This window comes from Neolewinella persica DSM 23188, from assembly GCF_000373105.1.
In the GTDB taxonomy this organism is placed as follows: domain Bacteria; phylum Bacteroidota; class Bacteroidia; order Chitinophagales; family Saprospiraceae; genus Neolewinella; species Neolewinella persica.
The window spans coordinates 1-57,671 of the sequence record NZ_KB890446.1 but is presented as its reverse complement, the minus strand read 5'-3'; the positions used below and the strand labels follow the sequence as shown (position 1 = coordinate 57,671).

General features: G+C 52.3%; 37 protein-coding genes (1 of these 37 running past the window's edge). 10 read left to right on the top strand and 27 right to left on the bottom strand.

Annotated elements, in window-relative coordinates:
- From B036_RS0119035 to B036_RS30090, 13 genes are all read right to left on the bottom strand, one after another.
- On the bottom strand, positions 1–608 hold the 5' portion of the coding sequence (locus B036_RS0119035) for a glycoside hydrolase family 88/105 protein (RefSeq protein WP_020570323.1). Its footprint begins 499 nt before the window's first position; 608 of the gene's 1,107 nt are visible here — the first part of the coding sequence; it begins with the start codon at positions 606–608; the stop codon falls past the left edge of the window.
- A 277-nt stretch (positions 609–885) separates the two neighbouring features.
- Complete coding sequence (locus tag B036_RS34175) at positions 886–1,713, bottom strand: sulfatase-like hydrolase/transferase (RefSeq protein WP_211217419.1); 828 nt, start codon at positions 1,711–1,713, stop codon at positions 886–888.
- Positions 1,704–2,594: a sulfatase-like hydrolase/transferase gene (locus tag B036_RS34170; RefSeq protein ID WP_211217418.1), complete on the bottom strand. Its 891-nt coding sequence runs from the start codon at positions 2,592–2,594 to the stop codon at positions 1,704–1,706. Before B036_RS34170 ends, B036_RS34175 begins: the two co-directional genes overlap by 10 nt.
- Positions 2,582–3,889, bottom strand: coding sequence for a sulfatase-like hydrolase/transferase (locus B036_RS0119025; protein WP_020570322.1), 1,308 nt, complete (start codon positions 3,887–3,889; stop codon positions 2,582–2,584). The genes B036_RS34170 and B036_RS0119025 overlap by 13 nt, the downstream gene beginning before the upstream one ends.
- A gap of 196 nt (positions 3,890–4,085) precedes the next feature.
- Positions 4,086–6,737 (bottom strand): hypothetical protein, encoded by a 2,652-nt coding sequence (locus B036_RS0119020; protein WP_020570321.1) that lies wholly within the window; start codon positions 6,735–6,737, stop codon positions 4,086–4,088.
- Positions 6,737–8,995: a glycoside hydrolase family 3 N-terminal domain-containing protein gene (locus B036_RS0119015; protein ID WP_020570320.1), complete on the bottom strand. Its 2,259-nt coding sequence runs from the start codon at positions 8,993–8,995 to the stop codon at positions 6,737–6,739. Before B036_RS0119015 ends, B036_RS0119020 begins: the two co-directional genes overlap by 1 nt.
- Before the next feature lie 34 nt (positions 8,996–9,029).
- The gene (locus B036_RS0119010) at positions 9,030–10,469 is read right to left on the bottom strand and encodes a family 43 glycosylhydrolase (RefSeq protein WP_083926257.1); all 1,440 of its coding nucleotides are present in this window, start codon (positions 10,467–10,469) and stop codon (positions 9,030–9,032) included.
- A 2-nt stretch (positions 10,470–10,471) separates the two neighbouring features.
- Positions 10,472–13,900 carry a glycosyl hydrolase gene (locus B036_RS30100; RefSeq protein WP_083926256.1) on the bottom strand — a complete coding sequence of 1,143 codons (3,429 nt, stop codon included), beginning with the start codon at positions 13,898–13,900 and terminating at the stop codon, positions 10,472–10,474.
- A 5-nt stretch (positions 13,901–13,905) separates the two neighbouring features.
- Positions 13,906–17,349, bottom strand: a complete 3,444-nt coding sequence (locus B036_RS30095; protein WP_020570317.1) for a glycosyl hydrolase — start codon at positions 17,347–17,349, stop codon at positions 13,906–13,908.
- Positions 17,343–17,861: a hypothetical protein gene (locus B036_RS0118995; protein ID WP_026232129.1), complete on the bottom strand. Its 519-nt coding sequence runs from the start codon at positions 17,859–17,861 to the stop codon at positions 17,343–17,345. The genes B036_RS30095 and B036_RS0118995 overlap by 7 nt, the downstream gene beginning before the upstream one ends.
- A gap of 112 nt (positions 17,862–17,973) precedes the next feature.
- Complete coding sequence (locus tag B036_RS0118990; RefSeq protein ID WP_245557488.1) at positions 17,974–21,540, bottom strand: sulfatase-like hydrolase/transferase; 3,567 nt, start codon at positions 21,538–21,540, stop codon at positions 17,974–17,976.
- A gap of 326 nt (positions 21,541–21,866) precedes the next feature.
- Positions 21,867–22,445: a GNAT family N-acetyltransferase gene (locus tag B036_RS0118985; protein ID WP_020570314.1), complete on the bottom strand. Its 579-nt coding sequence runs from the start codon at positions 22,443–22,445 to the stop codon at positions 21,867–21,869.
- A gap of 35 nt (positions 22,446–22,480) precedes the next feature.
- The gene (locus B036_RS30090) at positions 22,481–23,041 is read right to left on the bottom strand and encodes a nitroreductase family protein (RefSeq protein WP_020570313.1); all 561 of its coding nucleotides are present in this window, start codon (positions 23,039–23,041) and stop codon (positions 22,481–22,483) included.
- Positions 23,042–23,072: 31 nt separating this feature from the next.
- On the opposite strand from B036_RS30090, the gene B036_RS33980 reads away from it, so the two are divergent.
- The gene (locus tag B036_RS33980) at positions 23,073–23,270 is read left to right on the top strand and encodes a hypothetical protein (protein ID WP_169435080.1); all 198 of its coding nucleotides are present in this window, start codon (positions 23,073–23,075) and stop codon (positions 23,268–23,270) included.
- Positions 23,271–23,354: 84 nt separating this feature from the next.
- Here the strand turns inward: B036_RS33980 and dnaG are convergent, their stop codons facing one another.
- A complete protein-coding gene (dnaG, locus tag B036_RS0118975; protein ID WP_020570311.1) occupies positions 23,355–25,571 on the bottom strand; it encodes a DNA primase in 2,217 nt (738 codons plus the stop codon).
- Positions 25,572–26,315: 744 nt separating this feature from the next.
- Positions 26,316–27,845 (bottom strand): L-piperidine-6-carboxylate dehydrogenase, encoded by a 1,530-nt coding sequence (gene amaB / locus B036_RS0118970; protein WP_020570309.1) that lies wholly within the window; start codon positions 27,843–27,845, stop codon positions 26,316–26,318.
- A 279-nt stretch (positions 27,846–28,124) separates the two neighbouring features.
- Between amaB and aroB the strand changes: the two genes are divergently transcribed.
- The gene (aroB, locus tag B036_RS0118965) at positions 28,125–29,192 is read left to right on the top strand and encodes a 3-dehydroquinate synthase (protein WP_020570308.1); all 1,068 of its coding nucleotides are present in this window, start codon (positions 28,125–28,127) and stop codon (positions 29,190–29,192) included.
- A 93-nt stretch (positions 29,193–29,285) separates the two neighbouring features.
- On the opposite strand, the gene B036_RS30080 is transcribed toward aroB, so the two are convergent.
- On the bottom strand, positions 29,286–29,762 hold the full coding sequence (locus B036_RS30080) for an Hsp20/alpha crystallin family protein (RefSeq protein ID WP_020570307.1): 477 nt from the start codon (positions 29,760–29,762) through the stop codon (positions 29,286–29,288).
- Positions 29,763–30,253: 491 nt separating this feature from the next.
- Between B036_RS30080 and B036_RS30075 the strand changes: the two genes are divergently transcribed.
- The 3 genes from B036_RS30075 to B036_RS0118945 all read left to right on the top strand — a co-directional run bounded on the left by B036_RS30075 (position 30,254) and on the right by B036_RS0118945 (position 32,850).
- A complete protein-coding gene (locus B036_RS30075) occupies positions 30,254–31,699 on the top strand; it encodes a redoxin domain-containing protein (RefSeq protein ID WP_020570306.1) in 1,446 nt (481 codons plus the stop codon).
- A 9-nt stretch (positions 31,700–31,708) separates the two neighbouring features.
- Positions 31,709–32,152, top strand: a complete 444-nt coding sequence (locus B036_RS0118950; protein WP_026232128.1) for a hypothetical protein — start codon at positions 31,709–31,711, stop codon at positions 32,150–32,152.
- 161 nt (positions 32,153–32,313) lie between these two features.
- Positions 32,314–32,850 (top strand): NUDIX hydrolase, encoded by a 537-nt coding sequence (locus tag B036_RS0118945; RefSeq protein WP_044103188.1) that lies wholly within the window; start codon positions 32,314–32,316, stop codon positions 32,848–32,850.
- A 9-nt stretch (positions 32,851–32,859) separates the two neighbouring features.
- On the opposite strand, the gene B036_RS0118940 is transcribed toward B036_RS0118945, so the two are convergent.
- From B036_RS0118940 to B036_RS30070, 4 genes are all read right to left on the bottom strand, one after another.
- Entirely contained in the window at positions 32,860–33,483 is a 624-nt protein-coding gene (locus tag B036_RS0118940; RefSeq protein WP_020570303.1) for a porin family protein, read from the bottom strand.
- A 164-nt stretch (positions 33,484–33,647) separates the two neighbouring features.
- Positions 33,648–34,391, bottom strand: coding sequence for a 3-deoxy-manno-octulosonate cytidylyltransferase (gene kdsB, locus B036_RS0118935; RefSeq protein WP_020570302.1), 744 nt, complete (start codon positions 34,389–34,391; stop codon positions 33,648–33,650).
- Between the two features lie 98 nt (positions 34,392–34,489).
- Positions 34,490–35,890: a type III PLP-dependent enzyme domain-containing protein gene (locus tag B036_RS0118930; protein ID WP_020570301.1), complete on the bottom strand. Its 1,401-nt coding sequence runs from the start codon at positions 35,888–35,890 to the stop codon at positions 34,490–34,492.
- A 197-nt stretch (positions 35,891–36,087) separates the two neighbouring features.
- Positions 36,088–37,191 (bottom strand): metallophosphoesterase, encoded by a 1,104-nt coding sequence (locus tag B036_RS30070; RefSeq protein WP_052333979.1) that lies wholly within the window; start codon positions 37,189–37,191, stop codon positions 36,088–36,090.
- Positions 37,192–37,671: 480 nt separating this feature from the next.
- Here B036_RS30070 and gltB point away from each other — a divergent pair, with 480 nt between their 5' ends.
- The 5 genes from gltB (at position 37,672) to B036_RS0118900 (ending at position 47,505) form a co-directional block, all read left to right on the top strand.
- Positions 37,672–42,225, top strand: a complete 4,554-nt coding sequence (gene gltB / locus B036_RS0118920; protein WP_020570299.1) for a glutamate synthase large subunit — start codon at positions 37,672–37,674, stop codon at positions 42,223–42,225.
- 88 nt (positions 42,226–42,313) lie between these two features.
- Positions 42,314–43,795 carry a glutamate synthase subunit beta gene (locus B036_RS0118915; protein WP_026232126.1) on the top strand — a complete coding sequence of 494 codons (1,482 nt, stop codon included), beginning with the start codon at positions 42,314–42,316 and terminating at the stop codon, positions 43,793–43,795.
- Positions 43,796–44,036: 241 nt separating this feature from the next.
- Positions 44,037–44,570 carry a GrpB family protein gene (locus B036_RS0118910; protein ID WP_020570297.1) on the top strand — a complete coding sequence of 178 codons (534 nt, stop codon included), beginning with the start codon at positions 44,037–44,039 and terminating at the stop codon, positions 44,568–44,570.
- 158 nt (positions 44,571–44,728) lie between these two features.
- Positions 44,729–45,583, top strand: coding sequence for an OmpA family protein (locus B036_RS30065; protein WP_020570296.1), 855 nt, complete (start codon positions 44,729–44,731; stop codon positions 45,581–45,583).
- A 257-nt stretch (positions 45,584–45,840) separates the two neighbouring features.
- Complete coding sequence (locus tag B036_RS0118900) at positions 45,841–47,505, top strand: T9SS type A sorting domain-containing protein (RefSeq protein WP_157472223.1); 1,665 nt, start codon at positions 45,841–45,843, stop codon at positions 47,503–47,505.
- 155 nt (positions 47,506–47,660) lie between these two features.
- Here the strand turns inward: B036_RS0118900 and B036_RS0118895 are convergent, their stop codons facing one another.
- The 7 genes from B036_RS0118895 to rpmI all read right to left on the bottom strand — a co-directional run bounded on the left by B036_RS0118895 (position 47,661) and on the right by rpmI (position 56,968).
- Positions 47,661–49,661, bottom strand: coding sequence for a caspase family protein (locus B036_RS0118895; protein ID WP_020570294.1), 2,001 nt, complete (start codon positions 49,659–49,661; stop codon positions 47,661–47,663).
- A complete protein-coding gene (locus tag B036_RS0118890) occupies positions 49,645–52,023 on the bottom strand; it encodes a hypothetical protein (RefSeq protein WP_020570293.1) in 2,379 nt (792 codons plus the stop codon). Before B036_RS0118890 ends, B036_RS0118895 begins: the two co-directional genes overlap by 17 nt.
- Positions 52,024–52,026: 3 nt before the next feature.
- Complete coding sequence (locus tag B036_RS0118885) at positions 52,027–53,421, bottom strand: ATP-binding protein (RefSeq protein WP_020570292.1); 1,395 nt, start codon at positions 53,419–53,421, stop codon at positions 52,027–52,029.
- Positions 53,418–55,256, bottom strand: a complete 1,839-nt coding sequence (locus B036_RS0118880) for a CHAT domain-containing protein (protein WP_020570291.1) — start codon at positions 55,254–55,256, stop codon at positions 53,418–53,420. Before B036_RS0118880 ends, B036_RS0118885 begins: the two co-directional genes overlap by 4 nt.
- A gap of 12 nt (positions 55,257–55,268) precedes the next feature.
- Positions 55,269–56,030: a hypothetical protein gene (locus B036_RS0118875; protein ID WP_020570290.1), complete on the bottom strand. Its 762-nt coding sequence runs from the start codon at positions 56,028–56,030 to the stop codon at positions 55,269–55,271.
- 277 nt (positions 56,031–56,307) lie between these two features.
- On the bottom strand, positions 56,308–56,655 hold the full coding sequence (gene rplT / locus B036_RS0118870) for a 50S ribosomal protein L20 (RefSeq protein ID WP_020570289.1): 348 nt from the start codon (positions 56,653–56,655) through the stop codon (positions 56,308–56,310).
- Positions 56,656–56,773: 118 nt separating this feature from the next.
- Positions 56,774–56,968 carry a 50S ribosomal protein L35 gene (gene rpmI / locus B036_RS0118865; protein WP_020570288.1) on the bottom strand — a complete coding sequence of 65 codons (195 nt, stop codon included), beginning with the start codon at positions 56,966–56,968 and terminating at the stop codon, positions 56,774–56,776.
- Between the last annotated feature and the right edge of the window lie 703 nt (positions 56,969–57,671).

Below are 57,671 nucleotides of genomic sequence, written 5' to 3'. Positions count from 1 at the left end.
AAGCGGGTGTCGCGGGCAAAGAGGTGCTCTTCCTGGTCGTAGAGCAGGTCGTAGGTTTCCAGGTAGAACTTGTGCATTTGTTGCAGGTAGCGGCGGTCATTTTTAAGGTTCGACCACTTCACCAGCACTGGTGGAGCCATGAAAAGGGCGTCGCACCACCACCAGAGAATTTCTTCCTTAACGCTCTTGTCTCCCTCTTTCCACTTATGGTTTTTGTAAAGGTGATCTTCGATCCACCTGGCGGTCGGTTCACGATTTACCACACCGGGTTTGTACTCATCCAGCGTTAGATAGGAGTAGGAAATTGCTACGTCGTCGGCGTGGAAAAACCGTTCCCAGGTTTTCCAATCGGTCCGGTTGCCCATATCTTCGATGGCTTGCAGGAAAACGGGGTTTTTCGTGGATTCATAAGCGCGTGCCACCCCGGTGTAGTAGGCGCCATTCGTCCAGTCGGTAGGGTCTTTGGCAAAGATGGGGTTGGCTTCCTGCCACTGCAAAGCCTTTACCATGGCGGTTTCTATATCACCGCTTCCGTTTTTAGGGGCGCTGGCGCAGGATGCAATAAAAAGAACAAGAAGCAAGGGGAGTGTAAACTGATGGATTTTCATTAGTGCATGATTTTTTGAGGTAATGAGAAGCTTTCCTCCGGCGGGCTTCCGGAAGGATAGTGGCTGCGTAATTGCCACCGTGGCGTTTTAGTATTTGAGGTAAAAAGACCTAAGCTGTGCCGCCATTTACGGAATAGATCGCTCGCCGGTCAAATATAAATCTTTTACCGTGTCCAATATACACAGAATATTTGCTTTCATAACTTTTCAAGGTTATTTGCCAGGAAAATTTCATCCTGCCTGTAGTGGCGGGGCCTGATTTACGAAACAGCTGAATTCACCGGTTAGCCCTGGCCTTCTGCTCGACAAAGTAAGGCTGAAAAGTGTAGGAAGATTTCGGATCCCAGGCAGCATTTGCTTCAGGTAACTCAGCTTTTAATTTGGCTTTTTCCTTTTCGTAATCCGGATTGTTGGCCTGGTTGGTAAACTCATCCGGGTCATCTTGATGATCGTAGAATTCTTCACCACCGTCTTCATACCTGATGTACCGGAACCGGTCTGACTTCACCGCATGGTTATTCATCCCGAAGGTGGTAATGGCGAGGTGGGGATCTGCTTCGCGCTTGCCCTGCATTAACGGAACCAGGCTCCTGCCTTCATTTCGTTCATACGCCGGTAGCCCGCATAAGTCCAGTAGCGTTGGGTAAATGGAGAGCATCTCTGCCGCCTGACCAATTACCTTTCCTCCGGGGAGGTTAGGCGCAGCGAAGAGTAGCGGTGCTTTAGTAGCCGCATCCCAAAGCGCATGTTTGGCAAACGTACTTTTTTCCCCCAGCCGGTAGCCGTGGTCAGACCACAGTACGATCACCGTGTTGTTCGCATGTGGACTTTCTTCCAGCGCTTCCAGTAAACGGCCAATTTCGTAATCCACAAAACTGATACAAGCCAGGTACGCCTGCATGATTTTCGGCCACTCTCCGCTTTCAATGGCCCAATCCGTCGCAGGCATCATTGGGAGGTCGTTAATCTGCAGGGCTACCGGTGGGACATCGTTTAAGTCATCTGCCCGGTAAGGCATGGTCTTTATACTGTCCAATGGGTGCAGATCAAACCACTTTTGCGGGACGTAAAGCGGAACATGAACCCGAAGAAAGCCTACACCCAAAAAAATGGTTTATCGTATTCCCGGTACAGACGTTTCATTGCCCAGTCTACCGACTGGTGGTCAGGCATCAGGGAGTCGACCTCGGGGTAAGCGCCCCAGTCTGTGCTGGTTCTGCCGTAGCGCGTCCGGTCCGATGAACCATAGCCGTCCCATACAAACCGTTTCGGAGGTACCGGGCCAAAGCCGTTTACCCTGCCTCCGGACTCATCGAATACGCCATCGGGTGCATGCTTATGGAACAGTTTACCGATGCCCATGGTATGGTATCCGTTGTTTCGGAAATATTCGGGTAGCAGAACGATGTCTTTCGTCGCTGGGTTATCCGAGCGGATTTCATTGTCTGGGATCATGCCGTAAATCCCGGTAGTGGACGGGCGCAGCCCCGTCATGATCGATGCCCGTGATGGGCCGCAAAGCGGCGCCTGGCAATGGGCATTAGAAAAAAGTACCCCCCTTGCCGCCAGACGATCAAGGTTAGGCGTCTTGGCACCGTAAGCGCCGTTGAGGCTGCCGAGCAGGTTGTTCAGGTCGTCAACGGCCAGGAACAGGACGTTGGGAGGTGCCGTTGTGCCAGATGTAGGGCCATCTGCTGTCTCCCCACACGAACTAAGGACCGTCAGGCAGAGTAGCAGTAGGCATTGGGCAAGACCAGCTTTTACTAGTACGCTAATGCGCGAAGTAGAAACAGACACGTCGGCCAAGCGAAAGCTGGCACTTTGTCCACAAGACTTCCCCCCCGCGGACAAATCTCTTCGTACCGGCTTACGTTGGACCGCTTCACCCAACAACGCGTGACGACAAGTTGAGGTCTTGCTCGCCGCTACTTTACAGCCAGAATCTTTCAGGACCTCTTGGTTTAAGTTAGCGTTTAATGTTCCCATGAAGCTTCGATTTTTTTATTCAATGCTTCAACGATCTCCGGGTACTGATCTGCCAGATTTTTTTGCTCAAACGGATCTTTAGTCAGGTCGAACAACTGTACAGATTCGCCTGGTTTGTTTTCTTTGTCAGGCACGATCAGCTTATAAGGATCAGTAATGGCCATTCGGTAAAACAAGCTATTGTCAATGGTGCTGAAGTCATGGGCATAGATCTCACCAAATACGGCTTCTCGCTGCTTCAGGGCAGTTTCGTCCATCACGTTGATGCCGTCCAGGCCATCCGGCTGTTCCATTCCCAGTAAACCCAGTATCGTTGGTACTATATCCAAACTGCTGGCGAGGGAATGAGGATTGAATTCAGGCTTTATTTTGCCCTCCCACTTGAACATGATGGGCGTTCGCATGCCGTAATCGTAAGGCGACCGTTTTGAATTTTCGTTGTAGCTGGGATCATCTTCCCGCTGTACCCACCCATTATCACAAACGTAAACGAACAAGGTGTTTTCAGACGCCCCTTTCTTGTCAATATAATCCATCAGTTCGCCGCAGGTCTGGTCGAACCATTCACACATCGCCCAGTACTTGGCTACGTATTCGCTGGGAGCCTTAGGTAAATATTTTTGGAACAGGCTATCTGGCGGATTATGTGGCCGGTGGGGTAGGAAAGGAGCATACCACAAAAAGAACGGTTGCTCTTCTTCCATCGCAAGATCGATGTAGTTAAACAGGGTATCCATCCCGTTTCGTCCAATTTCTAATCCGTAATCACCGTGTCTTCCACCTCTGTCCGGATCACCGTGGGTCATCCCCAGATCAAAGCCACCGTTGGCGTAATTGCCCAACCACCATTTGCCGGTTTGAAAAGAAAGGTAGCCTTTCTCCTTCAACATTTTGGGTAGCGTATTTAACTGTTTAAAATTATCGATAACCGGAGCGTAGTTGTCGGCTCTGAGACGCTTACTGTCCTCTGGGGCATCGGTTGGAAGTACCCGGTCATTCCCCAACACCTGGTGCTGCCGGGGATACGATCCCGTGATAATGGAAGCGAGGGAAGGCGCACAAAGCGAGGTTGGAACATAGCTACGAACAAACGTGAGCCCCCCGTAGGCAAGCTTGTCCAGACGTGGGGTTTCAATATGATCGTGCCCCATAAAGCCATAGTCCGTCCAGGCTTGATCGTCGGAAATTATGAGCACAATGTTGGGCATTTCCTCCGTCACTTCCTTCTCCCCGACACTTTTGTTCTTTTCTCCGCAAGCGGTGAAAGACAACAGGGCCAAGGCTGACAGTAGCATTGAAAAACTTAATCCCAAAACACTTTTAGTAGAGATTGAAGGGAGCTGATAGCGTTTCATTAAGCTGGATTTATTGGTTGATGAATAAGGCTGATTTCGGAGGCACTTCCTTATTTAGAGGCGAGGCCGCAGGATGCAAAGCGCTGGACGTAAAGCAGAGAAAAGAACAGCAGAGATGCTTCGCATAGCAGCTGAATTATTTTGGAATATAAAGTGTTTCCGGCTCGCCGGATTTGCCGAAGTAGAGCGGTTTTGACGTGGAGACTATTGGTTCCTGGTTACTAAGGTCAAGGAATGCGGAGATTGTCTTGCCGCCCGCCGGGCGGACGCTGTCTTCTCCAATGGTTAACCTATGTCCTTCGCCTATGTATACAGATTGGAATCCTCCGGACGGGGTTAGCGTTACCACAGCATAGCGTCCCTGGAAACTCAGGTTGTAGTTAGGAAGATTAACTTCCTTGTCCGGGTCAGTAGGCATTAATACAAGTTGGGTGATTTGGCCAGCCCTTTCATTGCTCCTCACAATCATTCCCTGGCACCCGCGGTCGCGCAAAATAGCCTCTACGGAAATTATGCTGTTCCTGCCATCCGTGACCGGCTCATATACCGCCGCAAAGGGCGAATCCCAGGCAGATCCTTCCTGCCTGATCACCAGCGTCGGTGCACGTTTTTTGCGGTAGCCCTCTGGCCCTTCGGTCAGTGGGGGAGAAGTTGCGGTGGTGAAGGTCCGGGAATCAACGACGGGAAGGTGGGCCCACATCTCCACGGGCTCCGGCCCAAGACTATCCGCCACGAAGATGGCCAGGGCATCATAGGCGTATTTGTAAGAGGTTTCCACGTCTTCAAAGTAGTGCCAGCCCGGCTGTCGGTAAGCCCGGTTTTGTCGCCACGCTGCTTCAGCATTCGCCCGATACCGTTCTGGCGTTGGCGATCGGTTGATGTCTCCGTCCCCGTCCATCAGGTAATACCGATCTCCGACATTGCGGTAAATGTAGTCGTGGTATTGCTCCGGTAAATCAGAATGCGACCGGAACAGGTCGACGTAGTAGCCGGTAGAGTCTGACGTTCGGACGATGCCCAGCGTTCGTTCCTGTTTGGCTTCCGCACCATCGCCCACCGTATCCCGGAACGCTGAAGTGGTAAAGCTGAAGTTTGGGGAAACCGGCTTTGCGCCAGGCGTTGGCTCCGCTGCCAGCCGCCGGACCCGGTCGGTCCCAAGGTTCACCCAGCCATCGTCCGAGGTTGTTTTGCCGTTGACGATGACCGTGTTATTACTGGCGAAGATCCGGTAGTAATTCTCGTGAATATCCGTCCGGTACCTGGTCCGTCCACCCTTGCTCCCAAGTACAAAGCCTTTACCGAACAACTCCATACTCATGCCCGTGGCGTGGCCGTGTACGTAGGCGCCACCACCAACGAAGCCCATTAGCCCGTCCTCCGCTTTACCGGAAGGGGAGAGGTTCCGTTGCAGCGTAATACCGGCGAAGGGTAATGCTGCCGTTACGGGCAAAGGGTACTCACCGGCCTGGCTGGTAACCTCGGCTGCGTACCACAGTAGTTTGGTTGGCTCAACGTACATCGTGGCACCATAATTCCGTTCCTCGCTCAGGGTGAAACGGCGGTAATCTCCGCTGTTGACGGAATGATTGAGGAGCGGGCCGAACACTTTCAGCAGCTCCGGGTCTTCCTCCCGTAGCCCCAGGTGGTAGGCCATTTCGTAGCCGTTCAGGTTGGGGTGGTACTCCCGGTGCCCGTCGCCGTGCAGGATCGTTTCCTTGCCGCCGGGGTAAGTGAAATAATAGGCTTCGGGAAGTGCGGCCACCACCTGCGGGTATTGGTGTACGAGTTTTGACGCCGGATCATGGTGAGACATCAGGGAGAACAGATAGGTCAAAATTCCAGCCACATGTTGTGAGTAGCCAAAGCTCTCGGGCCAGCTACCGCCGTTTGCATCGTAGAAGGCGCCGATCTTGGGCAGCGCGTCCTGGCGGGAGGTGTTTTCCAAGAGGAAGTACCTCAGGTACTTTGTCCGCTCGGCCGGGTTACTCAGGGCCAGGGCATTGCCCACCAGGCTGGAGGCCTCGAGGATCGGCCAGTTACAATCGGTAATGCCCCGGTTAATGGCCAGTTCGGCGTAAGTGCGGAAAACTTCCTCGGCTACGGTGAAGTTGAACGCGACCCGCGACTGCTTTGCTACGTCAAAAACTTTTCCTCCCCGGGCCAGCCAGGGTTGTACGAAGTCGTAGATGATGGGGATTTGAGCACTGATTTCCCGCGCTTCGCGCAGGTGATCGAGGGTGTAAACCCAGCCGGCATTTTGGGAGGTATCATCCAGCGGTAGTTGCCGGATAGCCTGCACGAAGGTGTGTAGCACGTCGGAGGCATAGCGGGCATAACGGTCGTCTTCCGTGAGGAAGAAAAGTACGCCGCAGTCGATAGCGGTTTGGAGTTGATGATACATCCGGTTCTGCTCCCCGCGGTCTGTACCGTCAAAACCCGTATAGGTTTTGAAGGGCGGGATCATCCCCGCTTGTGCGTTCTCCCACCGCAGGGGTAATTGCCGGAAATAGGCTGACGGATCCCGCTCCCAGGCAGCCATATCTTCCGCTACTCTGGTGGTAAAGGCAGCGTAGTAGTTGGCGACCACTTTGTTCCCGGCGATTTTGGCGAGGATGGCCGTCCGCTCCTCCGGGCGGACCCAGATGTGGGGACGTTGCTCGCCCATCACTTTTTTCTGCACCTGCGTTCGCGCCTTATTCGCTCCACTCGTATAGACAAACGTATTACAGCTTGGGAAGAGAATCACTAAGCAATTTAAAACAACCACGATGATCATTTTCTTTCCCATTACTCAACGATTAATCGAAACTCAACGGCCTCACCCTCCACTGAGGAGGTACCCAACAACACCGTGTAGTCACCCGTCTCCAGGCCTTTTTTCATATCAAGGCGGGTAAATTCGAGCATCTCCGGTTTGATCGTAAAGGAAACGGTCCTGGTCTCTTCAGGGGCAAGCAGTATTTTTTGGAAGCCCTTTAACTCTTTCTCCGGTCGGGTTACGCTACCGATCTCGTCGGTGAGGTACAACTGAACGACCTCTTTGCCCGCAATTTTACCGGAGTTGGTTACATCGACGCTGACCGTCAACTCGGCTGAACCGGACATGGTTGGCGCCGATATCTTCGCGTTGGCGTAGTTGAATTGGGTGTAACTCAGCCCGTGACCAAAGGGATACAAAGGTCCGTTTTCCATAAACAGGTAGCCCTTTTTATTATTGATCCGCTTCCCGCTGTAGTGGAAGGGTAATTGGCCGATGCTGCGCGGCACCGTGTTGGGGCATTTACCACTCGGGTTAGTGTCACCAAAAATTATTTTGGCCATCGCCTCGTCGCCGAACTCACTCAGGTCCCAACCGTCCAGAATGGCATCGGCGTGCTCGTCGAAGCCATTGATGGAAAGCGTCCGGCGGTGGGTGAATACCACGATTGTCGGCTTACCAAGGGCTTTGATGCGGCGGAGGAGCTCGTCCTGCGGCCCCACTGGTTCGATGGTCGCCCGGTCGCCCAGCGCGTTGTTGAAAAAACCTTCTTTTGAAGTATGCTCATCTCCGCCAAGGAAAAGGATATTTACGTCGGCCGTTTCGGCGATCTCTATCAGCTGCTGTATGCTTTCGTCGGTTTCCATGTTTACTTTCGGTACCGCCGGCTGCTCGTCGGTCAGCTTGAAGCCTTGTGCTGCCACGAAATCAAGACCAGGAGCAATTTTTTGAAACTGAGTAAGGGTTGACTCGCGAAGTACCGGCCCCAGCAGGGCCACCCGTTTACCGGCCATTTTGGTGATCGGCAGGGTATTGTTCTCGTTCTTCAACAAAACGATTGATTCTTCGTCCGCCTCCCGGGCCAGGGCCAGAGAGGAGGATTTCCTGACCCGTCGCTCCGTCTCCCGAACATCCACGTAGGGATTTTCGAACAGGCCGAGGATCATTTTCGTCCGAAGTACCCGCCCGGCGGAACGGTCGATCAGGGAAACGATTGCTGGTTTTTCTTTGGCGAGACGTGGCAAGAGTGCATAGGCATCGTCGGCATAAAGGTCAACGTCCATCCCCGCCGTGAGGCCGAGTAAGGCGGCTGCGTCGGCAGATTCCGCCACACCCATGAAGTAGAAGAGTCGGCCAATATCATTGGCGTCAGAGACGGTGTAGCCCTGGAAGCCCCACTGATCGCGCAGCACTTCGGTCAGCAGCCAGGGATTGGCGTGACTGGCGACACCGTTGAGGTCACCGTGGCTGGCCATGATGCCGAGGGTGCGTGCTTCTTTCACCGCCGCCTCGAAGGGCGGGAATATTTCGTCGATCAAAGTCCGCTCACTGATCTCAATGGCGGCGAAGTTGGTGCCACCCAGGACCTGTCCGTAACCAGCAAAGTGCTTGGCCACGGCGCCAATATGGGTGCCGTTCCCCAGCCCGTCGTAGTTGCCCTGCACGCCGGTGATGGCGGCCACCACGTTCTCTTTCACCAGGTAAGTGTCTTCACCAAAAGCCTCGCTCATCCGCCCGAAGCGTGGGTCGCGAACTACATCCGCCTCCGGACTGTGGCACATGTGCATGCCGCGCAAACGAGCCTCGTTGCCGACCACCAGCCACTGCCGGTGCGTCAACTCTGTGTTGAAACTGGCTGCCGAAGTGATTGGCCGGCCAAATTTGGTACAGCCCGTTGCATCGACACCATTGTAAGACTCGGTGACAAATAGCGCAGGGATACCGAGACGATTGTTCTCGATGATGTATTTCTGCAGGGCGTTATTACCCTTTGCTGCTGCAATGGGCGAGTTGTGTTCTCCAGGGTTCTTGATGCCGGCAATACCGATTTTCAGGCGGTCTTTGACATCGTCGCTCAGGGATAGTACACCTTTCTCATCGATCTCAATTCCTTTGTTTGCGTGGAATATCCGCATCTGCATCACCTTTTCTTCAACGGTCATTTTGCCGAGGAGGTCCACTACGCGCTCGTCAATGGAATACCTGGTGTCTTGGTAGATCTGGGTAGCTTGTTGGGCGCAAGCAGTGAAACTCAGTAGGAGTAGAAAAAGGGTAGCAAATCTTGTCATATCGTGGTGTCTTTAGGGGCAAAGCCCCTCGTCCTTATTTGAAGCTAAATCCATCAAACCGCAGGTCCCCCTGTCCCAGCCGGTGAAATTCAAAATATAGATCTTCGGTATCGGACAGATTTTTCAGGGGAAGGGCCACGAATTGGTAGCCTTTGTCGAGTGGCTTAAGCTCGAAACCAGTGGTTGCCAGCAGCATACCACCTTTGTCTTTACGACGCACGTCGACCCGGAAGCTTCCTCCGGAAGTTGAACCAAATTTTAAGGTCAGCTGATTCATCTTGCTGATTACCATAATTTTAGGAAAGATGAGTGACCCGGATTGTTGCATCAGGACCATCCGGAAACCAGTCTCGGTATCCTGTTCTTTGCGCATACCTTCCACTGCGAAGTATTCCTCTGCAGGGATGACACCCGTATTTGCCGGGTGCCAGCCCACGCCTACGCCGTCCACCCGGATGTTGGCCATCGTCCCGTCGTTATTGTAGTGCACGTAGCTGATGAAGGCGTCGCGGAACCACCGGTTCCCGGTCTGGCTGATGTCGCAGTAGGTGTAGTACCACTGACCGTGCCACTCAAAGAAGTTGCCATGTCGGCCTTGCTTGTAACCGTTGGGCCAGGTTGGGGAGTCGTAGCCGGGGGCGAAGCTGTCGTCGTCCAATAGGCAACCCTGGTATTCGTAGGGGCCGTAAAGGTCATCGGCCATGGCGTAGAAGCAGCCCCAACTGAGGTAGTATTTGCGGCCGCGTTTGTGCAGGTAGGCTTTGTCGTCAGTTTTGCCGGCGCCGTAGGGGCCGACGTTGCGGTCCAATGCTAGTTTTCTGGGCTCCTCTGCCAGGCTCATCATGTCCTCGCCGAGTCGGGCGATGTAGTAATCCCAGACGCCGAAAATGATCCAGTGTTCGCCGTTTTCTTCGAAGATGGCCATGTCGTATTCGTCGGTCGGGGTCAGCGCCTCGGTCAGCAACGGTTTGCCGAGTTTGTCGGTCCAGGGGCCGGTGGGAGTTGGTCCTTCAACGACACCGGTTTGCTGGTTGCCTTCGGAGAAATACCAGTAGTACTTTCCGTTTTTGTACCCCACATCCGTAGCCCAACAGCGGTCAAAGTTGCCACCGATGTAAGTGTCTTCGGGTTTTAAAACGCTGCGCTTAGTCCAGTTTACCAGGTCGGGTGAAGACCAGATCCACCAGTCTTCCATTGTGAATTTGGTGTTGTCCGCGCTCTTGTCGTGGCTGGCGTAGACGTAGGCGGTATCGTTGAAAATATGGATGTGCGGGTCGTTCAGGCCCTGACTGGGAACTATGGGGTTTTGGGCGGAGAGTGTTGTAGTACTTACCACCAACAGAATAAATATCCTGACTCGCTGGCCTGGGCGGAAGGAACATCCTGACTCGTCCGCCGAGTGGTTAAGCTGTCCACTCGTCCGCCGAGCCAGGCGCTGCAAGGCTCGTCGGACGAGTTCAATTTGGTCTCTCATAATCATTCTTTTTCAGGCGCGGCTGCAGGTGCAAGGCGAAGCAATTGAGCAGGCACCAACCGCACCGGCCCCAATAGGCCGGAAGGCACCAGCGGATCATCCTTACGGAAAAAATCTGCCGTAGAGAACGTCGCCCTTGGTCCGGCTGGCATCGGCTGATTGGCCGTATACCATTCCACCATCGGCTTGGTAACGTTGTTGCCGTTGCGGTAGCGTTCAATTTGGTAACCGTTTGATTGGTCCGGGTAGCGCTCGTCACCAATCAGGCGGTTGTTCCACTGGTTGGTGACGGCGATCTCCAGCTTATTGGTTCCGGGCTGAAGGTAGTCCGTTACGTCAACGGTGAAGGGGGGGCACCACAAAGTGCGTACGCTTTTACCATTAATCCGGACTTCAGCAGCAATGCTGACCGCTCCTAAGTCCAGGGTAAGCCGACGATCCTTACCAAAATATACTTCGGAGACCTCCACCGTCGTCGTGTAAGTCGCCGTGCCGGAGAAGTAACGAACGGAGTCCAGCGGGTGATCTTTCCAGTCGGTAAGCCTGGTCATGGTTTGGTTGCCACCGTAGCCGCCGGCGACGTCGAAGTCTACCGACCATGATGCTAGAACCGGTAACGGAGCGGGCAAGTCCGCCTGTGGGTACTTCCGGGTTGCATCCTGAATCAAATAGTACTTTTCGGGAGAAGTAGCTACGAGGTGCGGCGCCTTATCTTTCCCAATAATAATTGAAGAGTGGGGCACTACGTATTCAATCATGGTGTTGACATCAGTATTTTTTTGGCGAAATACTACGAAGATGGATTCTCCTGCACCTAATTCAATTTGTGTGTAAGTTCCCCACCAAACATTAGAATTGGTATTGAACATCGCCGATTTCACGATCTCTCCGGTAACGGCGTTCCAAAATTCGGGAATTTTATTTGTAACCCGAAATGTGTAGGAGCCGTAAACGGAACTATCCCCAGGGTTATGGATGAAGTAAATATCTGTTTCTCCGTCACGCCGATGGATGTACTCCAAAGCCGTCGTATCCTGACTGATGAAGTCAGCTTCCAGCCCGGCTTCTGTTAAAAGGTCTTCGGGTAACATGCTTTCCTTTACGGTAGGCTTTGACCAGGTTAATTCGACTAACTGCTCAAATTCTGTTAGGTCGACAGCGCTATTCCGGTAGCCCATCAACTCCTCAGGGCGTTTACCTATAATGAGAACTCCCACCTCGGCCAGCTCCTTAATTTTGCGTAAAGTAGCCAACGTCATTGTCCGGCTATTCTCCAGCATCAGGATATGGTACTTGGTTCCCTCAGGAAGTTTCATTGCACCCGCGTCCGCGCCCAATCGATTCTGCAAAACTTCATCGTTCACACAGTCATAATTCACGTACCACGGCAAGCCCAGTTCTTCCCGGGTAATGTACCCATTAGGCGAGCCATCCCCCACAAACACCAGCACGTCTGACACCGGGACGCCCTGCCGCAGCAGGTACTGCCCGCGGGCGATGTACTCGCAAAAAGCCTTACCCGCGTTGTTCCACCAGGTCTGCGTCCGGTCAAAGTGGGTGCCCCATTTATTCATCGTCATGCCGGGCGTGACGTGGGTGTTGGCCTGGTGTGCAAAGCGGTGGAAGACGTATTCGTTGAACCCCCGCGTCCAGTTTAGGTCATTGTCGGCCTTCATCTCCGCCGGGTGAATACCCCAGTTGCCCGCCCAGTCGAAGGCTGAGAATGCTTCGGCCGAGACGATGTTCTTGCCGTACGTCCGCGCCGATGAAACCGCGCTTCCGAACCTTCCCGTCGGCCGCTTGAGCCAAAACTCACCCATTGGGATGTCGGCCCGGCCACCAGCTGCCAGGTTATTCAGCGGGCCACCGCCGTAGGGTTCCACGTAGGTTTTTAGTCCGTCGGCATGCGCGAGCTCGGTGAAGTAGCCGTAGTAGTTATCGTTGAGCAGCCGGGCGTATAGGTTGCGCAGGTCGCGTTGTACCCGCTCGGCGTCTTCGGTTCTCCCGATCAGCCTACCGGCGAACAGCGGTAGATAGGGTTTGACGTCGTAGCCGTACTCCGCTCGAAAGGTGTCTCTAAAACCCTGCGTCCAGTTCTGACCGCCCACTTCGTAGCTGTCTATTTCGACATAGCCAACACTGCCCACTGGGCTGGCCTTCACAACTTTACCAACGTAGGCTTCGTAATGAACTTTAAGTGGCGCGCGACGGAATTTATCGGCCTCCAGCCCAGTACCCGCCGCAGAAGCGGGGATATTGACCGCTCCGGTGGAGGTGTGGCCAAAGCGCATGATCGTCCACATGCCTTTCGGTAGCTTTTTCTTCAGTATCCCGTCCGCATTGACGTGGTCTGTCAGATCAATTACCTCCTCCGGCTTGATGGCTACTCCGGGTGAGGGCTCCGGCAGCGGTTTCAGTTCTCGATCTTCGATACGGGACAGAGAAGTGCGGTCCAGCCAATCCTCCATCAATGGAAAAGAGCCGAGGCTGATCTCCCGCAGGTCAACGCTGCGATCGGTCACGATGCGGAAGTGGCGGCCGGTGATACCTTCAGACGTGAAACCTACGGCGTATTCGTGTTTGCCGGTGGTTCTCAGCCGAAGGTTGTCCGCTATTATCCAGGTTTTTCCATCCCTGGAAAACTCTAACCGCAGGTTAGGTCTGCCGTCAGCGAGAAGATAAACGGAACGCAAGGTGAAGGGTTCTTCGTAGCTGAAACGAACCCAGGCTTCTTCTCCTGTCGGGACTTTGAGTGGAGTCGAGGCTTCATGCAGCCCGTCGGTAATGATCCTGATGTTGGTGCTCGGGTCGGAAGCAGTGATGGCTGCCTGTGATTGTTGACCGGCTATTTCTGCCTGGGTGGCCGGCCAGGCCAGCGTAGCGATGTCTTCGTAGAAACCGGCGGTGACGGGTGGCTGTGGCAACTGCACATTAACTCTCCTTCCCTCCACGATCGTGTCCGCCCAAACCACCATCTTCATCGAGTTCTCCGGCGTATTCCACGGTCCTCCGCTGCTGCTCCAGCCGTCGCAGTTGTGCAGGCCGAAGGTGAGGCCCAGGCGTTGGCATTCGGCGGCGGCGTGAGCCATGATCGCCGTATGCTCATCGGAGTTGAACTTCACCTTGCCCACGGGGATGCCCTGCGTCACGTTGAAGACCAGTACGCCGCCGAGGCCGACTTCAGCAATGGCCTCCAGGTCCTTGGTCATGCCTTCGGCCGACATGTTCTCGCTCATCACGTGGAGCCAGGTTTTGGGGCGGAATTCGGGGGGCGGGTTTTGGAAGCCTTCTTCGATGGATTGGGCGGAGAGCAGGCCGGCCAGCAGTATGATAGTGAATAGTGCTACGAATTTGTTCCACGGCACTTGTGCCGGAACGTTGATTAGCCGGCATAAGTGCCGGGGAGCAAATAGCCACATGTTGTGTCTCATCGTAGTTAGTTTTCAGGCGCGGCCGCAGGTGCAAAAACAAGTTCTTTAAGAGCAAGGATCCGCACCGGCCCCTTCAGCCCCGAAGGAAACAGTTCATCATCCGCATCATAGAAGTCGGCAGTAGTGAAGGTGGTCCGTGGCCCTGGCGGCACCGGCTCATTATTGACGTACCACTGGGGCATCTTTTTCCTAGGTTGGTAGCCGTCCATCTCGTACCCACCATCCTGCTTTGGGAAGCGCTCTTCACCAATCAGGCGGTTGCTCCAGAGGTTGGTGACTTCGATTTCGAGTTGATTTTCTCCGGTTCGCAGGGCGTCCGTGACGTCGATCTTGAAGGGGGGCATCCATAGCACGCCGAGGTTTTTGCCGTTGAGGATTACTTCGGCGACAATGTCTACTTCACCCAGGTCAAGCTGATAGTGGAGTGCTTCGTCGAGCGTGAAGTCAAAACTGGAACGGTACGTCGCCGTGCCGGAATAGTAGTTGATACGTTCGTCGGGGTGTTTAGCCCAGTCGGTCAAGGTATTAAATGTCAATGTTCCGGCAAAGCCATTCTCTTTCCGAAAGGTTACCTGCCAGGGATTGTCGATGGCTAATGGCTCGGCTAGTTCATCAATGGTCCGGGACTGTAAATCCGTGGAACTGAAATATACAACGTAGTCTCCTGGCTGATCGGCCAGTATTGCCGTTGCACTATTTGAGGTACGGTAAAAGCGTTGTTTGCTGTCGGCAGGTTTACTATCCCTTACTAAGGGAGGTGAAGGAGAAACGGGCTGGCGAAAGACGATAAAGGTGGATTCTTCCGGTTCTAGTTCGAGTTTAAAGGCAGTCCCTGAGGTATGTGCTGAGAAACGAACGATATCGGTTATTTCTCCGGTCAGCGGGTTCCACCGTTCGGGTTGTCGGCCACGGATTCGGGTATCTAAGTGCAGCGTGACGGGGGTGCTGTCTTCATTTACCAGGAAATAAATGTCCGTTTCTCCAACGCGGCGGTGTTCGTAGATGGGGGTGTCGTGTTGGCGGGCCTTCAAATCTGGTGAAATCTGGTAAGATTTATAGAGCTCCGACCAATTATGAAACCGCTCCAGTTTAGGTTTGAGGTAGTTCGAGAGTTTTACAAATTCAGCATAATCCTCGGCGCTATGCCCATATCCTGCTAATTGTAAAGGTGCTTCGCCCAATACGATCACGCCGCTTTCAACAATTTTGACTAACCTGCGCAACGTAGGTAGACTCAGTTGATCGCAGTTCTTTAGCGCCAGCATCCGGTAGCGGCCGCCTTCGGGGAGGACAATGTGTTTGTCTTCGAGTGAAGCCCTGTTGATCAATACATCGGTATTGACGTTGTCGTAATTAATCCATTTCGGAATGGCGGGATCGAAATCTTGCCACTTAAAGCGGGAGTTCGGCTTCCCGTCGCCGACGAAGATCATCAGGTCGGCTACGGGATAACCTTGCCGAAGTAGGTAGGATCCCCGGGTGATGTACCGGAACCAAGCTTTCCCAGCGTTGCTCCACCAGGTCTGGGTCCGGTCGAAGTGGAAACCCCAGCGATTCATCGTCATGCCCGGCGTCACGTTGGGGTTGGCCTGGTGCGCGAAGCGGTGGAACATGAACTCGTTGATGCCCATCGCCCAGGCGCGGTCGCCGGAGACCTTGGCCATGGCGGGGTTTCCCCGCCAGTTCAAGCCGGGAGCCGTCGTGAAAGATTCTGCCGAGATCACCGGCTTACCGTAGATGTGGGCGGCGGAGACGGCGGACTCCACCATATTGATCTCCCGGTCCATCCAGAATTCTCCCATCGGGATGTCTGCCGTGCCACCCACGTCCAGGTCATTTAGCGGGCCAAAGCCGTAGGGCTCAACGTAACTCCTGATGCCATCTGCGTGGCACAGCTCGGTGAAGTACTCAAAGTAGTTTTCGGTAAACAGGTCGGAGATCACTTCGCGGTAGTCGTACAGCACCGCTTCTGCCAAACGTTGCTTTTCAACGTCCTTTGCACCGGCGGCCGCGCCCATAAAACGTCCCGCCACCAAGGGGAGAAAAGGAATAAAATCGTAGCCTTTGCGTTCCGCGAAAATTTCGTTGAAACCATCCGTCCAGTTCTGCCCGCCCATCTCGTAGCTATCGATTTCTACGTACTGCATGGCGTTGGGCGCTACCGGTTTGGCGTTATCAAGCACCCGCTTCACAAAGGCATCGTAGTGTTTTTTGAAGGCCGGGCGGCTCAGTTTGTCCACTTCAAGTCCCCGACCTTCGTTGCTTGCCGGGTTGTTGAAGGCTCCGGTGGAAGTTTGGCCGAAACGGAGAATGGTCCATTTGCCGGGTGGCAGGTCATGGGTAAGTACTCCGTTAGGATTAAAATCACCCGTCAGGTTCAGAACGGATGTCGGATCAATGGTCATCCCTGGGGGTGGTGCGCCTATCTCTCCAAGGTCTACATCCTCCGTTCGCGCAATCGCGGTGCGCCCGAGTGGATTCTCAATGAAGTAGGTGCCCGTCAGCCGTGCTTCACGCAGTTCCATCTCCTGATTAAACTGCAGGCGAAAGTGGGCCGCCGTTACCGGGTCAAAGTGATCGTTAACCGCCCATTCTCCTTTCCCTGTTCGAACTTTGAACAGTTCGCGAACATCTTCAAATTTACTGCCGTCATCAGATTTTTGTAGCGTTACCGTTCCGTGGCGATCCGTAAAAATTACGGAAGCGGAACGAATCGTTTTAGGCCGTTGATAAGAAAACTGGAGCCAGGGTTTCGGCTCTCCTTTGCTGCCCAGTTGTGCCTCTCCATCCGTTTTACCGTCGGTAACCAAGCCCGTGTCGTAGCGCTGATCCGAGGCCATTACGGAAGGAATGTTCTCGGCGTCTTCCACCTCAGCCTCCAGGGAGGGATAAGCCAATATGGCAATATCACGATAGTACCCTTCCCTGGTTGTGGGTTGTGCCAGGATTCGCTCCGTTTTCCCGCCACCACCATCAACAATCGTCTCGCTCCACACGACCATTTTCATCGACTCCTCCGGCCTTACCCAAGGCCCGCCGCTGCTGCTCCAGCCATCGCAATTATGCACGCCAAAGCTAAGCCCCAGTCGTTCAGATTCTGCCGCAGCGTGGGTGATCATCTCATGGTGCCGATCAGAATTGTAGGGTACATCACCGACGGGAATCCCCTGACTTACGTTGAACAAAAGTAAACCTCCAATACCCACGTCGGCCATTGATTCGAGGTCTTTCGTCAATCCCACCTTACTCATGTTGCCACTCATGGCGTGGAACCAGGTGCGGGGTTTGGCCTCGTTGGGCGGGTGGAGGAAGCCTGCCGCCAATTCTTCCCCCGTAGGCGCAGCCGACGGATTTGCGGTCGCGCTTTTGGCGGTAGATCTATCGGCATCTCCCGGTTCGCAAGCCAGGAAAACGAGGAGGGTGGCTACAACAGTGAGTAATCTTAGCATCGGTGTAGGATAATTTTACGGACAACGGCCCCATCGCGGTTCATCACCCGGTAATTAAAGAAGTTGTTCGGGACACCACTCTGGCTGTAGGCGTGCATATCGTAGAGCAGGTGTACGGTGCTGTCGATGGTACTGACCCCTACGGCGATCGTGTTGGGAGAATCTCCCATGGTGGGGTCTCCCCGGTAGCCAATGTGCTGATCGGGAAATTCCAGTGTGACCCACGGCGCGGCGGGGTCACCGAGCCGTCGACGGGACAGCCGCAGGAGCCGATTATCCATTCCCCCCTGGTACCAGGTTACAAACACAAATCCGCCGATGACCTCAATACAGTCGCCGTGGGCCGAAATCTGACGACCGAACTGGTAGTCGACACCGCGCTCGCCGTCGAAGTACAAGCCATCGGGAGTGACCAGGCTTTCATCGGCCAGTGCCACAACGTTGCTGCTTTGGGCGCGGGCGCAGGTGCAGAGGAGGGGTAAAACAAGCAGGGTTAGTAGCTTAGTCTTCATTACCGGGTTGTTAACGGGGATGAGGGGCTGTTCTCCGTTAGTTTCGCAATAGAGCAAAGAACAGTTTTTCGCTTTGCGACTGCTTTACCCAGAGCTCAGGCCCTCGCCAATTTTAGAAGGAATTAACGTTGACCTCCAGCACGTTTTTACCGGGAAGTAGCCGAACTGATCCGAAGGCAAGATTTACCTTCTCACCGTTCAGGCTTAGCGCCTGGTTGTCTTTGAGCTGGAGGCTGAACTCTCCAACCATGTTGGCTGGTATGTCTAGGGTGTAAACCTGTTTGCGGCCATTCACCCACTTATATTCCCCGGTGATCGGTCCGCGCAGCGTTGGCACTTTGATGGTGCTTCGCTTCAGGTTACTCATGGCCGGGCGGATGGTGGCCACGCCGTAGCCCGGTGTCTTTGGCTGTATTCCCCACAATTGACGGGGAATTATATTGGCGGGTACCGCGCCCCAGGCGTGGTTCCAGTCCAGGTTGGGTTTGTACCTGAAGCCCCAGGCTTCCATCGAAACCGTGGAGCCTTCACGTATCATATTGTACCAGTTGCGGTCACCAATGGTATCGGCCATCATTTCCAGTGCGTAGTCCTGCATGTCTGCTTCGTAGAGAGCTTCCATCAGGTACTGGGCACCGTAGACCGAGCAGGCCATGCCCCGACTTTTAATGAATGCGCCTACGGATTTCTTGTACTCCTCCGGTACCAGACCAAAGGCAAGGGGGAACATATTGGCGTGGACCGAACTGTGGTCTGTGCCCTCACCGTCTACATAGTAACCCTTTTCCCGATCGAGCATGGTGTTGTTGACGGCCTGCTTGACGCGCAGCGCCAGGATATTGAATTCGAGCTCATCGTCAGTTTTGCCAAGTATCCGGGCAAATTCAGCCATGATGAGCATGTTCTTGTAGAAGAGGGCGTTGATGACGGTATTGTTTGGCATGAAGACGAAACCGTCGCGTTCGCCGGTTACTTCGGGGTTTCCCTGCCAGTTGGCAGATGGCCAGTCGACGATGTCTTTGAGGATGTCCTTCCGTTCTCCAAAGCCGAGCTTCTTCATAAACTCCGGTGTGACGCGGGTAGAGCTGACCATATTATCTTCCCCGACGAGTTCCAGCAGCGTCTTATGCTTCAGCTCGTCGTAGTATTCAGCGATGAGCTCTGTATTGCCGGTATACATGTAGTCGGCGTGGAACATGAGGGCGACGTGTTGTTGCCACTCCGTTGGCCAGGTCGGATACTCCATGAAGTACTCGATGGTACGGCGGCCGATGGCGTATTCGCGGTCGGTAGTGTAATGGCTCAGCTGCTGCAGGTAGGCGTCGGCTTCGTAGGGGATGCGTTCGCGGTCGCCATCAACGTAGAGCCCGGCGAAGGAGGTGGCCTTCATGCTGTAGCGGCACATCTCCCAAACCTGGTTCAGAATGTCGTTGTCGGAGGTAAAATAGCTGGCGTCGTCGTCCCAGTAGGTGTAGTACCGGAGTTGGGTAAAATCACTGCTTTTCAGTTCTCCCTTTGCACCTGCGACCTCGCCATATTTGAACGGCATCAGCACCGGAATACTGTCTGGTAAATGCACTGCAAGCGGCTTCGTATTACGCTCGTCGGGGACGATGGGAAGGGTGTAGGTATGCGTACCTTTCATCACCGGCAGTTGCATTTCCTGGTAACGGATGTGGCCGCCGGGCTTGCGGTCGATCTTACCGTCTTTCAATTTTTCGCCGATGCGGATGGTCAGCACATCGTTACGTTTTGCCGTGTAGGTCAGTTCCATATTGGCATAGCCGTGCTTACCAAAATCGACGAACCAGACGTCACCACGCTTCTCCAGTTTTACCGGCTTCACCCGGTCCATCTGGAAGATGTTCCCGGTGCTCAGGTAACGGCCGCCTTTGTCGCCTTTCTGCCCGGCCCCGTCGCTGGAAAGGGCGATGTAGTTATCCGTCTCGGTATCCACGCCCCGGAACTGCTGTGGTTCGGAGTAGCGCGACAATCTGTTGACGTCGTCCCAAATACGAACCTTCCAGAAATAGGTCTTTTTCGGGTCGAGAGCGGGCCCTTCGTATTCCAGGCCAAAGTTGCGGCTATCGGTTACTTTTTTACTGTCCCATACGTCGCCATTATTTGCGTCGATGTCGCCCCGGGTGGAGGCCACCAGCACCTGGTAAGCCGCCTGGAATTCGGATCCCTCCGGCACGATCCAGCCAAACTCTGGTTTGGGGTCACGCAGAACAATGGTGGCAGGCTCGCGGATGTATTCGAGGGAAAGGCCGGTTGGCGCTGCGGAGTAATTGTCGCTGTATTGAGCGATCAGTTGATCGCATTTTTGCCGTAGGCTACGCAGGATGGGGTAGAAGTCCGGGTCCTCCGCAAGGTTGTTGGTTTCTTGTGGGTCGTCGTTGAGGTTATAGAGTTCTTCGGCGCGCTGATCGTCTACGTAGCGGAAATATTTCCAATCTTTAGTACGTACGCCTTCACTGGGGGGAATCATTTCAAAATCCCAGATGTGCTCGATCAGGACCGTATCCCGATCTGACAGGACTTTCGTCGTGCCGTTAACGACGGGCAGCAGGCTTTGCCCCTGGTAAAAGTCGGGTTTTTTAACGTCTGCTAAATCCAGAATAGTTGCGGGGACGTCGATGTTGAGCGCTAACTGATCGCTGTTGACAGGCTGTTTCCCTCGTGGGTCGAAGATGATCAGCGGCACCCGAACGGAGTTGTCGTACATCAGCCATTTACCGGCCAACTGGCGTTCGCCAAGGAAGTAACCGTTATCGCCCATAAGGATGATGACGGTGTTTTTTTCGAGCCCTTTTGCGGCCAGTTGCTTCCGCAGTTTGCCGATCTCCAGGTCAATGCCAGAGAGCATCCGATAGTACCCTTTTACACTGTGCTGGTACTTTTCGGGGGTGTCGTAGCGCCAGGTCCAGCGGAGGCGATTGAAGCCATCGCGCACCGGTTGGGGCAGGATGTCGAAGTATTTTTGGGCGGCTAGCGCAGGTGCAGGGATGGTGGTAGAGGCAAGGAGGGGAGCAGTGGTCTCTTGCCAGAAATACTGGTCTTTTGCCCGGTCATGGGCGTGCGGTGCGCTGAAGTTGAGCGCCAGGCAGAACGGCTTGTCTTCGGTGGCGTTTTTCTCGATGAAATCCAGGCCTTGCTGACCGGTATACCGCGTCAGGTGAACGGTGTCTCCGTCGATTGTTTTATAGAAATAACCGCGACGGTCATCAAAGGCGTTATTACGGTCGTAGGTTTCGTACTCGTCAAACATCTTTGCTTCGCCCTGATAGCGGATGCCGTATTTGCCATAAAAGCCGGTGTGGTAACCGGCCTGCCGCAGAACTTTGGGGTAAGCAGCTGTCATGTATTCTTCCCGAATGTCTCCCGTCTGGAAGTTGAAGCGGTGCGTCCGTTCGTAAACGCCCGAAAGTAAACTCGCCCGGCTGGCCGCACAGATCGGCGTAGTGACCATGGCGTGGCTGAAATAGGTGCCGGCTTCGGCCAGCTTATCCATTTCTGGTGTGTGGATCAATTCGTTTCCGGCATAGCCCAGAGCGTCGAAGCGCTGATCGTCGGTAAGGATGAAAATGATGTTGGGGCGATCAGGCTGAGCGTCAGCAACGCCACAAAACAGAAGACAAAGGATGTAGGATAGGAAGAAGCGTTGGTTCAGTTGCATGATCATGTCTTTTGCCAAAATTTTGAGCAATTTGCCAGTGCGGAAAAGTAAAGGGTGCATCCGAGTAGAGTGTCCTTTACTATCCTGTTATCTGTGTCGAATGTACACACAAATTTATTTCTGCATCGCAAAGCCAATTATCTAAGGCAATAGACTTACTATCGTTAGGGTAAATCCATTCCTTCGATCAACGAGGATGGTTACAATCTGCGCGTAGGGTTTTGAGCTATTCGGTTAAAGCCGAAGCTACACAACGGGTAAATCCCTTGCGGTTTTCGTCTGCCTGATGGTTTTTGCTCTTTTCCCTTCCTTTCCCCTTTCTTCCCTTACTCTCCGTAGGTTTCCCGGCTAAAGCCGAAGCGGACCAAATCCACCAGCATCCCTCCTGGCTTCCGAAACTCGTTACGCAGGTCACCTTCCCGGCTAAAGCCGACCCGGCGAACCAATCGCTGGCAATCATAATTGTCAGACAATGCGCGTAAGTATATCTTTTCCAATGCTAACTGCTTGAACCCAAAGCGGACGACCCTGGCCAGTACCTCGGTCATTAAACCAACCTTTTGATGGTCCCTGTCGATGAAAAAGCTGATCTCAGCACTGGGCACTTCCCAGTTGATCTCAAATAAGTGGATGTAGCCAATTAGCTTAGTGGATTCGTTCGACCAAATACCGAAAGTATAGTCTTGTTGGAGTAGCCAGGCAGCGATGCGTTCCCGTAGGAAAGCCTCTGCGGCATCATCGGTAGCGGATATCTCTCCTACCAGCAGGGGGAAATGGTCCTGGAGGATGTCCCGGTTGGCGTAAATCAACTTTTGAAATGCTACCCCTTCATTCTCGCGAAAACGCCGCACAACACAGCGGTTAGTGAGTAAGGCAGTATCGACGTTGAAAAGTTCTGGACGCATGGCTGGGGTGCTAATAATTAATGTTTTGTGGCAGACTACTTTGTCCAAATCACCTTATCCTCCCACGCTCCGCGTGGGCGCGGCAGGTCGGGCATCTCGTAATGGCCAAGATAGAAAAGGCCCAGGCATCGTTCGTTGTCCTCGGCATCGGGCCATTGACCATAACGACCGCAAAGGAACCCCGGACTAGACCAGTAGCCGCCCAGGTCATAATGATCAAGGCTTACCCACAGGTTTTCGACCGCGCAGGCCACGGCTGCAACTTCTTCCCATTCCGGAAGGCTACCAGTCGGGTCACGGTGCAGGAATACGGCAATGACTACTGGCGATTGGTCGATCTTTTTGGCAAATTTTGGCGCGACCTTAGGGTCCCGAACCTCTGGCGCACGGGCAGCTTCGTAGACCTCTTTGACCGTTTGGCTGAGTTGATCCCGTCCTGCTCCGGTGTATACCCGGAAACGCCATGGTTCCGTTTTTTTATGGCTCGGCGCCATGTTGGCCGCTTCGAGTAAGGCTTCAATGGAAGCCTCCTCAACGGGCTGATCGGTAAAGAATTGTGGAAATACGGACCTGCGGTTTTTTATGGCTGGTAACATGGGCTTATTTTGGCGGGGCAAGGTAGGGAAAATGCGGTGGAAACTGGTTTGCTTGTTGGGGACGTGTGTAAAACAAATTGAAGAGGCTGAAGTCGTCCGACCAGTTCTTTTAGCCTGGCGTAGCCGGCTAAAAGAACTGGTCGGACGACCGCTCCAGGCCATTGTTCGCAAACTGACGGATCGTTTTTACCTGACGCAGTCGGTAAAAATTCCGTCTGACGGCTTCTGAGTCATCATCTGGGTGCGATATGTTGTCCACATATTGGGGGCACTTTAAAATAAGGAATCGCTACAAGATGAAGCTTTAGCGAAGCTACTTCCCCAACACCACCGTTCCTAACTCAGCCGCCAGCGCCTTTCGCATTTCATCCAGCTTCATCTGTAGTTTCATGTGCAGGACAAGTTTCTTATGGTCATCGCCCTTCTCGTATTCTTTGATCTTACGGATGTTGTCTTTGCATTTCCGGTCGATTTTCTCCATCCGGAAAATGCGCAGGAAGTTCTCTGCATAGAGTTTATGGTTCTCGGTCGGGTGTTTTTGGCGGAGGTACACTTTGTACTTCTCTTGCCAATTGGGGCTCATCGTATGCGGACTCAATGTAGCAGAAACGGCCATCTGCCGGATATTTTCCTCCGGATGATTCAGGTACCACTCCGGAGCGGGTCCTTGCTGATGCTGCCGGACGTAATCGGCTACGAGTACCGCGACCTTCCGGTATTGTTCACTGTCGAAATCTCCCAGTATATCGGCAGTATTAGCCGTCAGGAAACCTGCAATTGACGTATTGGTCTCTTCATCGTGCAGCTTACTACCGTGGACGATGAGGATCTTGACAAGATCTTGTTCCTGAAAGGTGTGACCGGTAAAAAGCAGTGCTTCCTTCAACGGGTCTTTACCCGGCATCTCCGGCACCTGGCCATCGATGAAGGGCGGAGGAATCTCTATGCCGCCACTGTCATCAAACCCAGGTTCCTGCATTCCGGCCCAGCCGCCGTCGTCCATACCGCCCCAGTCGGGCGCGTAGTCGTCGTTGCCAGCGGGCGGGGGCTCCGCCCCCGCAAACCCAGGTTCCTGCATCCCTGCCCAACGGTCTTCAGTGGGCGGCGGAGGTATATCTTTCTTATTGGGACGTTGCGGCCGCTGCGGACGAACGGGGGGCAGGCCAGGGGCATTCTCCGCCCGGGCGTTCCGCTCCCTTCGCCGCTGCTCGCGGTCTTGTTCTTTCTTTACTTCCTCCCGGCGATCAGCCACGGCCTGGTTGACCAGGTTCACCAGCAGGCTTTCCTCCAGACCCAATCTGCCGGTAAACTGCTGCAGGTAACCAGCACGTTTCAGGGGGTCTTCCACCAGCGCCAGGGTGGCGATGCTGGAGCGGATCGCGTCGCTACGGGCGGCCACGTCGTCTCCGGCTTCTTCCAGTAGCAGGTCTGCTTTGAAGAAGAGGAAGTCACGGCGTTTCTTGGTCAGGTACTCTTCGAAGGCGGTGGTACCGACCTTCTGCATGTAGCTGTCGGGGTCCTCGCCGTCGGGCAGGATGACGACGCGGACGTTTAGTCCTTCGATCAGGAGGACATCAACACCGCGCAGGGCTGCCTTTATGCCAGCCTTGTCACCATCATATAGCAGGGTAACGTTTTCGGTTTGTCGTTTAACGAGCCGGGCTTGTCCCGAAGTAAGACTGGTGCCCGAGGTAGCAACAACGTTTTCTATGCCGTGCTGGTGCAGGCTGATGACGTCGGTGTAACCCTCCACCATGTACACATTGTCCAGCTTCCGAACCATCCCCCGGGCCTGGTGCAGGCCGTACAGGACGTCGGATTTATGGTAAATCTCCGACTCCGGACTATTGACGTACTTCGGCGCCTTAACGTCCTTTTTCAGGATCCGACCGGCAAACGCGATCGGCTTACCGCTCAGGTTATGGATCGTGAACATGACCCGGTCCCAGAAGAAGTCTTTCTTGTTCCGGATCAGGCCGAGCTTATCGAGTTGTTCTTCTTTGTAGCCGCTGGCCAGGGCAGCTTTGTACAGTCCGTTTCGGCTGTTGGGGGCAAAGCCGAGGCCGAATTTCTCCATGACATCGCGGCGGAAGCCGCGACTTTTGAAGTAGCTCAGTCCAATGCTTTTGCCTTCATCCGTATTGTACAGCTGATCGGCATACCATTGCTGCGCAAACTCATTGACCAGGATCAGGCTCTCCTTTTCCTGCCGTTCTTCCTTGACTTCCTGGCTGACTTCTTTTTCCTCGAGTTGGATGTTGTACTTGGCGGCAATCTTACGGATGGCATCGGGGTAGGTGAGCTGTTCCAGCGTCATCAGGAACTTGATCGGATCCCCGCCTTCCCCACAGCCAAAGCATTTGTAGATGTTACGGCTTGGGTTAACGTTGAAGCTCGGCGTCTTTTCGTTGTGAAAAGGACAGAGTCCCAGCATATTCTGTCCGCGCCGACGCAGGTTTACATAGTCGCCCACGATGTCTTCCACGCGGGCGGTGTCTTTTACGAGTTGTATGCTTTCGTCGGTGATCATTGGATGTGCAAGATAGAATCAAGTTGTCGGGTTATCAAGTTGTCCATACCATCATCTTTCCTAAAATATTGGATTGCTCCTAAAACCTTCCAGTCAAAGACTCCGACTACTCGATAACCTGACAACCTGAAAAACAGATTTTTCACTGTCACCACCGCGTCATTTAACCCAAGTCGCGAATTTTCGCAAACGCTGAAACCCAACGTTTACGTAGGCTTAGCCCTACTTTAACGTTAATTAACAGTTTCCTGTGCATACTTTTTGGGGTTTCGAGCGTCTATACTATCGAAGACGCAAACGGAGTACTTCTACTCAAAGCAACTTCAAGAATTTAATGGGTGTTCTCATAGTGTGTGGACCGTCCCGGCATCGTTTCTGCGATTGACCGGGGCGGTTTTTTTTGGGCTGAGTCACTGAGATGGTGAGTCACCGAGTTGCTTCCGCTTTTACCGTTCGCGGCGCTACGCTTGCTCACCTCGGAGGAAATAACATTGTGATTGGTGATTCTTCTGGCTTTGCCTGACAACTTCCCTTGCACCTGCGGCCGCGCCCACAAATCTATTAATTGCAAACACCACTCAGGGAGTCTCCTAATTCGATACCTGAATAAAAGAATGGGCTACCGCATCTAAAGATACAATAGCCCATCCAACACTTATTGCCAAAGGCGAACAAGCGAAGCGCAGTAAGTGGTACTTGCGGTAGCCACTCGGTGACTCACCAACTTAGTGACTCACCAACTCACTAAAGGTCAAACTTAATCCCCTGCGCCAAAGGCAACTCCGTAGAGTAGTTGATCGTGTTCGTCTGTCGGCGCATGTAGGCCTTCCAGCTGTCGGAGCCAGACTCGCGCCCGCCACCGGTTTCTTTCTCGCCGCCGAAGGCACCGCCGATCTCCGCACCTGAAGTACCGATATTGACGTTGGCAATACCACAATCAGAACCAGCCGTGCTGAGAAACAGCTCGCTTTCGCGCATGCTGTTGGTCATGATGGCAGAGCTGAGGCCTTGTGGAACAGAGTTCTGGATTTCAATTGCTTCCTCCAGGGTGGAGTAGGGCATGATGTACAGGATGGGCGCGAAGGTTTCGTGCTGGGCCATCTTGCTGTCGGCCTTTACTTCGAAGAAACAGGGTTTTACGTAGCAACCACTTTCGTAGCCCGGGCCTTCAAGTACGCCACCGTCAACGACGGTCTTGCCACCTTCTGCCTTAATGCCTTCGATGGCCTTAAGGTAAGTGTTGACCGAGTCTTTGTCGATAAGCGGACCGACGTGCATGTTCTGATCCAGTGGGTCACCGATGCGGAGCTGGCCGTAAGCCTTCTTCATCTTATCGCGAACTTCGTTGTAGCGTGATTCGTGAACGATCAGGCGGCGGGTAGAGGTACAGCGCTGGCCACAGGTGCCAACGGCACCGAAAAGGGCTCCGGTAAGGACGAGGTCCATATCGGCTGACTCAGTGATAATGATGGCGTTGTTGCCTCCGAGTTCAAGTAAAGATCTACCCAGACGTCCGGCAACTGCCTGCGCAACAATCTTACCCATGCGGGTAGATCCGGTCGCAGAAACGAGGGGTACACGCTTGTCGGTGCTCATGTATTCGCCAACGTGGTAATCACCGTTGACCAGGCTGTTGATGCCTTCTGGGAGGTCGTTGTCTTTAGCTACCTGTGCCCAGATATTCTGGCAGGCAACGCCACACATCGGGGCTTTTTCGGATGGCTTCCATACCGTGACGTCGCCACAAACAAGGGCGAGCATGCTGTTCCAGCTCCATACGGCAACCGGGAAGTTGAAAGCAGAAATGATGCCGACGATACCCATCGGGTGCCACTGTTCGTACATGCGGTGCAGGGGGCGCTCAGAGTGCATGGTAAGGCCGTAAAGCTGGCGGCTGAGGCCGACGGCGAAGTCACAGATATCGATCATCTCCTGCACTTCACCCCAACCTTCCTGGAGGCTCTTACCCATTTCGTAGCTGACCAGGCGACCCAGAGCATCCTTATGCTTACGGAGGGCTTCGCCATACTGACGGACAATTTCACCACGCTGGGGAGCGGGAACGGTACGCCAGTGCCTGAAAGCAGCTTGTGCGGTCTCGATAACGGTCTCGTACTGCTCCTTAGTAGTAACGGATACGCGACCGATTTCTTTGCCGTCTACGGGACTAAAAGAAACGATGTGCTTCGCTTCGTTGTGCAGGCCTTTCTGGCCGGTGCTGGTACCGTCGTTGTCTTCTGCGAGGCCCAGTTCTTTGAGGAAATCTCTATTCATGATCTTTGGTGGTTGGTTAGGAGGCGCAAAGGTAGGGATTAGTCGAGTAGTCTGGTAGTCAGATAGTCTAGTAGTCAGGTAGTCAAAAAAATACTCCTTGATTATCTGACTATTATGGGCGCGGTCGCAGGTGCAAAGTAGGTTAGACGAGCAGGCTAAGGCCACGGTCTCCGTCCAGCGAGGTGCTAACCAAGAACTTAAGCTCGCCAGAGCTTTGTATCGTAGCCCCGACTTCAATCGGGGAATTGAGCAATTAAAATCACATCTTACCTTTGCCCCATGACCCTTCCAGTAGCAGACCAATACAATATAGAAATAGGCCCCATCACTGAGGCTAACTTCAACTGGCTGTCCGCCCGCAACTACGCCGGCTGGGTCCTCTTTGCCGATGAAAACACGGTGGAACTCTGCCTTCCGCTGATCGAAGAGTACCTTCCGGAAGACACCCCGGTCATCGTTGCCCCGGAAGGAGAACTAAATAAGAATCTGGAAACCTGCCAATCGCTTTGGGAAGACCTGTTTACCGCAGGCGTAGGGCGGCGCTGGTGCGCCATCTGCCTGGGTGGCGGAGTGCTGGAGGATATGAGCGGCTTTGTCGCCTCCACCTACAAGCGCGGCATCGACTTTCTCCAGATTCCGACAACGTTGCTCTCCATGGTAGATTCTTCCGTAGGTGGCAAGCTCGGTGTTGATTTCAATAACCTGAAGAACAGTATCGGCGTCTTCAACAACCCTATTGCCGTATGGATTGATCCCCGTTTCTTGCAAACCCTGTCGGACCGGGAAGTTCGTTCCGGCTACGGAGAGATCATCAAGCACGGTCTGATTGCCGATGTGGAACAGTGGAACAAGATCAAAGAACTGCAGGACCTTACTTCGGTAGACTGGCAAACTATCATCCCGGCCAGTGTTAACGTCAAACGGGAAATTGTGTTGGAGGACCCCTTCGAAAAAGGACGGCGCAAAGCCCTCAACTTCGGCCATACCATCGGCCACGCTATTGAGTCTTATTGGCTGGAGAGTGACCGGCGATTGTTACATGGAGAAGCCATTGCTGCCGGTATGATCATGGAAGCTTGGTTGAGTACCCAACAGACGGGCCTTACTCCGCAGGCACTCGCAGAAATCACGACCTACTGCCTGGCCGTTTACGGCCACCAGGTGGTCCCGCCTGAAGCCTTCGATCAGCTGATCGCCTTAATGCAGCAAGACAAGAAAAACGAAGACCACCGGATCAATTTCACCCTGCTCGAAGCCCCGGGCTGCGCCCGGGTAAACGAGACGGCGGATGTCGAACTAATCAGGGGAGCGATTGAATATTATAACGGCATGGATAAACTCCCTTGAGGTCAGGAAGACTAAATTATCAATGATGCAATTACGATCGCTGAAAACAGGCTACTTGTAATTAGGGGAGTGAAGAAAGTCGGTGGGCTCAGACTAGCTGCCAACTGGAATCCGGCGTGGAGTATTAGTTTGCTCTAGTGGCTTAATAACTGGGATAAAGACTTCCAGAATACCATTTCTGTATTTGGCGGTGATGTTTTCTTCGTCACAACTTTCCGGCAAACTCCAGGCACGACTGAAAGCATTGAAATTATGTTCCCGGCGCGTAAAGGACGCTTCATCCCGGATGCGGTCGTCAGTCAATTGGCCGCTGATGATCAGGTAATCACCATTGACATTGATGTCAAAGTCACCCTTGTCATAGCCGGGAGCTGCAAGTTCGATCAGGTACCCTGTGCGTTTTTCTTCGTTTTCTTCGGTGATGTTAGCGTTGGGGATATTGAGCTCGTGTTCTTGTTGAATGGTGTGACTTCCAAACAAACGACGACGCTTGTCTTCAAAAATGCTGTCTATGTGCCGACTTCTTACACTGTCGGGGGTGATGCCACGAAGAGAAGGGAAGGTTTTCATAATAAAAGGTCTTTATAATTTAGTAATGCAAATTCAGGGTAAGTGCTTATTTATAAATTATAACGATATTTTACCTGCAAGATGTTCGCTGTTAGGTCCGAACAAAGATAATTTTATCGTATAACATCATTTTTAAGGTCCCAATTACCTGTTTTTTGCTTTTCAATATTTTCCCTTGCACCTGCTCCGATAGCTATCCGGGGGCTTAAACAGAATGAGAGAATAACTAAAGGATAAAAGCAGAGAATGGCTAGGCTATTATCACTCACTGCGGACCTGTTTATTTACTTAGTATAGCCCTTAATGCCCTGGGTATTCTCAACGGTTCTCTTCCACGAGCGAAGCGAGCATCCAAGTGCGGGAGCAATTCTCCCGTTCACTTATTCTCCCATTCTCTTATAACCGGAGGTTAAACAAATGCAAAGCCACCGCCTGATTCAATAGATTCCTGTGTTGGCGCGTTACCTTTGCACCAAGTAAAAGCGAATACTATGATACGTCAGCTACTCCTATTATTTTGTCTGTTTTTTGCCGCCTTTGCGGGAGCCCAGGAAAGCCATGAAATAACCATCGAAATTGAGGGGTACGATCAGGATGTGCTGAGCCTGGCAAATAATGTACTCGACAAACAATACATCGTAGATACTGCCCGGAGGAACGAGCAGGGAAACTTCGTTTTTCGGAGTGACACCAGTGCACTGCCCAAAGGGATTTACCTGGTGGTGCTGGCCCCAAACAACGACTACTTTCAAATGGTCATTGGGAACGATCCTGACCAGAAATTTAAACTGGAAACCCGTAAGGAGAAGCTCTCTGATGTGGAAGTGACCGATAGCCGGGAGAATGAATTATTCTACAATTACCTTGGTTACCTCGATCAGCAACAGGACGTAAGCGCGCCAGCCCGTTCTGCCCTCCAAGACACTACGCTAACGGAAGAAAGCAAGGCTCCCCTGATTGCTCAACTCGATGAGATCAATGCACAGGTAATGGCTTTTCAGGAAACGCAGGTAAAGGAACATCCACAATCCTTCGTTGCCGCCATCATCAATGCGAATAAACCGAATAACCCTCCATCTTTCGATGAAATAGCGGATGAAGATGATCGGCGAGAAGCTCAGCTTAACTGGCTCAGGGAGCATTATTTCGATCACATCAACTTGCAGGATGACCGCTTGCTGCGGACGCCTTTCCTTTTCTCCCGGGTTAATTATTACGTTGATCGCCTGTTCATCCAGCACCCTGACACCATCAGCAAAGCAATTGATTTCGTACTGGGCAAAATGGACCCTAAATCGGAACTGTTTAAATACTACGTAGTCCACTTTACGAATAAGGCCGCTAAAAGCGACATCGTTGGGATGGACGGAGTCTATGTCCACATGATCGATAATTACTACCGCAATGGGTTGGCCTACTGGTCTGATCCCGAGCAAATGGCAACGATGATCGAGAACGCCGACAAAAACCGCCCGCTACTGATCGGCAAACCGGCACCGAACCTGCAGATGAATCGTCGGGACGGCAGCCCGGTAAACCTTTACGACCTCGACGCCAGGTATACGGTGCTCTACTTTTGGCAGTTCGCTTGCCCTTCGTGTAAAAAGTCTACACCGTACATGAAGGAATTTTATGCCAAGTGGAAATCCAAAGGAGTAGAGGTATTTGCCGTCTGTACGAAACAGCGGGAATTGCCAAAGTGCTGGGAGTACATTGACGACAACGAGATTGGTGAATGGCTCCACGCAACGGATAAGTACCAGCGATTTGCCCGTGATTACAACGTCATTTCCACGCCTACAATTTTTGTTCTCGACGAGAACAAGGTGATCGTTTCCAAGCGGATCGGCGCGCAGCAACTCGACGAGTTGCTCACCAACCTGGAATTGCAACGCGAGTTGCGGGAGACCGAGGAGAAATCAACGGGTAAGCGCTAAATAATTATCATGACTGAACCAATGGTCTTTAGCCCCCAAATGGGTGACGTGTACGGAATGATGATGGTTTGCGCCGCATTATTCGTCTTACTGGTCTGGTTAGCTATCCGGCTGAATAAAAACAAGCACCCCGACCCACGCCGCCGTGTATTGATGCCCATGTTGAGCTACTTCATGGCGCTGTTGGCGTTGATGGCGTTCCTTGGCTCCTTTTGGTCCCTGTTCAAATACCCTACACTGGAGATTACTAAAACTCAGATGATTATTGACGGGGTCGCCAACCCTTTGCCCACCCAGGCCAATGTGCGGTTGGAAAATTACGAGTCCTCCGGTTTGGGGCCCTCCACCCGAGTGCTGCTGGTGCAAACCAAAGACCGGAAAACCTGGGCCTTCCCGGATGATCGTTATCCGGTTAATGAGATCATGCAGCATCTGCGGCCAGAGAAGCAATAGGTTACCTATGTGATGACTATCCCTCAAACGCCGACGTCGGTACAGTGGATGGGGGTGGGCGCGGACGCAGGTGCAAGGGAGGGTATAACAGGCAACAGGTTGCTACTAAAGTACCTGAAGTGTCAACAAATATGACGCTTAACCCCTACCTTTCCACCACCATGAAATTTTGCTCTAATTGTGGTTCGGACAGTATTACCCTCAGTATTCCCGCAGGGGATAACCGGCACCGGTTTGTTTGTCCGAGCTGTGAAATAATTCATTACCAGAACCCGAATATCGTAGCGGGGTGCCTGCCCGTTTGGGAAGACAAAGTATTACTTTGCCGCCGGGCCATTGAGCCACGGCATGGCTATTGGAACGTTCCCAGCGGTTACCTCGAGAATGGAGAATCGGTAGAAGATGGCGCCATGCGCGAAGTCTGGGAGGAGGCCGAAGCCAAGGTGGAAATAGATTACCTCATTAGCTTGTATAACCTGGAAAAGATTAATCAGATCTACCTGCAGTTTGTCGGCCACCTTGTCGATGGGAAATTTGGAATAGGTGTGGAAAGTTCAGAGTGTGCCCTGTTTACCGAAAAGACCATCCCCTGGGAGGAGATGGCCTTTACGTCGTCAGTGTTTATGCTGAAGCGGTACTTTGAGAATAGGAAGGCAGGGAAGAAGATCTTGCACCGGGCTTCCTATCCCACGATCTGATGAATAGGATTAGTTGCCAATGGGCACCAGTACGCCGCCGTTAATACCAAGGTAATTCTGGCGAACATCAGTGTTCTCAACGTCAAACAGGTTGGATACGGCTGCGTTGTAGCGGAATTCGGCAAACAGCTTTAGCCCAATGTCGAAAGTAAGACCAGCAACCCCCGTAACGTTAAGTCCGCCCCGGTTGATACGGTCGGCATCGAAGTCAACGTCTCTTTCACCGCCAATTTCGGTGACCGTGCCGTTAAGGGCATAGCTGAAGGTCGGGCCTGCACCGAGGTAAAAACCCAGACCTTCTTCACGGCCGAAATTGAGCTTAGCCAGAACACCCAGATCAAAGTAAGTTAAGGTGCTGGAAATTTCGTTACTGCCAGGCAAGTCAATGGTATAGCTATAGCCCCGGTTCAGGTAGTTGATTTCCGGTTGGAGCACGAACGTATTACCGCCGATTGGAAGTTCGACAAAGAGCCCAAGCATCAGGTTAGTCTCGCCTTCAGTTTCGACGTTGAGGTCTGTGATGTCAATAGAAGCATTGGTTGCATTGACGCCGGCACGAAGACCGAAGTGCTGAGCGGAAAGGGGGGTAGCCACGAAAAGTGCTGCCAAGATAAGGAAAAATAATTTGCGCATGGTGGTTGGTTTGGTTAGTTTAATATCCACCTTCTTAAACGCGCACTGATTTCGGCGTGTTCGGTATATCGTGCCTGGAATTTTTACTTGATTCTTTAGCAGCTATACTGAATTTTAGTGCTTTTGAGCGACGCGACGCTTTCAGCTCACTATAACAAAGCAACTTATTCCTCCCGGCTCAGTTGGGGCAAAGCTCTGCGCAAATCTTCTGGCGTATCGATCCCAACGGAAGGTAAATCCGTCAGCCCGACGTGAATGGAATACCCTGCCGCCAGCCACCTCAGTTGTTCCAGTGATTCCATTTGCTCCAACTCACCCTTTGGCAGGGTGGTCAGCTTCGGTAAAACCCCGGCGCGATAAGCATAAAGCCCAAGGTGCTGCAAATGTTTGCCTTCCAGAATCCATTGACCCACAGGGATGTCTCGTAAAAACGGAATGGCGTGGCGGCTAAAATATAGTGCCCGTCCGCCTTCGTCCCGAACCACTTTGACAACGTTCGGGGAGAGCAATGAACGTTCATCAGATATGCGATGCGCCAGGGTGGCAATCTCAATTGCCGAATCGGAAAACGGCGATACTACTGCTGTGATCTGTGCCGGGTCAATAAAAGGCTCATCTCCCTGTACATTGACGATGATCTTTGCATCCGGGAAACCTGCAGCAACTTCCGCTACCCGGTCGGTTCCACTAGGATGATCCTCCCGCGTCATCACCGCTTTGCCTCCAAAGTCGAGCACGTGGTCCAGTATCCGCTGATCGTCCGTAGCAACAACGACATGGTCAATAACCGTTGCCGAGGCGACTCGCTCATACACGCGCTGAATCATGGTCTTACCAGCCATGTCAGCAAGGGGTTTACCCGGGAAACGGGTACTGGCGTAGCGGGCTGGGATGATGGCTAGGGTCATCAGTGAATAATTGAATAATGGAATGGGTGAATTACGTCGGAATGAAGGTGACAAGATTGACCTGACAGAGTACTAATTCTCCCCTGCCATTATTCTCACTATATATAACCGAGAATCTTCAACATGGATTCGGCAGTCTGCTTAGGAGCCAATAGCCGGTCAGTCAGGTTACCTTCTTCATCAAGGTCGATGATGATGTGCTGTGGGCTGGGGATCATACAATGTTTGATGCCGCCATACCCTGAAATATTATCCTGATAAGCTCCGGTATGGAAAAAACCAAGGTAAAGTGGTTCTTTGTCTTCCGGCTTGTTGATGGGCAGGTAGACCTGGCTTTCGTGGATCTCGCTGTTGTAGTAGTCTGAGTTGTCACAGCTAAGACCTCCGATGTTTACCCGCCGGTAATCGTTGTGCCATTTATTGACGGGCAGCAGGATGAAGCGCTCACCGATACCCCAGGCATCGGGTAGGGTGGTCATCAGAGAGTTGTCGATCATGTACCACATCTCACTGTCATTCTGCTGCTTCTGGGCCAGTACGGAGAAGATCGTCGCGCCGGATTCACCCACGGTGTATTTGCCGAACTCGGTAAAGAGGTCTGGTTCTGGTACTTCAAGTTCTTCACAGGCTTCGAGAACGTTGGAAACAATCTCCCGCACCATGTACTTATAGTCAAACTCGAAGCCAAGACTGTTGCGGATCGGCATACCGCCACCAATGTTCAGGGCGTGGAGCTGTTTGCTTTCTTGTTTCAGTTGGCCGTATAAACGTACAGCCTTTTTAAGTTCGCCCCAGTAGTAAAGGCTGTCTTTGATCCCGGTATCGACGAAGAAGTGCAACATGTGCAGTTCTAGTTTTGGGTGATCTTTTATGCGCTCCCGGAAAAGCGGAAGCACATCGGCTTCTCGAAGGCCTAAACGGCTGGTGTAGAATTCGAAATTCGGCTCTTCCTGAGTCGCTACCCGGATGCCGATCTTGGCTACGCCAACCACGTGGTCCTGGTAGTAATCTAACTCGTGGGTATTATCTACTACTGCGATGACGTTTTCGAAGCCATCGTTCATCAGACCAACGATGCCTTCCAGGTAATCCTCCGGCTTAAAGCCATTACAGACGATGAAAATACTTTTTTCGATCTTACCCTGAGCGAAGAGTGTGCGGATCAGGTTAACGTCGTAGGCTGAGCTTATTTCCAACTGCACTTCATGGTCCAATGCTTCTCCCACCACGTGGGCGAAGTGACTGCTTTTAGTACAATAACAATAGTGGTACTTCCCCCCGTAGCCCTGACTGCGCATGGCGCGACGAAATAAATTTCGTGCCTCCTTAATCTTTCTACCAATACTGGGCAGATAGGTAAGCTTGAGAGGTGTTCCGTATTTCCTGATCAGGTGGATCAGGGGAATGTTGTTAAAGGTCAGATATCCATTTTCCAGGTCAAAACCATTCTGGGGAAAATAGAAGGTCTGATCAATGAGATCAAAGTACTTGTTGGCCACCGTTGGGGTTGTTTTTAGCGGGTGCGAAGATAGGCCTCCGTGGTGGAGAAATATGTCTTTTAGAAGGAATGGTGGTCATAATGTATCATTATTTATCCTTAGACCCTTTTTGGGCGCGGTCGCAGGTGCAAGGGAATGTTGCAAGAGCAGGAAGAGACACTTCCACTCACGCCTGAGACCTAACCTCTTTTTTAGCTTTATCGCTCCTGGTTGTGCTCCAGCGCCAATCGTTCCCCCAGCAGGCTGCCGCGCGTCATCTCGCCACCCTCAATGAGCAGAATTTCGCCCATGGAACCGAATTTTATGCTTGAGTCCACGGCGATGACCTTCCCATTAAAGAAGCTCTTCACGGCATCAAAAGAAGTGTGGCCTACCACCATTTGTTCCGCTTTTAACTTTTTCAGGATTCTGTCGATATCCTTCTCTTTAAACTCACTGTCTAGAAAATAGCCCCGGTACCAGAGTGGCCCGCTGGGACCATGGAGGAGGGCCAGTTCTGCGGAATCGTGGACAGCAAGGCTGCTTTTGGTGCCGATCAAGTGCTTGTGGTAAACATCGTTAATGCGTTGCAGGCCACCGACCTCATCAAGTAACTCCTTGCTGAAACCGCCATGTACGAAGACCATGTCATTGATTCTGATGGAAAGCGGGAGCGTCCTCAACCAACGCCCCAGGTAGGATGATTTTCCATAGAGTTGCTGGTAAGGTGTCTGAAATAAGGCTCCGGTGATGAGGTACCGTTTGTGGATGTACCGGATGTCCCCCTCCATGACCATAGTCTCATGGTTGCCGAGCAGGAAGTGGACGCGACCTCCTGCTGCGGCGGCTTCCTTTTGCAGGTTATAAATGAACCACAACGTTTCCGTAACCTGGTCTCCCCGGTCAAAAATGTCACCAACGACCACGAAGTGCCCCTTACCAAAGGACCACCGGTGATCCTCACCAATTATGCCATGGGACTGCAGGAGCTTAAGAATGACGTCATATTGTCCGTGAATGTCACTAACCACGGCTAACTTTTCCACCCCCTGGAAGACGGCCTGCCGCCTACGTACGAACACCGTATCAGGATTTACAGTCTCCGGGCGAAAACCGTTGAAAAATGGTAGTTCGTTAGTATTTAATGCTGACCAGGCAGTCTTTTCACACTTTCGACCTTCGGGCCACGCCCACTTGGCGATTAGCTCACCCGATTCATCATACATCAGATAGGGACCGTCGGCCTCTGGTGGGGTCGTATCCGCCTGACTAAAGGACAAGACGGGGAAGAAAAGGGCGAGTAGTAGGAGTAATTTTTGCACAATCGACGAAGTAGCTGTTCAGAAGTTGATTAGTCAACATTGTTTTAGCGTTAACTGTTTGTTACCACCTTGCTACTTATCCGTAACCTTGCACCTGCGTCCTCGCCATATTGTGCATTTGGTGATCATTTAAGCAGATCCAGAAGTTTTTGAAGTAGTGAAATTGTTAAAATAGAGCGATAAGATTCAATTTTAAATTTGCCTTTTGAGTAATTGTTAAGATTTAATTTTTAAAAATGGCGGTATTGCAGAATTAATATTTTTTGACCTGCTACCTTAATTTAGCTTCTAAGTTTAGGCGTCGGAATTGAGATCAAAGGGGGTAAGGCTGTATATGGGAAATAGTATTTTCTCTCTTTATCTTGGGTTTACCTATAAATCAGACCGGAGTTTCCACCACGTCTATTGACTCCAGCGAGATGATTCTAACCAAATAGAGCTACTTTTTTAACGCCATTCCGGCATTTATTGAGTAGAACTATGCGATACGTAGCTGATACACCAAAACCACAAGGATTATACACGGAGCATCTGGAATCGGATGCCTGTGGAACTGGTTTTATTGCCAATCTGAACGGAGACCCCTCCCACAAGCTGGTCACTGATGCCCTGAAGATGCTCATCAACATGGAGCACCGTGGAGCTTGCGGATGTGAACCAAACAGTGGGGATGGAGCGGGTATTTTAGTGCAGGTACCCCACGATTTTTTCAAGCGAAAGCTTTCAGAAAAAGGGAAGGTGCTTCCAGAAAAAGGAAAATACGGCGTTGGTATGATGTTTTTGCCGGAAGAAAAACAGCTTCTCGAGCGGTGTTTGTACCTTTTTGAAGATTATGCAGACGAGATGGGGTTTGACCTCATCTATTACCGCAAAGTCCCTACGGACCACGAAGAGCTGGGGCCAACCAGTAAAAGCGTCGAGCCACGGTTCCAACAGGTTTTCGTTAAACCCCGGGAAGAAATGGACCCTAAGGCTTTGGAACGCAAACTTTACGTGCTGCGGAAGTATGCCACCCACAAGATCCACACTACTTACCCCGAGACCCGGGATCAGTTCTACCTTGCCAGTTTCAGCTATAAGACCATCGTTTATAAGGGGCAATTGACGACCTGGCAGCTTCCTGGTTATTACAATGATCTGCAGAGCGCTGACTTCAAGTCTGCCATTGCGCTGATCCACAGCCGGTTCTCTACCAATACTGTACCTAAGTGGAAACTGGCGCAGCCATTTAGAATGATCGCCCACAACGGTGAGATCAATACCATCCAGGGTAATGTGAATTGGTGGAAATCGAAAGAGACGTTGATCCGGGAGACGGCCCACTTTTCGGAAGATGAATTGGATAAAATCTATCCGGTTTGTGGAACGGGGTTGTCTGATTCGGCCAACTTTGACAATGTGCTGGAATTTTTGACACTGAACGGAATGAGTATCCCTCATGCTCTGATGATGATGGTGCCCGAAGCCTGGCAGCATGATGATACAATGCCGGATTACAAAAGAGCCTTCTACGAATACACCAAGGGCCTGATGGAACCCTGGGACGGACCTGCTTCAATTTGCTTTACGGACGGAATCCTCGTTGGCGCAACGCTTGATCGCAACGGCCTGCGGCCCAGCCGCTGGTGCCTTACCGAAGACAATGTCCTCATCGTTGCCAGTGAAGCTGGCGCATTACCCGTTGACCAATCTACTATTGTCCAGAAAGGACGCTTACAACCCGGCCGCATCCTCGTCGCCGATCTTGAAGAGCACCGCATTATCGGTGACGAGGAACTAAAGGAGACCATTTGTAAAAGACTGCCGTACCGCGAGTGGCTTGATGAGCACCGCATCGGGCTGGAAGACCTGCCGCTGCGCCGCCGGGCGGGCGTAAGTATGGGCCCCACGACATTGTTCCAACGTTTGCAGCTATTTGGCTACACCAAAGAAGACCTCAACTTCTTGCTGGAACCAATGATCAAGGGAAAGAAAGACCCAATCGGTTCCATGGGGGCAGATACGCCACTGGCGGCACTAAGTCTGCAAAGCCAACACCTGGCCAACTACTTCAAGCAGCTATTTGCTCAGGTAACTAACCCTCCAATCGATCCGATCCGGGAACGCAGCGTGATGTCCCTCTACGCCATGTTGGGTAGTACCGACAACATCACCGACGTTAAGCCGGGCAACGCAAAAAATATTCACCTCGATTCGCCAGTACTTACCAACGATGAGCTGGCGAAGATCAAAGAGGTTCACCACCCTGACTTCCGGGCAGGATTAATTAATTCCGTCTTCAAGGCCGATGGCCAGGAGGGCCGCCTGAAGTCCGCGATTGAGCACATCAAATCACAAGCAGAAAGCCTGGTGCGTAGTGGTTATAACATTTTGATCATTAGCGACCGGATGGCGGACAGTTTCATGGCTCCGGTACCCAGCTTATTGGCTACTGGCGCGGTGCACCACCACTTGGTTGAGCTGGGCCTGCGTGCTAAAACCAGCCTGGTTATTGAAGCAGGAGATGTGCGGGAGACCCACCACTTCGCTACCCTGATCGGTTATGGCGCCAGTGCGGTCAATCCTTACCTTACTTACGCTGCACTGTCGGATCTCCACTCTTCCAACGTATTTGAGGAGGCGAAACTTGAACGTAGCGATGTACTCACCATTTATCGAAAGGCAATTGGTAAGGGCTTGCTCAAGATCATGTCCAAGATTGGTATTTCTACCCTGCAATCTTACCAGGGAGCTCAAATATTTGAGGTGCTTGGCCTGAACCATAAAGTGGTCGATGAGTGCTTCCGTGGATCAATCAGCCGGATTGAGGGAATGGGATATGACGGTATTGCCCGTGAAGTATTGGTACGCCAAAAATTGGCCTATCCTGAAAAAGCAGTCCATAATCCGCAACTGGAAGTAGGGGGCGTATACCAATGGAAACGTCGGGGCGAGGCCCACATGTTTAACCCAAAGAGCATTCATTACCTCCAGATTGCTGCGCGGAAAAACGACGAAGAGGCCTTCAATAAATACAAAGAGGAAATCAACAATCAAACCGAAAAAGCACTTACGCTCCGCGGTCTGCTGGCTTTCCGGAAAGGAGATCCGATTCCGTTAGAAGAAGTAGAACCGGCTGCAGACATCATGAAGCGCTTTGCTACGGGAGCGATGTCTTTCGGCTCCATCAGCTGGGAAGCACATACAACGCTGGCCATTGCGATGAACAAAATTGGTGCCCGTTCTAACTCCGGAGAGGGAGGGGAAGACTCTATTCGTTTTGAGGTAGATGAGCACGGTAACAATATGCGCTCAGCCATCAAACAAGTTGCTTCGGGCCGCTTTGGCGTGACGAGCTATTACCTGACTAACGCAGATGAACTGCAAATAAAAATGGCCCAGGGTGCCAAGCCTGGCGAAGGGGGGCAGCTACCCGGTCATAAAGTGGACGATTGGATCGGTCGGGTTCGGAATTCAACGCCGGGAGTCGACCTTATCTCTCCGCCGCCACACCATGACATCTATTCGATTGAAGATCTGGCACAGCTGATCTTCGACCTTAAGAATGCTAATCGGCGGGCACGGATCAACGTCAAGTTGGTGTCCAAGGCTGGCGTAGGTATCATCGCTTCGGGTGTAGCTAAAGCCAAGGCCGATGCTATCTTAATCTCCGGCCACGACGGTGGTACGGGGGCAAGCCCGCTGTCGAGTATCCGGCACGCAGGTTTGCCGTGGGAGTTGGGCCTGGCGGAAACGCACCAGACCCTCGTAAGGAACAAGCTCCGTGATCGGGTTGTCCTCCAAACCGACGGTCAGATCAGGACCGGCCGGGACCTGGTAATCGCCACCCTTCTGGGGGCTGAAGAATACGGCGTGGCTACTGCCGCGCTGGTCGTCGAAGGATGTATCATGATGCGGAAGTGCCACGTCAATACTTGTCCGGTTGGCATTGCCACCCAGAACCCAGACCTAAGGGCCCGGTTTACCGGAGATCCCGAACACGTCATCAATTTCTTTCGGTTCCTGGCGGAAGACATGCGCAGTATTATGGCCGAACTTGGCTTCCGTACCGTAAATGAGATGGTGGGCAAGGTTGAACATCTGAAGACAAATAAAGACGCTGAACACTGGAAGTATAAAGCATTGGATCTAAGCCCGATTTTGTGGAAAGAATCGGCGGATGAGTCCGTAGGACTTTTCAATACAACGGTTCAGGATCATGGCCTTAAGGACGTACTGGACCGCCGACTACTGGAGGCGGCAAAACCTGCCCTTGAACATATGGAAATGGTTACCACCAACTTCCCGATCAAGAATACGGACCGTGCGGTGGGTACCATGCTTTCCAACGAAATCAGTCGCCGCTTTCACGGAGAGGGGTTACCCGATGGTGCCATTAAATTCCGCTTCCGGGGATCGGCCGGGCAGAGCTTTGGCGCCTTTGGCGCCAAGGGGATTGAATTCTTGCTGGAAGGTGAATCCAATGATTACTTCGGTAAGGGTCTAAGTGGAGGCCGGCTGATCGTGGTACCAGACCGGATATCCAAGTTCGATCCACATGAGAACATCATCATCGGTAACGTGGCCTTCTACGGAGCTACTTCCGGCGAAGCTTACATCAAAGGGACAGCCGGTGAACGTTTCTGTGTTAGAAACTCCGGTGTGAAAACGGTCGTCGAAGGTGTTGGAGATCATGGCTGTGAGTACATGACCGGAGGTCTGGCTGTAATCTTAGGCGAGACCGGCAAAAATTTTGGTGCTGGAATGTCAGGCGGAATGGCCTACATATACGATCCGAAGGGAAGCTTTCCCGTAAAATTGAACGGAGATATGGCCGACATCGAAGCCCTTGAGGATTTCGACAAGGGCCTGCTCAAGCAGATGGTTCGTAACCACTTCTCCTATACCAGTTCGAAAACTGCGCTTGACTTGCTCAATGATTGGGACAATGCACTAGGTCACTTCATCAAGGTGATGCCACGCGATTACAAGCGGGTGCTAAAGGAAAAGGAAATGCTTCCCAATCTTTCGGTTAAAACTGCCGAGCTCGTATAGCTGATCCGGTTCCACAGCATTTATGCTGCAATCAACTTCAATAGTTAACCTCGACCGTAGCCAGAAGGCCACGAAAAATAATACAACCATGGCAGACCCAAAAGGCTTCCTCAATGAAACAAGAGAACTCCCCGGTAAACGCCCCGTAGAGGTACGCGTCAATGACTGGAAGGAGCTGTACGAACCGATGGCAGAAGAGAAAACCATCAAACAGGCCAGTCGGTGTATGGACTGTGGTGTTCCATTTTGCCACAGCGAATGCCCTTTAGGCAACATTATTCCTGAGTTCAACGACGCTGTTTACCAGCAAGACTGGCAAGTGGCGTGGGAGATACTGAGTGAAACCAATAATTTTCCTGAGTTCACGGGCCGTATTTGCCCGGCACCCTGCGAAGCTGCCTGTGTTTTGGGAATTAACCAACCGGCGGTAACCATTGAGCACATAGAAAAAAGTATTGCCGAGGAAGCGTTCGCCCGGGGTTATGCCCGACCGAACCCGCCGAGTAATCGGACCGGAAAAAAGGTAGCAGTAGTTGGCTCCGGCCCGGCTGGGCTTGCCGCTGCAGCGCAGCTCAATAAGGCGGGGCACAACGTCACCGTCTATGAACGCAATACCCGCATTGGGGGATTGTTGAGGTACGGTATCCCGGACTTCAAAATGGAAAAGCACATCATCGACCGCCGTGTCGAGCTGATGGAAGCAGAAGGCATCAGCTTTGAGGTAAATGCGGATGTAGGCGGCAATGTAGACGCTAAGCAGCTGGTACGTAACAACGATGCGGTAGTGCTGGCCGGTGGGTCGACCATCCCCCGTGACCTCAAATTGCCCGGTCGCGAACTGGACGGTGTTCATTTTGCCATGGAGTTCCTCGATCAAAACAATAAACGGGTAGCCGGGGACGACCTCACCAGCTTCAAGCAAATCCATGCCGAAGGACGGGACGTCGTCGTTATCGGTGGCGGAGATACCGGAGCGGATTGCGTGGGGACAAGCAACCGGCACGGTGCTAAATCCGTCACTCAGATTGAATTGATGTGGAAGCCCGGAGCGGTTGCGGGGCCGGATACCTGGCCAAACTGGCCAATGATCCTCCGAACCAGTACCAGCCACGAAGAAGGCTGTGAGCGGGAATGGGCGGTACTGACGGAGAAATTCCTCGGAGATGAAGAAGGTAAGCTGCGGGCGATCCAGACGGTGAACATCCGCTGGGGTAAAGATGCCTCTGGCCGCAACACCTTTGTCAAGATCGAAGGCTCAGAACGCGAAATCCCCTGTCAACTGCTACTTATCGCCGCCGGCTTTCTGCATCCGCAGCAAGAGGGCTTACTGGATAAGCTGAGCGTCGGGCTCGATGCGCGTGGTAACGTAGCTGCCAACCCTGAGCACAACTACCAGACCAGCGTGCCTAAAGTCTTTGCCGCAGGTGATATGCGTCGAGGTCAGAGTCTCGTTGTCTGGGCCATTTCTGAAGGCCGGGAATGCGCCCGCTCCGTAGATGCTTTCCTGAGCGAAGACGGAACATCCTTGCTGGAGAGTAAGGATGGTGGGCAACTTGCGTTGCAGGTTTAGTTCATCACTCAATAACGCGAATCAAGGCCTAAAAACAGCACCCTTATTTAAGCTGTGCCAGGTGCCCGCAAGGGACGTCCGTACAGAAAGGGTACCATAATTCCGTCGAGGCGCAGCCTCGACGGCCCTCAAATGCCCGATTTGCAGGGGCGACCCTCGTAGTTACCACGGTAAAGTCAAGGTGTTTTGGGTTGGAAAGGTCATTGCTTTTAACTATTGATTCGCGTTATTAAATTAACCCATGCGTCTAATTCAACCGTACACTGAAGATTGGGAGAAAGCCTTTCTCGAAATCTCAAAAGTCCTTGAATCTGCAACAAAAGGCTTAGATGTCACCGTACATCATATCGGTAGCACCTCTGTACCTGGGCTGGGGGCAAAACCAATCATTGACATCGATATAGAGTTGCCAAATGCTGCGGCGTTTGAGAAGGTTTCATCGGCATTAAAGTCTTTGGAGTATAACCACGTTGGCGATTATGGTATCCCTAAGCGGGAGGTCTTCAAGCGGGATGGCCGGGCTCCCGGACATCCGGTCCTGGATCGAATCAGCCACCATTTGTACGTATGTCCGCCCGACAGCCCGGAACTACATCGCCACCTTAGTTTCCGTAATTACCTCAGAGAGCACGCCTGGGCCAGGGACGAATACGAAGGCTTAAAACAAGAGATTGCCAATACTGCTAAGCAGGATAAGGCCGCCTACTCGGAGCTGAAAGAGGTCAGGGCACGGACTTTTGTGGAACAAATTCTGAGCCTGATAAAAAAAGGATGATTGTTTGATTTTAGCCCTCCCGATAGCTGTCGGGGAAGGTGTAAGGAAGATTGGAGGAATTTCCTTTTTCCCGGGGCACAGCCTCCTCTTCTTTGCTCCTTTATCCTTTTCTTTGCACCAGCGGCCGCGCCCACCTTTTAACCTAAATACCATTAACAATGAAGCATTTTTTTCTATTTCTTTCCATCGCGGTTTTATTAACGGCCTGCGGAACCTATACCCCCGGAAATACCAATTACAACAATAGCTCCGCCTTCGCCAACCAGCGAAGCAGTGCTAACTTGCCTGCTAACCCCGATCCAAATAAGTGCTACGTTCGCTGCGTCACACCAGACGAATACGAGGTGTACGAGAAAGAATACCTGACCTATACCGAGGAGGAAGCAAGGGATTTTCCTCATAGGCTGACGCAGTTAACGATCATCCCTGAAATGAGTCAGTGGGAATCGACTACTTACGAAGGTTGTAAATCTGACGATCCCGATGATTGCCAGGTACTATGCTTCAAAACCTACCCTGCCGTTAAGGAGACTATTTATAGCCCAATCGATACAACACTGGGAAATCCTTTTTGGAAGATCGTAGAATTTGAGGAGCTGATTGAAAAAGGTGGCCTGACCAGCTACGAAGAAATTGACTGCGAGCTAACCAGCTATAATGAATTGCCCATCACTTTCGCGGATGAATCTGCTGCGCTTTCTAAAGACAACCGTTACGTCGTAAATGAACGCCTGCTAAGCCTGCTTAAGGAACGTCCGAATTTGCGCATCCAAATCAATGCCCATACCGATTCCCGTGGCAGTGCGGGGGCAAATCAGGTCCTGTCTGAACGACGGGCAAAGGCTATTGCCGACTACCTGGTTACCCAAACGGTTAACCGGGCCCGGATAGTTAGCCGTGGTTATGGCGAAAGCCAGTTGAAGAACCGTTGTGCCGATGGCGTTAACTGCTCAGAATACGAGCACAGCGTTAATAGCCGGGTTGAATTTCGGGTCTTGAATGTTGATATTTAAGCGTCGTCAAAGAGGTAGTACAAGGAATTGGTTTTTAACGCTCTGTTCCGTAAACCATTTTTTGCACCTGCGTTCGCGCCTTCTGACTATCTGGAAATTCAGGCGCGGCCGCTGGTGCAAACCAGGTTAAATAGCAAGATGATTGCCTGATTTTATCGATTTAACACCTCTTACTGTAACGTTTGCCTTTCAAAAATCATAAAAGTGTATTGCCAGTTATCCGATTTGGAGACCGGTTCATCCCTAATTCGCTTTTTATGAAAACCAACTTGACCCTTTTTTTTCTCCTTTTCGTAACCTCCCTGACTTTCGCCCAAAATGATATTTGTGGCATTGACCTCCGCTCCGGTACGCGTACTGGCGCTTACGCTGCGGGGGAAAAGGTTTACGTCGACTTTGATTATACCATTGATGAACCCGGTGGTGCCCGCATTTTCGTGCGACCTTTCACTGATGGTGCACTCACACCGGGCTACAGTGCCTCCGGTTCTCCGGTATACACCGGTACGGGTAATTCGGAAGCCAATTTTACCATAAATACTGCTGGTCCAACGGTCGAAGAACTACGTTTCCTGGTCACCAATGCTGACCAATCTGAAACCCTCCGGGAATTTTACGTGCCCGTGCATTACGAGTTCTACGAAAATGGTGTCCATGACTTTGCCTTCTCTGCCGATCAAGCGGTCGCCTCTTTTTTACTGGGAGAACCCGTAGAAGTTTCCTTCGATTACGACATCCGGCACACTGGTGGTGCGCGTATTTTTATCCGCCCTTTTACCGACGGTGCCCTTACGCCGGGCTACGGTGCAAGTGGGTCCGCTCTTTTCACCGGAACGGGTAGCCAGACGGTTAATTTCCGGATCAATAGTGGCGTCAATGTCCGGGTGGATTCCCTGCGCGTCAGGATACTGAACGATGATCAAAGCACGCTACTCCAGGAGTTCTTCATCCCCGTGAACTGGTACTGGAGTACCGTAAAAGTAACCGACGTTACGATGCTCGGCAGCCCCTTCGCCCCGAACGGCGAAAACCGGACCGTCGAGTTTGACTATGCTACCTCCGAGGCTGCGGGCGTACGCATATTTCCGCGCCCGGTTACTAACGGAGGCCTTACTCCCGGCTACGGAGCCTGTGGTTCCGGAGTGTATATGGGAACGGGTGACAGCGACTGTGGCTTTACTATTTCTGCCAATAACCAGCGGGTGGATCATATTCGTTTCCTGGCAGTTAACCCTGATCAATCGGAGACGTTGTTGGAGATATTTTATCCTACGGACCTCTATTTCGGAGAGCTGCAACTCAAGGACCTGGTGATGTGCCCACCGAGCCCTGCCCGCCTGCCCCATGACGAAAAGGTCAACGCCTACTACACGCTCAACAACCAGACCGCTTCCAGCGTGAGGGTATTTATGCGCCCGCTTAAGGAAGGAGAATTAGTTGATAATTATGCTGGTAGCCCTTCAGGAGTTTATCGCAGAGGAGAAACACCAGTCGACGATTTTTTCACCGTTACTGCCCGTGACCGCCACATCGACCAGGCAAGATTCCGGATTACGAATGTCGATCAATCCCTGACCCTGGCTAATTTTATCCATGACGTTGATTACACCTACGGTGCGCCAATGACCGTCTCCAGTGCTTCTCCGCTCGCTCAGGAGCGGGTGACCTGGAAGGTATTCCCCAACCCCATGACGGATCGCGGCCAGCTCTCCATCACTCCGGCCAACTCCCACACGGTTGATGTTCGATTGGTAGACCTGCTGGGCCGCCAACTGATGAGCTGGCCCGCTCAGCAACTATCTGCCGGTGTCGAAACCCGGCTTAATCTCGACCGTAGCGCGATGAACCTGCCCACTGGCACCTACTTTCTCCACCTCCGGGGAGAAGATTATGTGGTAACGGAGACTGTGGTGGTACAGTAAGTAGTTTGTAGTTCAAAAGCTACCTGTATGGCCAAATGAGCCTGAAATTGATTTCCCCGGCTTCGCTCGGCGACCCTTCCTGCGCGATGATCTTCCGCACCTGGGATCGGTCGCCGAGCGGAGCCAAGGCGATTTAGATCAAGCTATGGATGATGTTACACTGTACTAGAGCCCTCCAGCTTAAAGTCAAACCTGAAGGTGCGGGTGATCCAGTCCGGTCCCGTCCGTCGGGGCTTATAAGGAGTGATGGACCGGAAATTTTTTTCGCGGGAATGCGGGTGGGGTAGCGCCTGTAACTCAAACTCCTGGACGGCTGACTTCAACGCTGTTTCGTTGGTGGAGGCGATGCACTTAATCCAGATGCTGTCTACCGGCCAACGGTCCTTTACCATATAATCATTGGGCTCGACTTGTAGTTGCCCGGGGTTACGCCGGTCATTAAAAATGGCCGTAGAACTTCCGGTAGGCAGGGCGACTACGGAAGGGGTAAGAAACTTACTGGTACATAAGAAATCACGGCCAAAGGCCAGGAGAGCTACGAAAAGCTCCGTATCGTGGGTGTTCCTGATCCGGAAACTAATGGTCCGATGTTGCCCCTCTTCGGCATCCGGTAAGAAGGTCAGTTGATGGTATTCCCGGTCGGGCAGTTCCGTCTCCTGCTCGTTTTCGTCCAGGACACCGAGGGTGATTTGGAGGGGGAATTTTTTGAATCGGAACGGTGCAGGATTTTCCAGGTCGAGCAAGCGGTGCCACTCTACGAGGTGATCGAAGTAGCGATTCCAGGTCAGGGTGAAATTTGTGTCATCAAGCTGAACCGGGTGAATGAGCGGGCGGTGATCGCCGGGCAGGGTAAGCCAGGATTTCTCCTCATCGGCGGATAATTCATACTTCGCGGCTGCGGCATTGCCGGTGATTTTCAGCGTTGATTTTTCGGAGAGGAGTTTGGTCAGGGCCGCAATTATCGGTGCCGGAGCATGAGCGGCAAAGGAAACGAGGATCGGAAGGGCCGGTAGATGTTGGGTGCTGGGAACACCTCGATAGGTATTCGTTGGATCAGGCGCGGCCGCAGGTGCAAAGGAAAGTTCGCTGAAGGCAAGGTTTACCCGGCTTACCTCAGCCGCCAACTGACCATCAGGGGTATCCACTAATACTTTAGTGCCAATCTGAGTTAATCCACTGATGCCACCCATATTGATGACCCAGCGAGCCTCACCATCTTCCGGCTGGTTGTACTGCACAATGCCGTAGTTGGGGCGGGGTTCCACGGCCTTTCCCAGAAAGGTGCTGAAAAGATCTTCCGGGTTAGTGGAGGGGTAGGCCTCCGGCTGTTGGTCAAAACGGCCGCGCAGGTTATTACTTACTTCGGCCTGCAGGTCACGGTAGGTAACTTTTCCTCCGGATTTTCGCAGCGTGGTCACCAGGCTTTCGGTAAAGGCACCCCGGTTGGTCTCCGTATTCTCGTAGGCAAACTCTCGCCCACGGCAGGCCGCCAGCTGTACGTGCCGCCCTTCGGGCAGCCAGGTAGACAGCGGTTGCACCTCATCGTTGATCAGTGCTTTGGCTTTCAAATCAGCCCAGAAGAAAAACTGGTTCAGGCTCCGACGGGGAAAAGCAGTGGCGCCATTGCTCGGTGGCGTAAACCGGCGGACCACCTGCGGCAGCGCACTCCGGGTATTCTCCCCCGAGTTGCAGCAGTCGAAAACAGCACTTACGTGGGCACCCTTGCTACTGGCTTCGTGGAGTAAGTACCGGAGCTCTTTGTCGGCCAGCAGGTTGGTGGTCAACTCCCCTTCTTCGTCGATCTTCACCCCGTCGTAGCACACCAGGCATTCCAAGAGGTTATTGGTTTCTGTGGTCCAGACGGAGGAGTGGGCGTATTCCCGGGTACCGTGCCCGGCGAAGAAGAGTAATACACTGTCTTCTGGCCCGGCCTTGCAGAAGTGCTCCAGGCAGGCGACGATGATGTTGTCCTTGGTGGCCTGGTCTTCCTTCAGCGTCCGGATATCTACTGTGAAATGATCCGCTTCCACCTCTTTCAGGTAGGTCTCCATGTCCCGCAAATCAGCAATTGTTCCGGCCAGCTTACTCACTGGCGACTGGTAATCGCCGATGGCGATGAGGAGGGCGTATAGGGTGGGTTTAGTCTTTGATGCCATAACGTTCTTTTTCTCCGGGGCGCCAGGTGTTTAGGTGGGGGTTGTTGGCCAGGTGAGCTGGGAGGTCGGTAGGGTTGGTTAAAAGTTTCAATAGATCAATATCGGCGATAAAAAGACCGATTTTACTTTTGATTAAAACGTATGTTCCAGCCGAGTCTAGAACCGTCAGCGTTGGCGAAGAGAATTTATTATAATTATTGCGGGTACGGTTCTCAAAAGTAACGTTCAGATTAAGGTAATCCTCATGGTAATATTGATGATCATAATTCCAAAACTGTGTAAGGAGATTAGGTTGACCAAAGAATGAATGAAATGACAGTCTGGAATAGCTGCCGAGCGGAATGGTGTCGATTGTTTTTAATGAGTTTATAACGGGATCAATTTTTTTTATCAATACCGTTTCATCGGTGCTTTCCTCATAAATATTTAACTGTGCCTCATTTGTGTAAAGTATTTTAGAGGATAGCTTGCCCTCTATTTTCCGAAAACCATTTGCCCCTGCTATAATGGCATTGTAGCCACCTGATTGGTTGAGGTGGACAAGCAAGCTATCTGAACCTAAATAAAAATACTTATGAAGATCATCGTCATTGCGGCTCCATGCTGGTACAAAGTCATATTGAAAGGATAAAACAGTATCAGGCCTAATAGAGAAAGCACTGAGAGATCCCATTTTAGTGGACACGCAGAGCAAAGTCCCTTTATCATTAAAGCTTATTTTGGGCCTCCTTTGTGCAGACTTTTGCGCGTCAATTTGCAAGTGCACACCTGTTTGGAATTCGCGCGCTCCCTCTTCGCCAAAACAAGTAATCACAAATTCTTTGTTAAAGTTCAAATGAAGAGTAACCAAATTTTCTCCCTGACTTATGGCCATAGGTTCATAATTATTGTAATAATCGTAAGGGCTACCACGGTATAGCTTCAATTCCTTTAAATAAGGTTTCGTCCCGAAGAAAAGGATTTGAAATCTTCCATCCTCAGAGAATACTAATCCCTTTCCGTTTGGCGTGGTCTTTAATTTGGGTATCCCATCCATTTCTGACAATGGAGCAAATTTCATGCTAGTTACCGGAATTATTTGATCTGGTGAAAGTTTGAAAACGGTTGTCGACCCGGTCTCTGGGACCTGGAGACTGAGATAGGTTTCGTTGTTTTCAGAAGTGCAGAAAGCGAAGTTAAGATAATTGTGTTTGAGGGGGATCGGTATAGTATGTATTCGTTGTGGCCGGCCAATGGAATTTTCCGTTAACTGAGCGCAACTGATCAATAAACTATCTCCTAAGTCATATAAAAAGTATAAGTGCTTTTCGTCTATTGAGTACCTCAAGGCTAAAAGGTCAAATTTCGCGTTCAGAACAGTAAGATTCTCCAACTCAGTCCCCATGGAGTAAGCTATCTCTTTATAGGATTTTCCATCTAGCTGCCGCCGTGCCACCTTCAGTTCATTGTCCTCGATCCAAGAAATGAAATTTCCGGATTGGCTGGGGAACTGTCTCGCATATTCTTCATTCTGTCTAAATCCTTGTAGTTTGGAATTCTTGGTCAGGGTCTGTATTGTCAGTGAAGGAATGTGGAGTATTTTTAAATCTTTTGCGCTCGAGCTTTCTGTACAATAAAAGACAAAGGGGTAATGCACAGAGAATTCAGAATAATCGCGAAAGCTAAAATCCGGCACCGCCCTTTGCAAAAAACTATCCTGCCGCAAAATCCGGGCATCAGTAGGATGCAACCTCAATGCTTCCTTATTAAGCCGATAAGCCAATTGTAAACTATCCTGCCCAATCTTAGTCTCCGCCACCTGAGCGTAGTAGTCCGCGAGCCGCTCGTTCAACTCCTTTTCCTTCTGCTGGTTTTGCCACCAGAAAAAGGCCGCCAGCGCGATTAATGCCACCCCAATAACGCCTAAAGAAGTATAAAACAGGTTCTTTACCTTCAGCGTCTGTTGACTGGTCTCGATGTAATCATTCACTAACTTCGGGTCTTCCCACTGGATGTCCTTTTTGTACCTGTCGACCAGGGCCAGCTCGTCTGGTGCCAAAAGAAATTGCCGGGCGAAAGAAGCTTTGTTTTTATGGAAATAATCAAGTAAATAACTGATTGGAAGTAGGAATGGCAGGAAAGCTGCTGCGTAACTCAGCCAACCAAGAAGTTTGTGGTTGAAACGCCAGGTCCTGCCCAGAAACCCATCGTCGGTTTCCATTTCCGCAGCGATTTTATTGATCTCCTTACTTCGTTCCGTGCTCTGGAACATCTTGTCCTCCACCAGTCGCTTCACCCTCCGCCGGCCCAGCTGCTCCGCGCTGGCCTGTTCGAAGACGCGCTTCGCAATCCGGTCGTGCCGTATTTCGTGTCTGGTTGCCATGGGTCAGGATTCGTAGCTGTTGATAATCTTGTATTCGGCCAGTTTTTCCAGGCAGAAACGGATGTCTTCGGGTGTAATACCCCTTGATTTAAAAAACGGCGAGTTCAGGATAGTCTCCTCGTCGGTAGCCCGCTTGGTACCCTGGTCGGTGACCAGGCGGAAAAGGACTTCCAGGGGGATGCTTCGCGCCCTGGCCATCAGGGCCTTATTCTCGGGGGTGAAATTGACCGACTCCCAGGGGTCTTTAAACTTCTTTTTGGTACGCTGCGCCCTTTCCTCCGGAGCTTCCACCTCAGCGGTGAAATGGACCGTTGCCCAACGCTCCACCAGTTCCCGTTCGATGGTACGCAGGCTTCCTTCCAGGAAGCCATCGATGACGTTGTCCAGCTGGTTGTTGGCAACGAGTTCGGGGGTGAAGATGGCGGGTACGTCCGGAGGGAAGGTGGCCAGGAGGCGTTCCAGGTAAATCTGCAGGTCAATCAGGTCCAGGCTGTGATCACGGGTATCGCGGACAGTTTCAATGATGGCCTGGACGGTGGCTACTTCTGCAGCATTTTTTGTTTCCGGAGCAGGGTCTTCCTCGCCAAGGTAGACATTACGGAAAGCCTCCTGCTCCCGCGAGAAGGTGGCCGTCCCCCGGATGACTTCAGCAATCTCCCGTTCGCCCATCCGCTCGATCCGCATCCGGTTCTGATTGAGTTCGGGGACGTAGTGCTCGAAGACGTTCATTCGCGCCCACCATTCTTCCCGGACGATGAGTATTATGCGGATGGAGACCCGCGTGCTGTCGAGCAAATGCCGGACGACCTGGTAGAAGTTGTGTTTTTCTTCTTCCCACCGTTCCTGGGCGGCAGGGTCAAAGGTTTCCCTTCCGGTTTCGGTGAAGGGGTTGATGGTATAGAGTTCCTCGAACTGGTCGAAGATGAAGTAAATAGGACGATATACGCCGTAGTAAACTTGTTCGATCTGCAGCTCGAGGTTATCGATGGCGCTGAAAGCTTCCCAGGTGGGTAGTTCTGAGGTGGTCTGCTTGCGGCGCAGCGCGCGCCGCGTGCGGGTGGGATTGGCTTCCGCTGCTCCTTCAACCTCCCCTGCACCTGCGGCCGCGCCCTGCTGCTCTGCCGCCAGCCAGGCATCGTATAATGACCTGGCCATTGCCTGCGTAATTGAATTGCTCCGGCGTACGTAGACCGGCAGCCACTCGCGGTCCCGAAACCGGTTGGCCAGCCCACAGCGGACCAGGCTGGACTTCCCCGTCCCGCTCAAACCATAAAGCAGGGTTAGTTTGCCGGACAACACCCGGTTATAGAGCTCGGTCAGCTCCGCCTCGCGCCCGAAAAAACGGCCGTAATCTTCCTGGGTGAAGGCATCGAGGCCTTTAAATGGACTGTTTTTCATAGGCCCAGATCTTTACGGAGGTAAGTCATTTGGGTATTGACGTCGGCCAACATGGGCTGTCCGCCACCGGCAGGTCGCCGTCGTCGGTTTCCACCGGCACGCTCCTGGACGCGCACTTCGAATTCGTCAGACCGCATCCTGGTGTCCACGTAATCACCGGTAACTGGTTCCCCTCCAAAGGGCGGCCGGTTCGTGGTGTGGAAACCATGAACGCCACTGGCATCGGTAAAGGAAAAAGTGAAGATGCGTAGCGACCGCTGCCCCTCAGGCGGCGAGGTGGCGTAGTAGGTGTACAGGTCGATGATGAGCGGCGAAAGGCAGATAAAAACCGGTTTCCCATGTAATGCCGGTTCGCGTCGGGTCAGGATGACCGACCGGGAGTAATAGAACTCCTCCAGGTCTTCCGTCATTCCGCGTAGGGTCAGTTTGCTGTTGCCGTTGGCGTAGAGTTTTCCCAGAGCATGGCTGAAGCTGGGCGGGGATCCTCGCTTGGAATCCACGCCGATGTTGCGGACGGCCAGCATCTGGTAGTTGACCAGAAAAGAACAGGCACGGAGTAGTGCGGCCAGGTAGTATTCGGCGTCTTCGCCGGAGGCCGGATCAGCCGCCAGCTGATCAAGCTCAGCTACTGAGGTAAGGCTGGAGAACAGCTTACGCGCGCTCATCAGATCGGCGTCACTTTCCAGCTTTTCGGCCAGCTGTCGGAACTCAGGAACTACCCGGGGAAGCCCCCGCCCACCGGGCAGTTTCGCTAAGTATTGCTGCCAGGCGAGGAACCGTTTCCAATGATTGATGACGGGGTAAATCTCTTGGTCTTCGGAGTGAAACGCCTGGGGAGGTGGCGGGCTGTCTTCGCGGATGTGCCCGTGCTCCAGGAGCCACCACCACTCACTTATCGCCACGTAGTGCAGGGTTTGCCCGAGGGCGAGGTAGGTGTTGGTAAGGAGTTCGATGCGTACGCGCAGGTCGGTGGCTTTGCACAGCAGGCTGAGGTGGTAACCGATCGTCCAGGGGTAGCTCTCCACCAAAATGTCAAAGAGTTCGCTTTCGTAGTGATCGGCTTTTTTGACCCGCTCGGGAATGCTGATGTCGTGGTAGGCCAGGGCCGTCAGTACGTCGAGAAGGTAGTAGTTGTCGGTAGCCTGCTCCTGCTGAAAATTAGATTTGGCGACTTTGGTCAATATCTGGCCCTGGTACCAGGGTAGCCGGTAGTTGGCGCCGTCGTTGCCGGTTTCCGGGTTGAGGTAGAGGCCCCAGGGGAGTTGGTCGGGACGATCATCTGAGGGAGACGAAAAAACGGCCCGGGTGACGGGGGCTTGGGCGAGGTGGACATTGCTGAGCGAAAGTTGGTCGCGGGCAGCCTGGTAAGCGGCTCCCAGCGTAGCGCGTTCGCTGAGGTGGCGATAGAGCGTCTCAGAAAACTCCCTCGCCTGGTCGTCGTTGATGCTGGTGGCTGTAGCGATGACGGCCTGAACGCCGATGCGCAGCCAGTCGTCAACCTGTCCGAGGGTGGAACAGCCATTTAGAAAAACAACTTTTGGTACTGTCTTGCCCCGGAAGTAATTACAGATTCCTTCAGCCATGGCTGATTGGCCGTCCAGGTCCAACCCTCCGCCATCAGCGTGGCCGGCGTAGTGGAGCAACTCAATGGTGCCAGCGTAACTTTCCAGATTTGCGGCCACGTCGGTGACGTTCGCGAAGCCTTGCAGCTTAAGCGTCAGGTCTCCCTCCCGGTGGAAAGGATCGAGAAGGGTCTCCAGGGTATTCAACTCCTTTTGTACGGAGGGAATACCACTGATGCCCCCGATGGTTAGTAGGACGACGGGGCGGGACAAGGGGACTGGGTTTTAAACTAGATCGTATTCGTCATCTTCAGGTTCAAGGGTGGTCAGGGCTGATTTGCCTTCAGGAACGACCACCTCCCGAATATCCATGGTCGGAGTGCCCAAGCCCAGGAAGCCGGCATCAACACCCATCAACTTGTACAGTGGTACGATGTTTTTCGCTCCTAGAATTTTTGTTTCCATCTTTTTGTCCCCAACAATGGTTAGGCCCGCGTCAACATCAGCAATGTCGACCTTGCCGGGGCTGAGGTTTCCTTTTGCCTTCAGTTCTATCTTAGAGCCAGCGGTCCGGGAGATAAATACCGAGGTAGAATCCGCAATGATGATGTTAGTGACCAGTACGTAATCCTTATTCCATTTTCCTTTGGCGTAAAGTTTTAGGATGGCCGATTCCACCTCCGCCATGTTGTTAATCTGTTGGTTGGTGGTTTTGTTGGCTTTAAAAGCCACCGCATTTTCCTTGGTGAACTCAATAATGATGCCTGCGTCGGCGTCTCCAAGGACTTCAGCTACGTCCGATATTTTACCGGCGAGTTTAGTGGAAAACTTCACGCCACCTTCGGTATTATGTTCCAGGGTACCCTCTCCTTCACTAGACAGTGTTTCCATTGGAATAGCCAGTTTTTCAAGGCTGGTGTAGGGGATGAAAGCACCGGCATGCAGTTTGCCTACGGCACCAATTTCAAGGGGTGCATTCGGTTCCCAGGTAGCCCGGTAACCGAATTTTTTCATCTCCTTTTGATAGGTTTTTACGGGAGAAGCCATGTGTATGAGTGTTTTTCTTTATGAATGTTGCTACCAAACTAAAGAAAAAGTAACTAGTTAAAGAAGTTGGACGAAAAAAATCTTGAAAATTACGCTCAACGTACCATTGTGGGTGAGTAAGCGTAGCGCTGAGAGGAACCTGCGGTAGCTATTAACTACGCTGCTGCCTGCGGCGGTCAATCATTCACCCCTTCCCTTATTCACCAAAAAAAGCCCCGCCGATCCAAAGATCAGCGAGGCTCTAATTTATGTTCTTAGAACAGAGGAAGTGACTCCTCTACTTCTTTACACTGTCGAGTACAGCCTTGAAAGCTTCCGGGTGGTTCATCGCCAGGTCAGCGAGAACTTTGCGGTTGAGGCCAACACCTGCTTCGGTAAGGCCGTGCATAAGACGGCTGTAAGTGGTGCCGTTCTGACGAGCGGCGGCGTTGATACGCGCAATCCAGAGGCGGCGGAAAACGCGCTTCTTGTTACGACGGTCACGGTAGGCATAACCCCAACCTTTTTCAACGGCGTTCTTGGCTACGGTGTAGACCTTGGAACGTGCGCCAAAGTAACCTTTGGCGGCTTTAAGATAGCGCTTGCGGCGCGCGCGGCTTGCAACCGCATTTACTGAACGTGGCATATAGCTCTGTTTTTGTACAGTACGGAGACCGATTGGTTCTTTAGGCCCGTACTCTCGTGGAAAATAGAGATTCCTCGCTGGGAATTTCTTGGGTGACTTTGGTCAAAGTCGGGGTTCCTTACTTACAAAGAAGGCGCTTGATTCGCTTCTCATCCGCTTCAGAAACCAGGGCACCGTCACGGAGACGAAGCTTGGCGCTGTTGGACTTGTTGCGCATCATGTGCGACGTGTAAGCTTGGAAACGCTTTACTTTACCAGATCCGGTAAGCTTAAAGCGTTTTTTTGCACCACTGTGCGTTTTCATCTTGGGCATGGCTCAAGTTTTTTAATAAGGAGCGCAAAGGTACACAGACGCAAGTTCTTTACCAAACGAATTTTCGATGTTGTTTTCTTTTGATCTGGTTGATTGATCATGCCTGGAAATTCTTGATGAAGCTGAGTGGTTTGGCAAACAACCTGCACGGCTTCGGATCAGCATCTTTGGGCGGGGCCGCAGGTGCAAAGGGAAGGGGGGAAAGCAGGGGAGGGGTTGACAAATTTGTACTGCGCCAGGCCGGTTGGTGACGCCGTAGGCGTCGACCTTTAATTGCCCCGGGCGAAAGGCCGTGCAGCGGACTTTTACCCGGGGCTTAAATGAGGGGCTATGCTTTTTGCGGCGCAGCGCGCCGCCCTTGCTCTTTAAGAAACACACCTTGCACCCGCGTCCGCGCCCTGCTTTTTCTCAATTCTTGCCAGCTTCCTGCCTCATGGGGTGTAAACCAAACATGAGTCATCCCGAATTTTGGCGATGACAAAAAATTAGGCCTTTTGTGTATTTTCGAGGAGTTCTCACACTTCAAGAAAAACTCAAAAGGCCTATGTTTTTAAAGTTACTGCAAGATAAAGCAACTACTCCAATAAAGCGAAAAGCAGGTCCATTTCTCCTTCGTCAAGTAGATCGTTACACCCGTCAGATAAGGGTAGATTTGGATGCTGCTATTGATAAGCGACTGGTGGGGACTTTTTTCAACCTATTC

What these genes read in the sequence shown, in the direction of transcription:
- B036_RS34170 (WP_211217418.1), bottom strand. Translation starts at nt 2,594, where the DNA reads ATGGGAACATTAAACGCTAACTTAAACCAAGAGGTCCTGAAAGATTCT.
- B036_RS0119025 (WP_020570322.1), bottom strand. Translation starts at nt 3,889, where the DNA reads ATGCTACTGTCAGCCTTGGCCCTGTTGTCTTTCACCGCTTGCGGAGAA.
- B036_RS0119020 (WP_020570321.1), bottom strand. Translation starts at nt 6,737, where the DNA reads ATGGGAAAGAAAATGATCATCGTGGTTGTTTTAAATTGCTTAGTGATT.
- B036_RS0119015 (WP_020570320.1), bottom strand. Translation starts at nt 8,995, where the DNA reads ATGACAAGATTTGCTACCCTTTTTCTACTCCTACTGAGTTTCACTGCT.
- B036_RS0119010 (WP_083926257.1), bottom strand. Translation starts at nt 10,469, where the DNA reads ATGAGAGACCAAATTGAACTCGTCCGACGAGCCTTGCAGCGCCTGGCT.
- B036_RS30100 (WP_083926256.1), bottom strand. Translation starts at nt 13,900, where the DNA reads ATGAGACACAACATGTGGCTATTTGCTCCCCGGCACTTATGCCGGCTA.
- B036_RS30095 (WP_020570317.1), bottom strand. Translation starts at nt 17,349, where the DNA reads ATGCTAAGATTACTCACTGTTGTAGCCACCCTCCTCGTTTTCCTGGCT.
- B036_RS0118995 (WP_026232129.1), bottom strand. Translation starts at nt 17,861, where the DNA reads ATGAAGACTAAGCTACTAACCCTGCTTGTTTTACCCCTCCTCTGCACC.
- B036_RS0118990 (WP_245557488.1), bottom strand. Translation starts at nt 21,540, where the DNA reads ATGCAACTGAACCAACGCTTCTTCCTATCCTACATCCTTTGTCTTCTG.
- B036_RS0118985 (WP_020570314.1), bottom strand. Translation starts at nt 22,445, where the DNA reads ATGCGTCCAGAACTTTTCAACGTCGATACTGCCTTACTCACTAACCGC.
- B036_RS30090 (WP_020570313.1), bottom strand. Translation starts at nt 23,041, where the DNA reads ATGTTACCAGCCATAAAAAACCGCAGGTCCGTATTTCCACAATTCTTT.
- B036_RS33980 (WP_169435080.1), top strand. Translation starts at nt 23,073, where the DNA reads ATGCGGTGGAAACTGGTTTGCTTGTTGGGGACGTGTGTAAAACAAATT.
- dnaG (WP_020570311.1), bottom strand. Translation starts at nt 25,571, where the DNA reads ATGATCACCGACGAAAGCATACAACTCGTAAAAGACACCGCCCGCGTG.
- amaB (WP_020570309.1), bottom strand. Translation starts at nt 27,845, where the DNA reads ATGAATAGAGATTTCCTCAAAGAACTGGGCCTCGCAGAAGACAACGAC.
- aroB (WP_020570308.1), top strand. Translation starts at nt 28,125, where the DNA reads ATGACCCTTCCAGTAGCAGACCAATACAATATAGAAATAGGCCCCATC.
- B036_RS30080 (WP_020570307.1), bottom strand. Translation starts at nt 29,762, where the DNA reads ATGAAAACCTTCCCTTCTCTTCGTGGCATCACCCCCGACAGTGTAAGA.
- B036_RS30075 (WP_020570306.1), top strand. Translation starts at nt 30,254, where the DNA reads ATGATACGTCAGCTACTCCTATTATTTTGTCTGTTTTTTGCCGCCTTT.
- B036_RS0118950 (WP_026232128.1), top strand. Translation starts at nt 31,709, where the DNA reads ATGACTGAACCAATGGTCTTTAGCCCCCAAATGGGTGACGTGTACGGA.
- B036_RS0118945 (WP_044103188.1), top strand. Translation starts at nt 32,314, where the DNA reads ATGAAATTTTGCTCTAATTGTGGTTCGGACAGTATTACCCTCAGTATT.
- B036_RS0118940 (WP_020570303.1), bottom strand. Translation starts at nt 33,483, where the DNA reads ATGCGCAAATTATTTTTCCTTATCTTGGCAGCACTTTTCGTGGCTACC.
- kdsB (WP_020570302.1), bottom strand. Translation starts at nt 34,391, where the DNA reads ATGACCCTAGCCATCATCCCAGCCCGCTACGCCAGTACCCGTTTCCCG.
- gltB (WP_020570299.1), top strand. Translation starts at nt 37,672, where the DNA reads ATGCGATACGTAGCTGATACACCAAAACCACAAGGATTATACACGGAG.
- B036_RS0118915 (WP_026232126.1), top strand. Translation starts at nt 42,314, where the DNA reads ATGGCAGACCCAAAAGGCTTCCTCAATGAAACAAGAGAACTCCCCGGT.
- B036_RS0118910 (WP_020570297.1), top strand. Translation starts at nt 44,037, where the DNA reads ATGCGTCTAATTCAACCGTACACTGAAGATTGGGAGAAAGCCTTTCTC.
- B036_RS30065 (WP_020570296.1), top strand. Translation starts at nt 44,729, where the DNA reads ATGAAGCATTTTTTTCTATTTCTTTCCATCGCGGTTTTATTAACGGCC.
- B036_RS0118900 (WP_157472223.1), top strand. Translation starts at nt 45,841, where the DNA reads ATGAAAACCAACTTGACCCTTTTTTTTCTCCTTTTCGTAACCTCCCTG.
- B036_RS0118895 (WP_020570294.1), bottom strand. Translation starts at nt 49,661, where the DNA reads ATGGCATCAAAGACTAAACCCACCCTATACGCCCTCCTCATCGCCATC.
- B036_RS0118890 (WP_020570293.1), bottom strand. Translation starts at nt 52,023, where the DNA reads ATGGCAACCAGACACGAAATACGGCACGACCGGATTGCGAAGCGCGTC.
- B036_RS0118885 (WP_020570292.1), bottom strand. Translation starts at nt 53,421, where the DNA reads ATGAAAAACAGTCCATTTAAAGGCCTCGATGCCTTCACCCAGGAAGAT.
- B036_RS0118875 (WP_020570290.1), bottom strand. Translation starts at nt 56,030, where the DNA reads ATGGCTTCTCCCGTAAAAACCTATCAAAAGGAGATGAAAAAATTCGGT.
- rplT (WP_020570289.1), bottom strand. Translation starts at nt 56,655, where the DNA reads ATGCCACGTTCAGTAAATGCGGTTGCAAGCCGCGCGCGCCGCAAGCGC.
- rpmI (WP_020570288.1), bottom strand. Translation starts at nt 56,968, where the DNA reads ATGCCCAAGATGAAAACGCACAGTGGTGCAAAAAAACGCTTTAAGCTT.